We start from the raw sequence: 45,918 nt of genomic DNA on the forward strand, positions 1-45,918 counted from the left end.
ACGCTGCCGTGTTCCGCACTCAGGAATCGCTGGAATCTGGCTGCCAGCGCATTTCGGCGATCTGGCAGGAAATGTCGGACATCAAGGTCACCGACCGTTCGATGATCTGGAATTCCGATCTCGTCGAGACGCTCGAATTGCAGAACTTGATGGCGAATGCGATCACCACGATCTACGGCGCCGAGGCCCGCAAGGAAAGCCGCGGTTCGCATGCCCGTGAGGATTACACCGAAGGCGCATACGCTGGCCGCGACGACGTCAACTGGCGCAAGCACACGCTCGCCTGGGTCAACAATGCCGGCGAGGTCAAACTCGACTACCGCCCGGTTCACACCGAGCTCATCGCAGAAGGCATCGATCCCAAGAAGATCGCGCCGAAGGCTCGCGTGTATTAAGAGGACTGGACATGGTTGAACTCGCTCTCCCCAAGAACTCTCAGATGCGCGAAGGCAAGGTCTGGCCGAAGCCGGCGGGCGCAAAGAACGCCCGCGAATTCCGCGTCTACCGCTGGAGCCCGGATGACGGGCAGAACCCGTCGATCGACACCTTCTATATCGATATCGACGACTGTGGCCCGATGGTGCTTGATGGCCTGCTCTACATCAAGAACAAGATCGATCCGACGCTGACGCTGCGCCGTTCCTGTCGTGAAGGCATCTGTGGTTCCTGCGCGATGAATATCGACGGCACGAACACGCTTGCCTGCACGAAGGGCATGGAGGAGATCAAGGGCACGGTGAAGATCTATCCGTTGCCGCATTTGCCGGTGGTGAAGGATCTCGTTCCGGACCTGACGAATTTCTATGCGCAGCACCGCTCGATCGAACCCTGGCTGAAGACTATATCTCCGGCACCCGCCAAGGAGTGGAAGCAGAGCCACGAGGAACGCCAGAAGCTCGACGGCCTCTACGAGTGCATTCTCTGCGCCTGCTGCTCGACCTCTTGTCCGAGCTACTGGTGGAACGGCGACCGCTATCTCGGCCCGGCCGTCCTGCTGCAGGCTTATCGCTGGCTGATCGACTCCCGAGACGAGGCGACCGGCGAACGTCTCGACGACCTCGAAGATCCGTTCCGGCTTTACCGCTGCCACACGATCATGAACTGCGCGCAGACCTGCCCGAAAGGCCTCAATCCGGCAAAGGCTATTGCGGAGATCAAGAAGATGATGGTCGAGCGCCGGGTTTGATAGCCGATGCTCGCCAATTGCCCGGCGCTCAGAGAGGCGGCGCCGGGTCTTACCGAGTTTTTGCCCCCACCGGTCCGAATCCGGCGAAAGATCGTGCAGATCATCACCTTGCTGACAAATTCTATCTGCAGGAAGTTCTCCGGCAGGCAAGTTGAATTGCTCCATTTCCGGCATAAGTGTTGTCGCGAGCAATTTATGGCTGTGCCGACTTGATTAACTAAAGTGAAATACGTTAATTCGAAATTAGTCTGATGACCAATTCTGTGCTGCAAGAGCGGACAATCGGGAGCATGATGATGCAGTTGCGATATGCGATGACGGGTGTGGCGGTTGTTCTGTCATTGGCGGGCTGCCAGCGCACGACATATGACAATGCGAGTTACAGCTCGCCGGCACCGCTGACAGCGCAGCCTGTTCCTTCCGTCCAGGGCGGGCAGCTGCCGCCGCCTGCAGGCGCTTCGCAGTTTCCCGCCGCTCCGACGGCGGCGCCGGCGACTCCGGGCCAGCCGGGTGCCATGGCGGCCAATGCACTTGACGTCACCAAGGAATCCATGGTCGGCAGCTGGCGCGTCAACGGCAGCTGCGACATGTTCCTGACGCTCACTAATCTCGGCAGCGGCTCGCGCGGCGGCACGCGCGGCTGCGTCGGCGAGCTGACGGCGATGGGCTCTTGGGAAGTTGCAGGCAAGCAGGTTCTTCTCAAGGATCGCAGCGGCAACCCGATCGGCAGCGTCTACAAGACGGCCGACAACAGCTTCAGTGGCCAGACGAGCACTGGCCAGCCGATCACCCTCAGCCGGTAAGACAACCGGCGGCCACCCCGCCGACGACGCCTAGGCGGACTTCTCCATGCAGCCTATCCCCGATTATACTTCGAGCGTCAGCGAGCACTTGAAATCGCTGACGGCTTCAGGCGCTCTCCAGATCGATTCAGCGCAGATGGATGTGGCAAAAAGCCTCGATCGGGTGCTTTTTGAACTGAAGCGCCGCCGCCCTGCTGCGAAATCCAGCTCGCTCGGCTGGCTCTTCGCTCCGAAGAAGAAGGCGGAGGATCACATCAAAGGGCTTTACATTCATGGCAGCGTCGGCCGCGGCAAGACAATGCTGATGGATATCTTTTACGGGATGGCGCCCTGTTCGAAGAGACGCCGTGCGCACTTCCATGAGTTCATGACCGATGTCCACAACCGCATCGCCGCGCACCGGCTCAAGCTGAAGAACGGCGAGATAAAGCAAGCCGATCCCGTGCCGCCGGTGGCGGCCGCACTTTACGAGGAGGCCGAACTCCTCTGCTTCGACGAGTTTACGGTGACGGACATCGCTGATGCGATGATCCTCTCGAGGCTGTTCTCAGAGCTTTTTGCGCGCGGCTGCATGCTCATCGCGACCTCGAATGTCGAACCTGACAATCTCTACAAGGACGGCCTCAATCGCGGTCTCTTCCTGCCTTTCATCGGTCTCCTCAAGAAGAATGTCGAGGTCGTGACGCTCGACTCCCCGACGGATTACCGGATGGAGAAGCTGAACAGCCAGCCCGTCTATCTGACGCCGATCGACGAGCGGACGGATATGGCGATGGATGCGTCCTGGGCGCAGGCGCTGCACGGGCGCAAGGCGCAGCCCCTCGATATTCCGATGAAAGGCCGCTCGATCCATGTGCCGCTCGCGGTCGATCGCATGGCGCGCTTTTCCTTTGCCGATCTTTGCGAGAAGCCGCTCGGTGCTGCAGACTTTCTCGCAATCGCCAAGCGCTTTGATACGATTTTTGTCGACCGCATCCCAAAACTGGGTCCGGACAAGCGGAACCAGGCGAAGCGACTCATCATTCTCGTCGATACGCTCTACGATCACGGCGTGCGGCTTCATGCGTCCGCAGCGGAAATGCCGGAAGATTTGCTGGTCGAACGGTGTGGGACGGAAGGCTTCGAATTCGATCGGACCGCCTCGCGCCTTTTCGAGATGCGCAGCGCAGAATATCTTGCAACGCACCATGAAAAGCATGCCGCCGAGTAACAATTTGGTGACGAAATATTTTACGTTTACGTAAGTATTTTTATATCTAAACGATTGAAATTGCTGCAGCAAAAATAACACGTTGCCATTTTTTGGCTTTGAGGCTATGCGATTGCGGCATTGGACGACGCTTGGACGCGCCGCCCGACTGATTTTGATCGCAAAGGAAACAGCGAAATGGCGCGTAACAAGATCGCACTTATCGGTTCTGGCATGATTGGTGGCACGCTGGCACATCTCGCCGGCCTGAAAGAGCTCGGTGACATCGTTCTCTTCGACATTGCCGACGGCATTCCGCAGGGCAAGAGCCTCGATATCGCGCAGTCGTCTCCGGTCGAAGGCTTCGATGCCAATCTGACGGGTGCCAGCGATTATTCCGCGATCGAGGGCGCAGATGTCTGCATCGTCACCGCCGGCGTTCCGCGCAAGCCGGGAATGAGCCGCGACGACCTCCTCGGCATCAACCTCAAGGTCATGGAGCAGGTCGGCGCCGGCATCAAGAAGTACGCCCCGAACGCTTTCGTCATCTGCATCACCAATCCGCTCGACGCCATGGTTTGGGCGCTGCAGAAGTTCTCCGGCCTTCCGGCCAACAAAGTTGTCGGCATGGCCGGCGTTCTCGACTCGTCGCGCTTTCGCCTCTTCCTGGCCAAGGAGTTCAACGTTTCCGTCCAGGACGTCACGGCTTTCGTTCTCGGCGGCCATGGCGATACGATGGTGCCGCTCGCCCGCTACTCGACCGTCGGCGGTATTCCACTCACCGATCTCGTCACAATGGGTTGGGTCACCAAGGAACGCCTCGAGGAAATCATCCAGCGCACCCGTGACGGCGGCGCCGAAATCGTCGGCCTGCTGAAGACCGGCTCGGCCTATTATGCTCCGGCTGCTTCGGCAATCGAAATGGCTGAATCCTACCTCAAGGACAAGAAGCGCGTTCTGCCCTGCGCGGCACATCTTACCGGACAGTACGGTGTCAAGGACATGTATGTCGGCGTTCCGACGGTGATCGGCGCCGGCGGCGTCGAGCGCGTCATCGAGATCGACCTCAACAAGGCCGAGAAGGAAGCCTTCGACAAGTCCGTCGGCGCTGTCGCCGGGCTGTGCGAAGCCTGCATCAACATCGCCCCCGCGCTGAAGTAATCGAAACAGGGATAAACCCATGAACATTCATGAATATCAGGCCAAGGCTCTGCTGAAGAGCTATGGCGCGCCGGTCGCCGAAGGTGTGGCCATCTTCAAGGCCGACGAGGCTGAGGCTGCTGCAAAGCAATTGCCGGGTCCGCTCTACGTCGTGAAGAGCCAGATCCACGCCGGCGGCCGCGGCAAGGGCAAATTCAAGGAGCTCTCGCCGGAAGCCAAGGGTGGCGTTCGCCTTGCGAAGTCGATCGACGAAGTCACCGCCAATGTCAAGGAAATGCTTGGCAATACGCTGGTTACCAAGCAGACCGGTCCTGCCGGCAAGCAGGTCAACCGCCTCTACATCGAAGACGGCGCCGATATCGACCGCGAACTTTATCTCTCGATCCTCGTCGATCGTTCCGTCGGTCAGGTTGCCTTCGTCGTTTCGACCGAAGGCGGCATGGACATCGAGACCGTTGCGCACGACACGCCAGAGAAGATCATCACTGTCGCCATCGACCCGGCAATGGGCGTGACGGCTGAGGACAACAAGAAGCTTGCGGATGCTCTGAGGCTCGAAGGCGACGCCCGCAAGGATGGCGACACGCTGTTTCCGATCCTCTACAAGGCGTTCGTCGAAAAGGACATGAGCCTGCTCGAAGTCAATCCGCTGATCGTCATGAAGAACGGCCGCCTGCGCGTCCTCGACGCCAAGGTATCCTTCGACGGCAATGCGCTCTTCCGTCACGAAGATATCGTTGCGCTGCGCGACAAAACGGAAGAAGACGAGAAGGAAATCGAAGCCTCCAAATACGACCTCGCCTACGTTGCCCTCGACGGCAATATCGGCTGCATGGTCAATGGTGCAGGCCTTGCCATGGCGACCATGGACATCATCAAGCTCTACGGCGCCGAGCCTGCGAACTTCCTCGATGTCGGCGGCGGTGCTTCGAAGGAAAAGGTCACCGCGGCTTTCAAGATCATCACCGCTGATCCGGCCGTGAAAGGCATCCTGGTCAATATCTTCGGCGGCATCATGCGCTGCGACGTCATCGCCGAAGGCGTGATTGCGGCAGTGAAGGAAGTGGGCCTCCAGGTGCCGCTGGTCGTCCGTCTCGAAGGCACCAATGTAGAACTCGGCAAGAAAATCATACGAGAGAGCGGGCTGAACGTGATCCCTGCCGACGATCTTGACGACGCGGCGAAGAAGATCGTCGCTGCTGTGAAAGGGAACTAAGGCATGTCCATTCTCGTCAACAAAGATACCAAGGTCCTGGTCCAGGGGCTGACCGGCAAGACCGGCACTTTCCACACCGAGCAGGCGCTTGCTTATTACGGCACCAAGATGGTGGGCGGCATCCATCCGAAGAAGGGCGGCGAGACCTGGGGATCGCTCGAAGGCGAAGCGCAATTGCCGATCTTCGCCTCCGTCGCCGAGGGCAAGGAAAAGACCGGCGCCGATGCATCGGTGATCTATGTGCCGCCGGCCGGCGCCGCCGAGGCGATCATCGAGGCGATCGAAGCGGAAATCCCGCTCATCATCTGCATCACGGAAGGCATTCCGGTCGAGGACATGATCAAGGTCAAGTCCAAGCTCGACAAGTCGAAGTCGCGCCTGATCGGTCCGAACTGCCCGGGTGTTCTGACGCCTGAGGAATGCAAGATCGGCATCATGCCGGGCAACATCTTCCGCAAGGGCTCGGTCGGCGTTCTCTCGCGCTCCGGCACGCTGACCTACGAAGCCGTCTTCCAGACCTCGAATGAAGGCCTCGGCCAGACGACAGCTGTCGGCATCGGCGGCGACCCGGTCAAGGGCACCGAGTTCATCGATGTACTCGAGATGTTCCTTGCGGACGACGAAACCAAGTCGATCATCATGATCGGCGAAATCGGCGGCTCGGCCGAAGAAGATGCGGCTCAGTTCCTGAAGGACGAAGCCAAGCGCGGACGCAAGAAGCCGATGGTCGGCTTCATCGCCGGGCGTACGGCACCTCCCGGCCGCACCATGGGCCATGCCGGTGCCGTTATTTCCGGCGGCAAGGGCGGTGCGGAAGACAAGATCTCGGCCATGGAATCGGCTGGCATCACGGTGTCCCCGTCTCCGGCCCGTCTCGGCAAGACGCTGGTTGAAGTCCTCAAGGGCTAAGCCAACTTATACCCGGGCGGAAGAAAGCATCTGCGCTTCCGCCCGGCCCCAAGTTTCGACAGCAGATGTGCCGCGGACAGGCGGTAAATTCGAATGCGGCAGCCGGGTAGAGCCGGCAAATTCATCAAAGTCAGGAGGCGGGCGGAAAGCGTCCGCGTAAAACCATGGCACGGCAAGAAGCCAACGAGCAGTTTCAGATCACCTCGTTTCTGGATGGCGCCAATGCTGCCTATATCGAGCAGCTCTATGCGCGCTACGAGGAGGATCCGTCTTCCGTCGACGATCAGTGGCGGACTTTTTTCAAGGCTCTGGAAGACGATCCGAACGATGTGAAGAAGGCGGCCAAGGGTGCTTCCTGGCGCAAGAAGCACTGGCCGATCCAGGCCGGCGGCGATCTCGTATCGGCGCTCGACGGCGATTGGGGCGCGGTCGAGAAGGTCATCGAAACCAAGGTGAAGGCAAAGGCCGAAGCTGCGGGCAAGCCGACCGACGGCGCCGACATTCTCCAGGCGACGCGCGATTCCGTCCGTGCCATCATGATGATCCGTGCCTATCGCATGCGCGGCCATCTGCATGCCAAGCTCGATCCGCTCGGCATCGCGGCGGCGGTCGAAGACTACAAGGAACTGTCGCCGGAAGCTTACGGCTTCACCCCAGCCGACTTTGATCGCAAGATCTTCATCGACAACGTGCTCGGTCTCGAATACGCGACCATTCCGCAGATGATCGAGATTCTCGAGCGGACCTATTGCTCGACACTCGGCGTCGAGTTCATGCACATGTCCAATCCGGAAGAAAAGGCCTGGATCCAGGAACGCATCGAAGGGCCGGACAAAGGCGTCGCATTCTCGCCGGAAGGCAAGAAGGCGATCCTTGCCAAGCTCATCGAGGCGGAAGGCTACGAGCAATTCCTCGACGTCAAGTTCAAGGGTACCAAGCGCTTCGGCCTCGATGGCGGCGAATCGCTGATCCCGGCTCTTGAGCAGATCCTGAAGCGCGGCGGCCACCTCGGCCTGAAGGAAGCCGTGTTCGGCATGGCGCATCGCGGCCGCCTGAATGTGCTTAGCCAGGTCATGGGCAAGCCACACCGTGCCATCTTCCACGAGTTCAAGGGCGGTTCCTATGCACCCGACGAGGTCGAGGGTTCAGGTGACGTGAAGTACCATCTCGGCGCATCTTCCGACCGCGAATTCGACGGCAACAAGGTTCACGTCTCGCTGACGGCAAACCCTTCGCACCTCGAAATCGTTGATCCGGTCGTCATGGGCAAGGTCCGCGCCAAGCAGGATATGAGCGCCACCGTCTGGGAAGGCGATATCATTCCGCTCTCCGAGCGCGCCAAGATTCTGCCGTTGCTGATCCATGGCGACGCGGCTTTCGCTGGCCAGGGCGTCATCGCTGAAATTCTCGGCCTTTCGGGACTCCGCGGCCACCGTGTCGCCGGCACGATGCACGTCATCATCAACAACCAGATCGGCTTTACGACGAACCCGGCCTTCTCCCGCTCGTCGCCCTATCCGTCCGATGTTGCGAAGATGATCGAGGCACCGATCTTCCACGTCAATGGTGATGATCCGGAAGCTGTCGTCTACGCAGCCAAGATCGCGACCGAATTCCGCATGAAGTTCCACAAGCCTGTCGTGCTCGACATGTTCTGCTACCGGCGCTACGGCCACAACGAAGGTGATGAGCCGTCCTTCACCCAGCCGAAGATGTACAAGGTTATCCGTGGCCACAAGACGGTGTTCCAGCTTTACGCCGAGCGTCTTGTTGCGGAAGGCCTGCTGACCGAAGGCGAAGTCGAGAAGATGAAGGCCGACTGGCGCGCCCATCTCGAGCAGGAGTTCGAGGCCGGGCAATCCTACAAGCCGAACAAGGCCGACTGGCTGGACGGCGAATGGTCTGGCCTGCGCACGGCAGACAACGCCGACGAGCAGCGCCGTGGCAAGACGGCCGTGCCGATGAAGCAGTTGAAGGAGATCGGCCGCAAGTTGTCGGAAATCCCGGCGGGCTTCCACGCGCACCGCACGATCCAGCGCTTCATGGAAAACCGGGCCAACATGATCCAGACGGGCGAAGGCATCGACTGGGCAATGGGTGAGGCGTTGGCATTCGGCGCGCTCTGCCTCGAAGGACATAAGATCCGCCTTTCAGGTCAGGATTGCGAACGCGGCACTTTCTCGCAGCGCCATTCGGTCCTCTACGATCAGGAAACTGAAGAACGCTATATCCCGCTCGCCAACCTGTCGCCGACGCAGGCCCGTTACGAAGTCATCAATTCGATGCTTTCCGAAGAGGCTGTTCTCGGCTTCGAATACGGCTATTCGCTGGCCCGCCCGAATGCGCTCACACTCTGGGAAGCCCAGTTCGGCGACTTCGCCAACGGTGCGCAGGTCGTCTTCGACCAGTTCATTTCGTCGGGCGAACGCAAGTGGCTGCGCATGTCGGGTCTCGTCTGCCTGCTGCCGCATGGCTACGAAGGTCAGGGTCCGGAGCACTCTTCAGCCCGCCTCGAACGCTTCCTGCAGCTTTGCGCGGAAGACAACATGCAGGTTGCCAACGTCACGACGCCGGCGAACTATTTCCATATCCTGCGCCGTCAGCTGAAGCGTGACTTCCGCAAGCCGTTGATCCTGATGACGCCGAAGTCGCTGCTGCGCCACAAGCGGGCGGTTTCGGGCCTCGCAGAGATGGCAGGCGAATCCTCTTTCCATCGTCTTCTCTGGGACGACGCGGAGGTCATCAAGGACGGGCCGATCAAACTGCAGAAGGACAACAAGATTCGCCGCGTCGTAATGTGTTCCGGCAAGGTCTACTACGACCTTCTGGAAGAGCGCGAGAAGCGCGGTGTCGATGATGTCTACCTGCTGCGCGTCGAACAACTCTATCCTTTCCCGGCCAAGGCGCTCATCAACGAGCTCTCCCGCTTCCGCAACGCGGAAATGGTCTGGTGCCAGGAAGAACCGAAGAACATGGGGGCATGGTCGTTCATCGATCCATATCTCGAATGGGTTCTCGCCCACATCGATGCGAAGTACCAGCGCGTGCGCTACACCGGACGTCCGGCTGCCGCTTCACCTGCAACGGGCCTGATGTCCAAGCATCTGTCGCAGCTCGCCGCATTCCTCGAGGATGCGCTGGGCGGCTGAGGAGTTGGGGACGATGGCATATTTCTTCTTGAGACTCGTGCCGCCTCGTTCCCACTTTCCGAACGACGCGACCGAGGAGGAAATGGCTGCGATGGAACGGCATGCCGAATATTGGCGCCAGAACGCAGAAGCGGGATCGGCAATTGCTGTCGGCCCCGTCTTCGAGGGCGAAGGTGCCTGGGGCATGGCTGTCGTCTCGGTCGAGGATCAGGAGGCCGCGAAAGCGCTCGCCGATGCCGATCCGATCATCCGCTCCGCTTTCGGTTTTCACTTCGAAATTTTGCCGATGCCCTCGATCATTCTCCGGCCGTCTGGCGCCGGAAACGAATAAATGAAAACAACCAAATCAGGATTTGAACAATGGCCACAGAAATCCGCGTTCCAACTCTCGGTGAATCCGTCAGCGAGGCAACCGTCGGCACCTGGTTTAAGAAGGTTGGCGACGCCATCAAGGCCGATGAGCCGATTCTTGAGCTTGAAACCGACAAGGTGACCATCGAAGTACCGGCACCCACCTCCGGCACGCTGTCCGAAATTGTCGCTCAGGCTGGTGAAACCGTTGGTCTCGGCGCGTTGCTTGGCCAGATCGCCGCGGGCGCTGCTGTCCCGGCTGCCGCTCCCGCAAAGGCCGCCGAGCCGGCCGTCGCGGCTCCGGCCGAGGCAGCGCCTGCCGCTCCGGCCGCTGCCGCTGCCGCATCGGTTGCTTCCGCCCCGGCCTCGGTTTCAACCATGCCGCCGGCGCCGGCTGCCGCCAAGATGCTGGCTGAAAGCAATCTCTCTGTCGATCAGGTCGAAGGCAGCGGCAAGCGCGGCCAGGTGCTGAAGGGCGATGTAATCGCTGCCGTCGCCAAGGGTCTTTCCGCTCGGGCAGCTGCGCCTGTGGCTCCCGCTGCAGCCCGTGGCCCGTCGACGGTGGAGGACGCCACCCGCGAGGAGCGCGTGAAGATGACGCGCCTGCGACAGACGATTGCCAAGCGTCTGAAGGATGCGCAGAACACCGCAGCCATGCTCACCACCTACAATGAGGTGGACATGAAGGCGGTCATGGACCTGCGTGCCAAGTATAAGGACGTCTTCGAGAAGAAACACGGCGTTAAGCTCGGCTTCATGGGCTTCTTCACCAAGGCCGTGACGCATGCGTTGAAGGAATTGCCGGCCGTCAACGCCGAGATCGACGGCACCGACATCATCTACAAGAACTACTGCCACATCGGCATGGCCGTCGGCACAGACAAAGGCCTGGTTGTTCCGATCATCCGCGATGCCGACCAAATGTCGATCGCCGAGATCGAGAAGGACCTTGGCCGTCTTGCCAAGGCTGCGCGCGACGGCACGCTCTCGATGGCCGACATGCAGGGCGGCACCTTCACGATCACCAATGGCGGCGTTTACGGCTCATTGATGTCCTCGCCGATCCTCAACGCACCGCAGTCGGGCATTCTCGGGATGCACAAGATCCAGGACCGTCCGGTCGTCGTCGGCGGTCAGATCGTCATCCGTCCGATGATGTATCTCGCCCTCTCCTACGATCACCGCATCGTCGACGGCAAGGAAGCCGTGACCTTCCTCGTCCGCGTCAAGGAAAGCCTGGAAGATCCGGAGCGCCTGGTTCTAGATCTCTAAGAGAATGATGGGGCCGCACGAGCGGCCCTGTTTTTCGCGGCAAGGAGTGCCTTATGGCGCGTGGAGTTCAGGCGGTGGACGGCAGTTCGCATCGCATCGTTAGGCTGAAACTGGCAGCTGCCTTGGCGGTGCCGTTCTTCCTGTGCGCGATGACGGGTGCTGCGCTGCCGGCCGATTGCAAGCAGTCGAATGCCGTCTATGCGGATCGCGATGATGCCTACGAACTCCGCTTTTCGCCGCTCGGTTCCGATGCTGCTGCTGCAAGCAACCAGTTCAAGATCAGCGTGGTGAAAACGTCGATCTCCCTGGACGGCTATGTAATGCCGTCGGAGGATCCGGATCGTGCGATCGGCATAATCATGTTCAATTGCCCTGGTGGGGATGTGACAGGTGCCGACCTCGACGCCTGCACGATCTGGCAGGGCCCGGTCTACAGCGTCAGTGCTGCGGGCGAACTGGACAACCTTCAAGCCGAGACGGCGCGCGCCGCGGATAGGATCGTGCTCCCTGGTTTTGGTCCGGCGATCCGCGAGTCCTCGATCTGGGGCGAAGGCAAGGCGACGGTTGCGCCCTGGGACGTCCTGACCTTCAAGGAATGCGCGAAATGAGCGATGCGCCTGTTCTGCTCGTGACCGGCGCAAGCCGTGGCATCGGTGCTGCCGTCTCAAGGCTTGCTGCTAGGCAAGGCTGGCGGGTTGCCGTGAATTACGCCTCGAACAAGGTCGCCGCGGATGCCGTCATTGAAGCGATCACGGCGGACGGTGGCGAGGCGATTGCCGTGAAAGGCGATGTCGGCAACGCCGCTGATATCGCTTTGATGTTCGAAATCGTTGATCACCATTTCGGCCGGCTTGATGGGCTGGTGAACAATGCCGGGATCATCGATATGGCTCAGCGCGTCGACGAAATGAGCGTCGATCGCATCGAGCGGATGATGCGCGTCAACGTCACCGGCTCCATTCTCTGCGCGGCGGAAGCCGTGCGCCGCATGTCGAGCAAGCACGGCGCCAAGGGCGGAGCGATCGTCAACATCTCGTCGATGGCGGCGATCATCGGATCGCCGTCGCAATATGTGGATTATGCCGCATCGAAGGCTGCGATCGATACCTTCACGATCGGGCTCGCCCGCGAAGTCGCCGCTGAAGGCATTCGGGTGAATGCGATCCGCCCGGGAATTATCGACACCGATATTCACGCCTCCGGCGGATTGCCGGACCGTGCGCGCGATATGGCGCCGAGCATTCCGATGCAGCGGTCGGGAACGGCGGAGGAGGTAGCCGATGCCGTGCTCTATCTTCTTTCTCCGGCAGCCTCTTATGTCACGGGTGCAGTCCTCAACGTCAGTGGCGGACGCTAGGCCGCAAAGGGCAAAACGATGCAGTATATTTTTGAATTCCTGGGCCTGATGGCCGTCTTCTCGATCTTCATTGTCGTTCCGGGTGCCGACTTTGCCGTGATCCTTCGCCAGAGCATCGTGCATGGCCGCCGCGCCGCAATGATGACCGGCCTCGGCATGGGTTTTTCGCTGCTCTTCCATATCAGCTACACGATCCTCGGCCTGGGCCTCGTCGTGTCGCAATCCCTGATGCTGTTTGCGATGATCAAGTGGGCGGGTGTGGCCTATCTGGTCTATCTCGGCATCAAATCCTTCCGCGAACCCGGCTTTAAGGTGAATGAGATCGATGTCACGGAGGCGGATCGCAGGCCGTCCTCGGCGATCAAGTGCCTCGGCACGGGTTTCATCACCAATGCCCTTAATCCGAAGCCGGTGCTCTTCTTCCTGTCGCTGTTTTCGACGCTGGTGCATCACGATACGCCGGCGCTGATCCAGTTCGGCTATGGCATTGGCATGGCATCCGCACTCGTTGCATGGTTTGCCGGCGTCTCGATCTTCTTCACGGTCAAGCCCATCCGCGACCGCTTCATTGCCAGTGGCAAATGGTTCAACCGCATCACCGGCGCCGCATTGGTTGGCTTCGGCTTCCGCCTCGCACTCACCCGCGCGGCCGACTAAACGATTAAAGCAAAGGGAAAAGAAATAATGTCCTATGATGTGATCATTATCGGAACCGGCCCCGGCGGCTATGTCGCCGCCATCAAGGCGGCCCAGCTTGGCCTCAAGGTTGCGGTCGTTGAAAAGCGCGCGACCTTCGGCGGCACCTGCCTCAACGTCGGCTGCATCCCCTCCAAGGCGCTGCTGCACGCTTCCGAAATGTTCCATCACGCCGGTCACGGCATGGAAGCGCTCGGTATCGAGGTGACGGCTCCGAAGCTCAATCTCGAAAAGATGCTGGCGCATAAGGATACGACGGTGAAGGCGAACGTCGACGGCGTCGCCTTCCTCTTCAAGAAAAACAAGATCGATGCCTTCCAGGGCACCGGCAAGATCGTTTCCGCCGGGAAAGTCTCCGTGATGGGCGACGATGGCAAGGCGCAGGAAATCGAAGGCAAGAACATCGTGATCGCCACTGGCTCCGATGTTGCCGGCATTCCGGGGGTCCAAGTTGAATTCGATGAAAAAGTGATCATCTCCTCGACCGGTGGTATTGCGCTGGAGAAGGTGCCGGAAACGATGATCGTCGTTGGTGGCGGCGTCATCGGCCTCGAACTTGGTTCGGTCTGGTCGCGCCTTGGCGCGAAGGTAACCGTCGTCGAATATCTCGACACGATCCTGGGCGGCATGGATGGCGATGTCGCCAAGCAGTTCCAGCGCATGCTCGCCAAGCAGGGCATCGACTTCAATCTCGGCGCCAAGGTTGTCGGCGTCGAGAAGGGCGGCAAGGGCGCGAAGGTGACCTTCGAGCCGGTCAAGGGAGGCGACAAGGTGACGCTTGACGCGGAAGTCGTTCTTATCGCCACTGGCCGCATGCCCTATACTGAGGGCCTTGGTCTTGAAGAAGCGGGCGTCAAGCTCGACAATCGCGGCCGCGTCGAGATCAACGGCCACTTCAGTACCAATGTCGCTGGCATTTATGCGATCGGCGATGTCGTGAAGGGTCCGATGCTGGCGCACAAGGCGGAAGACGAAGGCGTGGCGCTTGCCGAAATCCTTGCCGGCCAGGCCGGTCATGTGAATTACGATGTCATCCCGAGCGTCGTCTACACACAGCCGGAAGTCGCGTCCGTCGGCAAGACCGAGGAAGAGCTGAAGGTTGCAGGCATCGCCTATAAGGTTGGCAAGTTCCCGTTCACCGCAAATGGCCGCGCTCGCGCCATGCTCGCGACGGACGGCTTCGTGAAGATCCTGTCGGACAAGGCAACGGACCGCGTTCTCGGCGGCCATATCGTCGGCTTCGGTGCCGGCGAGATGATCCACGAGATTGCCGTCCTGATGGAATTCGGCGGTTCTGCCGAGGATCTCGGCCGCACCTGCCATGGGCATCCGACAATGTCCGAAGCCGTGAAGGAAGCGGCACTCGCTGCCTTCTTCAAGCCGATCCATATGTAAGCTTCGAAGATATCCGGGTCAAAAGCCGCAGTTCGAAAAGGCTGCGGCTTTTTCAATTCACGGTGCTAACGGTGAAACCCTGCTTGCGGAGCAGTTCGACCACGCCAGCCTCCCCAGGAAGATGAAGCGCGCCGACGGCCATGAAGACATTGCCGTTCGCGAGGATGGGGGCGGCGCGCTCGGCCATTATTTTGTTGCGGTCAAGGATGATGCGCTGCTCGAAGCTGGCGTAGTCGCTCTCCTCGTTCTTGCCGTCCGGCGAAACCGTCTTCAGCATTGGTATGGTCATGCCGATATCGCCGGAGAGATAGAGATCGGTCATCGTTTCCACGACGTCGTTCATCTTGGAGCCGAGCTCCAGGGTCTCGATCAGTGACTTCAGGTGAAATTCGACCGGAAGTTCGGCCATTGCCTGCAGTTGTTCAGCAAGCGTTTCAAGGCCGCGCACCTGCTTGCCTTGGGCGGCAGCGTCGGCTGCGATTTCCTGATCGAGGAACCGGATGCCCTTCGCCTTGCGAGAAATCTCGCAGGCGGGGAGCGCGACGGCGCTCGCAATCATCCAGGGTCGCATGCGTGAAACGGCGGCGAGCGGAATGCCGCGTTGCTTGAGGCCCGCGTCGAGACGGGCATAATCTTCAGGCGAGAGCAGTTTTTCGATCGTCGTGCCATCGGTGAACATGGTGAGGTCCGGCCGGGCAAGGAGCGCCGCTGCCGCCTTTTTCTCACTCAGGATCTCATCGGATTCGATGATAATCGTATCGACGCTATCGCGGGCTGCCTGGGCATGGGGCGGCAAGTCGAGCACGCGCGGATCGGTGACGTGCATGCTGCCAAGCAGCCACGAAGGCTTCAGACCAGGTTTTTCAATTCTCCAGAAAATGCCTTTGCCGTTCGGCACCGCATCCGCTTCCTTGACGACCTCTGCATAGCGGGCAGGGTTTTTTTGCTGCAACTCGGTCATCAGATTCTTGCCGGTGCAAGTATCGTCGGCAGCCTGAGCTGAAGACACCGAAAGGAGCGTAGCGAGAAGGGTAGCTGCAAGCAGCATATGCAAGGCCGCGATCAGCCAGAGCAGGATATTGCCCGGCCGCGCAATTCCGAAGGCGCGGTGGCCGATGGAAATCGTCATGATGGTGTTCCGCTCGCAGTCCATGTCAATCTCTGCTCTACGCCTTTCCGGCGCATATTCCTTTAAGAGAATGCGTTAACGAAAGATTACGCCCTTGGATGGGCACGATCGTAGACTTCGAGCAAACGCGCTGAGTCGACACCGGTATAGACCTGTGTCGTGGAAAGGCTCGCGTGACCAAGCAACTCCTGGATAGTCCTCAGATCACCGCCTCCGGCCAAAAGGTGCGTCGCAAACGAGTGCCGCAGCGCATGCGGCGTTGCCGTTTCCGGCAGTCCAAAGGCTCCGCGCATCCTCTGCATCGTGCGCTGGATAATCCCCGCCTGGAGCTTCCCGCCTCGTGCGCCGCGGAAGAGCGGCGCTGCGTTCTCCAGATGGTAAGGGCAGAGTGAACGGTATTTCTCAACCGCTTCAAGAACGACGGGCAACAGTGGAACCAGGCGGGTCTTGTTGCCCTTTCCGGTGATGCGCAATGTCGTAGCGCCCGCGTGCAAGTTATCCGCTGTCAGGTCGAGTGCCTCGGAGATGCGCAAACCGCAGCCATAAAGTAGCGTGAAGACGGCGGCATCGCGCGCAGCGATCCATGGTTGCTCGTGAAGCTGTGCCGCGTCGCTGGCGACAGTGATCGCCTGCTTGTCGGAGAGCGGTTTTGGCAGGGATTTCGGCTGTTTTGGCGAGCGAACCGCACCGGCGCCTGCAGCGTTCACGAGCCCTTTCTTTTCCAGATAGCGCAGCAGCGAGCGAAGACCGGCCAGATTACGGCCGAGCGACCGGGCTCCGGAGCCCTCCTTCCGGCGGGCGGCCAGGAAAGCGCGGAAATCGGCCGGGCGAAGAGACGCTATATCCTTCACCGTCGCCGGGCCACCGATATGGCCGGTCAGGAAGGTGAGGAACTGGCGGCTGTCGCGCTCGTAGGCGTCGAGCGTGTGTTCCGAAAGGCGCCGCTCGCGCTTGAGATTTTCAAGCCAGGCGCTGCGTTCGGCCATCAGGCGCGGGTCGGCGATAATCAGGAGTTCGTTCACGGCGCGGGCCTTGATTTTGTTTTTGCCTTTGCCAAGTTTGAAGGGGGACAGTTAGGGAATTGCTAATATCGGCCAAGCGCTTGTCATGCTTCCATCATAATAGGTTGCGATAGCTGTTCCGAACGAAACAGGACCTTGCATGGCACGGCGCCAATCCACGACGGCTTTCGGACAGCTCGCGGAAGCGATCACTCTGGTTTCCCACGGCAAGCCCGGACACATCGTAGATACTTTGATCGCCGAGCGCGGCAAGCGCATCGTCCGCCACCCGCTTTGGCCGGTAATGCGGCCCTTTCTCTATACGCTTCTGCGCTATAACAAGGCGCTTCAGTTCGCCAACGACGTGGCGAACATGCCGGGCTTTCAGTGCTTCGAGTATATGAGCAACCTGCTGGTGCTGGATATCGCGGTCAGATATGGCGAGCGTATCCCCGCTTCCGGCGGCTTCATCCTCGTCAGTAATCATCCGACCGGTATCGCAGATGGCGTCGCTGTCTTCGATCTTCTGAAGAGCCGCCGCCCGGACATGATGTTCTTTGCCAACCGGGACGCGGTGCGCGTCAATCCGCGATTTGCGGAAATGGTGATCCCTGTGGAATGGCGGGACGAATACAAGACGAAACTCAAGACTCGCGAGACGCTGCAGTTCACGAACCACGCCGTGAAAGAAAGAAAGGCGACCATACTGTTTCCCTCGGGCCGCATTGCCTACTGGGCGAACGGCCGGCTGAATGAAAGGCCGTGGAAAAATTCTGCCGTCGGCCTCGCCCGCAAATACAATCTGCCGATCCTGCCGGTGCATATGACCGCGCGCAATTCCGGTCTTTTCTACTGGTTTGCCAAGTGGTCGACGGAACTGCGCGATATGACGGTGTTTCATGAGCTTCTCAACAAGCGCGGCGACCGCTTTGATTTCATCATCGGCAATCTCGTTCCGGTAGAGCATCTGGACGGCGACATAAACGAAGTGACCAGGGCGCTTGAAAAACACACGGTGCATGATCTGCTTGCGGACAGCGATGCACGGTTCCTGCCGCTTGTGCAGCCGCCGGCGCCCGAGATAGTGGCGGCCCATTCATTTCGCTGACCGGATAGGTTAAAGCGAGGCATGCTGCTCCGTTCGATGTTCGCCCAGAACTACAGGTCACTGCGATCGATCCGCATGGATCTTTCGGGCATCAATCTTTTCATCGGCGAAAACGGCGCCGGGAAATCCAATCTCTATCGCGCGCTGCAATTGATCCAGGCTGCAACGCGTGGCCGTCTTGCGCATGAAATCGCGGCCGAAGGCGGGATGCTGTCCTCCCTATGGTCTGGCCCGAGACGGGAATCAGAAGGCCCGGTGCGCATCCGGCTGGAGGCCGAGCTGCTAGATCAGGAAAGAGCGATTACCTTCCGCTATCGGGTCGAGGCGGGAATGCGGCCCCCGAAGGCTGCCGCAGGCTTTCCTTTCGAGCCGCAGATCAAGGCGGAAGAGCTTTCGGTCGAAACCGGCACGCGTCCGGTCACAACGATGAAGCGCAATGGGCCGGCCATATCAGTCCGGGGGCCGAACGGCCGCATGCAGGATTATCCCGAACAGGCTCTGACCTCGGAAACAGCGATCGCTCTCCTGGGCGATGCCGGGCACTATCCGGAGGTGGGCACGCTCCGGCGCGCTATCGATGGATGGCGCTTCTTTCACGGGTTCAGGACCGATCGATCATCGCCGCTGCGCGCGCCATGCCTGGCCGTCACGGCACCGATGCTGGACGAGGACGGGGGCAATCTGGCGGCTGTCTTTGCAACGCTGGTGCATACGCGGGAAGATACCGTCGATCTCGACCGTGCGATCGCTGCTGCGCTTGGCGGCGCAGGACTGGTGGTACCGGAGCCGGGTGAGACGGCGGAATTCGGTCTTGCCTTGCCGGACTTTCCGCATCGGGTGTTTCGGCCGCGTGAACTTTCGGATGGCCAGATCCGCTTTCTCGGCTTGGCCGCAGCGTTGATGTCCTATCGCCTACCACCCTTGATTGCCTTGAACGAGCCGGAAGCAAGCCTCCATCCCGACATGCTCCCTCCGCTTGCCGATATGATTGCGGAAGCGTCGCGTAGCAGCCAAGTCTGGGTCGTCACCCACTCAGAGCTTCTTGCCGCCGCTGTCGGGGAGCGATGCGGCGTGCGGGCACGCCGGGTCGTGCGGCAGGACGGCGCCACATGGATCGAGGGGATGCGGTTGACCGGCATCATCGACGAGGAAGAGTAGCTTATGTTCTCGCAGGTTTTCTTTTTGCCTCGTAGCGGGCATGGTCACGCCTGATGAGCACAGATTCGTCCGATCTCTTTGGCGCGTTATTCGAAGCACCGGCCGCGAACCGCACGGTTCCGGTTCTCGTGCCCATGCCCGCGCCGAAACCCTATTCCTATTCGGTTCCGGACGGCATCGCGGTCGAGCCGGGTTCGGTTGTACAGGTGCCGCTTGGGCCACGGCAGGTGATCGGCGTTGTCTGGGACGGCGGCGAAGATGGCATCGATCCGAAGAAGCTCCGGCCGATCACGCATGTCTTCGATTGCCCGCCGCTTTCCAAGGAATTGCGGGATTTCATCGACTGGGTATCTGCCTATACGCTATCCCCGCCCGGTCTTGTTGCCCGCATGGCGCTTCGTGCGCCGAATGCCTTCGAACCGGAGCCGATGGTGGAAGGATTGCGCTTCGTCGGCGGCGCGCCGGAACGGATGACGCCTGCGCGTGCCCGGGTGCTCGATACGGCATCGGACGGTATCTCGTGGACACGGACCGGACTTGCGCACGCCGCCGGCGTTTCCACGAGCGTCGTCGACGGCCTCATCAGCCAAGGGCTCTTCGAGACGATTTTCCTGCCACCGCCTCCGGTCGTGGCAAAACCCGATCCAGACTTTGCGTCTTCGCGGCTGCAGGGGCCGCAGAAGGATGCAGCCGAAGAGATTTTGACCGAAGTCAGAAAACGTGAGTTTGCCGTCTCGCTGATCGATGGCGTGACGGGGTCCGGCAAGACCGAGGTCTATTTCGAGGCGATTGCCGAGACGCTTCGCCGCGGCAAACAAGTGCTGATCCTCCTGCCGGAAATCGCACTCACCGCAAGTTTCCTCGAGCGCTTCCAGGACCGGTTCGGCGCAAAGCCGGCCGAATGGCATTCCGATCTTGCGCCGCGCATGCGCGAGAAAGTCTGGCGGCAGGCGGTGACCGGCGAGGTTCGCGTGGTTGCCGGCGCTCGGTCGGCATTGTTTCTGCCGTTCGAAGATCTCGGGCTCATCGTCGTCGATGAGGAGCATGATCCGGCCTACAAACAGGAAGACCGTGTCTATTACAATGCCCGCGACATGGCGGTCGTCCGTGGACGTATCGGCGATTTCCCGGTCGTTCTCGTGTCGGCGACGCCTTCTGTCGAAAGCCAGGTGAACGGCCAGAACGGGCGCTACAGCACCATCCATCTGCCGACGCGCTTCGGCAACGCGGCGCTGCCCGATTTGCATCTCGTCGATATGCGGCGGCATGCGCCGGAGAAGGGGGGCTTTCTCTCGCCGGTCTTGATCCGCGCGATCGGCAAGGCGGTCGAAAAGGGCGAGCAGGCGCTGCTCTTCCTCAATCGCCGCGGCTACGCGCCGTTGACACTCTGCCGTATCTGCGGCCACCGCTTCCAGTGCCCGCAATGCTCGAGCTGGCTTGTCGAGCATCGATTCCGCAAGCAGCTCCAGTGCCATCAATGCGGCCATGCGGAGCGGACGCCGGAGGCCTGTCCGGAATGCGGAACGCTTGACCATCTCGTTGCCTGCGGCCCGGGGGTCGAGCGCATTGCCGAAGAAGTGGAGCGCCATTTCCCCGACGCGCGGACGATTGTGCTGTCTTCCGACATCATGGGCGGCGTCAAACGCCTGCGGCTGGAGCTTGAGGCGATTGCCAAGGGCGAAGCAGATATCGTCATCGGCACGCAGCTTGTCGCCAAGGGGCATAACTTTCCGTTGATGACACTCGTCGGCATCGTCGATGCGGATCTCGGTCTCGCCAACGGCGATCCGCGTGCGGCGGAAAGGACGTTCCAGCTTCTTTCGCAGGTGACGGGCCGGGCGGGGCGAACGGGTCTGAAAAGTCACGGCCTCTTGCAGACATATCAGCCGCAGCATCCCGTCATGCAGGCGATCGTTTCAGGCGACGCGAGCGCGTTCTATGAGCGGGAAATCGTCGAGCGCGAGCGGGCAATTCTGCCGCCATTCGGGCGCCTTGCGTCGATCATCGTTTCGGCCGAAACGCGGCACGACGCGGAAAACCACGCCCGCAGCATGCGGAATGCGGCGCCTCAGGTATCCGGCATCTCCATCCTTGGCCCGGCCGAAGCACCGCTGGCGCTCGTTCGCGGCCGCTACCGTTTCCGGCTGCTCGTGCACGGACGGCGGAATACCGACATGCAGGCATTTCTGCGAACGATGCTCGCGCAGGCGCCGAAAGAGCGCGGCTCAGTGCACGTGCAGCTCGATGTCGATCCGCAAAGCTTCCTGTAGATCGGCGATGGACCGCCGTTTTCCATCCGGCGCAATCATGTCATAAGGTCAAGTATTCGCGGCATGATTTGGAGTTGATCCATGGAGTTCTATTTTCCGGAGACGTTTGGCGAACAGCTCGCCTTTTGCACGGCGGCGTTCACGGCTCTTGCGGGTCTCGTCATCATGTTCGCGCCCGGATATGCGATGCAGCTTTTCGGCCTTCAACCACGCGCAGAGCGCCGCGACGGTTACGCAGAGCAGCGCTCCGTCGGTGGTTTCTATCTCGGCTTCGGACTGGCGGCGGTCATGCTGGCGCAGGATTTCATCTACATGGCGCTCGGCGCGGCTTTTGCGATGGCAGCTTTCGCCCGGGTCGTTTCTCTTCTTTCTGATAAGGGGAGCACAATTCTCAACTATTTACTTCTGGTTGTGCAGACCGCTCTAGCGGCACTCCCGCTCGCCTATTCCCTGGGCTTCTTCGCAACCTAGATTACAGGGCCGCGAGCCGCTTGCTCGCCGGCCTTTGCGCCATTTCACGATTTTGCAGATAGAAAAGCATTCGAAAGGCATATTCGGGCACTACGCGTGTTGCGAGTCCCGACATCCTATGTTAGACGGACCCCGAATTTCGGAAGAAGCAAGAGGCTTCTCTTGCGATTTCTGGGGGAAATCATAACGAATTCAAGAATATAGGTCAGGCGCCCGCCAGCGGCCGGATTCTTGGGTTGAAATCAGGGAAATTTGTGCCCGTGGCAGACACGTCCCAGCTTACTTCTGGTGTTGCAGAACGATATGCGTCCTCGCTGTTCGAACTGGCGCTTGAAGAGGGCGCCGTTGAGAGCGTCACTGCAGATCTCGACCGGTTCCAGGCGATGCTGGATGAGAGCGACGACCTGAAGCGCTTCGTCGCGAGCCCGGTATTCTCCGCCGACGATCAGCTCAAGGCGATCGTTGCAATCAGCGAGAAGGCCGGCATCGGCGGCTTCGTTGGTAATTTCCTGAAGGTTGTGGCGCGTAACCGCCGCCTCTTTGCCCTCCCGGGCATGATCAAGGCCTTCCGCATCATTGCTGCTCGCCAGCGTGGCGAAATTTCTGCCGAGGTTACCTCGGCCCATGCGCTGAGCACAGCGCAGGAAACCGAATTGAAGGCGGCGCTGAAGGGCGTCACCGGCAAAGACGTGGCGATTGCCGTCACGGTCGATCCGTCAATTCTTGGTGGTCTGATCGTGAAGGTCGGGTCCCGTCAGATTGATACGTCGCTTCGTACCAAACTTTCTACCCTCAAGCTTGCATTGAAAGAGGTTGGCTGATGGATATCCGCGCCGCGGAAATTTCCGCAATTCTCAAAGATCAAATTAAAAATTTCGGCAAAGAGGCGGAAGTCTCGGAAGTCGGCCAGGTGCTTTCTGTCGGTGACGGTATTGCTCGCGTTTACGGTCTGGACAACGTTCAGGCGGGTGAAATGGTCGAGTTCCCCGGTGGCATCCGCGGGATGGCGCTGAACCTCGAGTCCGATAACGTCGGTGTCGTTATCTTCGGATCCGACCGCGACATCAAGGAAGGCGACACCGTCAAGCGAACCGGCGCTATCGTTGACGTTCCGGTTGGTCCGGAACTGCTCGGCCGCGTCGTCGACGCTCTCGGCAATCCGATTGACGGTAAGGGCCCGATCAACGCGACGCGCCGTTCGCGTGTCGATATCAAGGCGCCGGGCATCATTCCGCGTAAGTCGGTTCACGAGCCGATGTCGACCGGCCTCAAGGCTATCGATGCTCTCATCCCCGTCGGCCGCGGCCAGCGCGAGCTTGTCATCGGCGACCGCCAGACCGGCAAGACCGCGATCCTTCTCGACACGATCCTGAACCAGAAGGCCATTCACGACTCCGGTCCGGAAGCTGAAAAGCTTTTTTGCGTCTACGTCGCCGTTGGCCAGAAACGCTCCACGGTTGCGCAGTTCGTCAAGGTTCTCGAAGAACGTGGCGCCCTGAAGTATTCGATCATTGTCGCCGCGACGGCTTCTGATCCCGCTCCGATGCAGTTCCTGGCTCCATTTGCCGGCTGCGCCATGGGCGAATATTTCCGCGACAACGGCCAGCATGCGCTGATCGGTTACGACGACCTCTCCAAACAGGCCGTTTCCTACCGCCAGATGTCGCTGCTGCTGCGCCGCCCGCCGGGCCGCGAAGCCTACCCGGGCGACGTCTTTTACCTGCACTCGCGTCTCCTCGAGCGCGCTGCAAAGATGAGCGACGCAATGGGCGCCGGTTCGCTGACGGCCCTGCCGGTCATCGAAACGCAGGGCAACGACGTTTCGGCTTTCATTCCGACCAACGTGATCTCGATCACCGACGGTCAGATCTTCCTCGAAACCGATCTGTTCTATCAGGGTATCCGTCCGGCCGTTAACGTCGGTCTGTCGGTTTCCCGCGTCGGTTCCGCCGCGCAGATCAAGGCGATGAAGCAGGTTGCCGGCTCGATCAAGGGTGAGCTTGCCCAGTATCGCGAAATGGCAGCCTTTGCCCAATTCGGTTCGGACCTTGACGCCGCGACGCAGCGCCTGCTGAACCGTGGTGCCCGTCTGACCGAACTCCTGAAGCAGCCGCAGTTCTCGCCGCTGAAGGTGGAAGAGCAGGTCGCGGTCATCTTCGCGGGCGTCAATGGTTATCTGGACAAGATCGCCGTCGCTCAGATCGGCAAGTTCGAGCAGGCACTGCTTTCGTACCTGCGCTCGGAAGGCTCAGCCATCCTCGACACGATCCGCACGGAGAAGGCAATCAGCGACGATACCAAGGGCAAGCTGGTGGCTGCTCTCGATACCTTCGCGAAGTCTTTCGCCTGATCGCACCCATTTAGGACGGAAAACGGATGCCTTCACTTAAGGATCTGAAAAACCGGATCGCCTCCGTCAAGGCGACGCAGAAGATAACCAAGGCGATGAAGATGGTCGCCGCGGCGAAGCTTCGGCGTGCGCAGGAGGCGGCCGAGGCCGCCCGGCCTTACTCGGAGCGCATGGCGACTGTTCTTTCGAACATCTCCAAGGCGATGACTGATGCCGACAGCGCACCAGTGCTCATGACGGGTACGGGCAAGGATCAGGTTCACCTGCTCGTTGTCTGCACTGCCGAGCGCGGCCTCTGCGGCGGCTTCAATTCGCAGATCGCGCGCTTTGCCCGAGATCATGCCCGCAAGCTCATCTCCGAGGGCAAGACCGTCAAGATCTTCACCGTCGGCAAGAAGGGCTATGACGTTCTTCGCCGCGAATTTGCTTCGCTCATCGTCGAGCGCAAGGAACTTCGCGACGTCAAGCGCATCGGCTTCGAGAATGCCGACCAGGTCGGCAGACGCGTCATCGAGATGTTCGAAGCCGGGGAATTCGACGTTTGCACGCTGTTCTACTCGGAATTCAAATCGGTCATCTCGCAGGTGCCGACGGCTCAGCAGCTTATCCCGGCTTCGGCTCCTGACGCTGTTGTTGAAGACGCCGAGCATTCGGGTGCCGTTTATGAATACGAGCCGGATCCGGCATCGATCCTGAACGACCTGATCCCGCGCAACATCTCGGTCCAGGTTTTCCGCGCGCTGCTTGAAAATGTCGCCGGCGAAATGGGCGCGAAGATGAGCGCGATGGACAGTGCGACGCGCAACGCTGGTGAGATGATCAATAAGCTGACGCTCAGCTATAACCGCCAGCGTCAGGCTCAGATCACCAAGGAACTCATTGAAATCATTTCGGGCGCGGAAGCGCTCTGAGGTTAGAGAAAGAGGGTATGAAAATGGCTAGGGCAGCTACCCCGAAGGCGGCAGCGAAGACCGCCGCTAAGAAGACCGCCACAGGCTCTGTCGGCAGGGTCACACAGGTTATCGGCGCCGTCGTCGACGTTGCTTTTTTCGAAGGCGAACTGCCGGCGATTTTGAACGCGCTCGAAACCACCAACATGGGCAACCGTCTGGTTCTGGAAGTTGCACAGCACCTCGGCGAAAACGAAGTCCGCACGATCGCCATGGATTCGTCCGAAGGTCTGGTGCGCGGCCAGGAAGTCGTCGACACCGGCGCTCCAATTTCGGTCCCGGTCGGCCCGGAGACGCTCGGCCGCATCATGAACGTCATCGGCGAGCCGGTTGATGAAGCCGGTCCGCTGGTCACCGCTTCCAGGCGCGCGATCCATCAGGACGCACCGTCTTACGTCGAGCAGTCGACGGAAGCACAGATTCTCGTCACCGGCATCAAGGTCGTCGACCTTCTGGCTCCGTACGCCAAGGGCGGCAAGATCGGCCTCTTCGGCGGTGCCGGCGTCGGCAAGACGGTTCTCATCATGGAACTGATCAACAACGTCGCCAAGGCGCACGGTGGTTACTCGGTGTTTGCAGGCGTCGGTGAACGCACCCGCGAAGGCAACGACCTCTATCACGAAATGATCGAATCGGGCGTCAACAAGCATGGCGGCGGCGAAGGCTCGAAGGCCGCCCTCGTCTACGGCCAGATGAACGAACCGCCGGGTGCTCGCGCTCGCGTCGCTCTGACCGGTCTGACGGTTGCTGAGAACTTCCGCGACCAGGGCCAGGACGTTCTGTTCTTCGTCGACAATATCTTCCGCTTCACGCAGGCGGGGTCGGAAGTGTCGGCTCTGCTCGGCCGCATTCCTTCGGCTGTGGGTTACCAGCCGACGCTCGCAACCGACATGGGCCAGATGCAGGAACGCATCACGACGACGACGACCGGCTCGATCACCTCGGTTCAGGCTATCTACGTTCCGGCCGACGACTTGACCGACCCGGCTCCGGCAACCTCGTTCGCACACCTTGACGCAACGACCGTTCTGTCGCGCTCGATCGCTGAAAAGGGCATCTATCCGGCCGTTGACCCGCTCGACTCTACGTCGCGCATGCTCGACCCGATGGTCGTCGGCGAAGAACACTACGAAGTTGCCCGTAAGGTTCAGTCGACGCTGCAGCGCTACAAGGCCCTGCAGGACATCATCGCGATCCTTGGCATGGACGAACTGTCCGAAGAGGACAAGCTCGCCGTCGCCCGCGCCCGCAAGATCGAGCGCTTCCTGTCGCAGCCGTTCTTCGTTGCCGAAGTCTTCACCGGTTCGCCGGGCAAGCTGGTTGCTCTCGAAGACACGATCAAGGGCTTCAAGGGTCTCGTCAACGGCGAATACGACCACCTGCCGGAAGCTGCCTTCTACATGGTCGGCTCGATGGAAGAAGCCATCGAGAAGGCTAAGAAGCTCTCCGCAGCTGCTTGATGAACGAAGCTGATGACGAGATTTTCTGCTGCGACTCCCTGAGGGAAGTCGTGGCAGGACTTCCCGCCCCGGCGGCGCCGACCGTCTACAAAGCGGATAACGGCGCACTGATGATGGTGGTAGGGTTGGTCCAGACCGAAGAAGGTCTCGGATATCTCGATCAGGCGATACTGCACTGCCCGTTCTGCGGGACCAAACTGCAAGATGCAAAAGCCATAGCCGAGAAGGTAAGTCACTGATGGCTGACAATTTCAATTTTGAACTCGTATCTCCGGAGCGTCTGCTCCTGTCGGAGATGGTGACGGAAGTTGTCATTCCGGCAACCGAGGGCGAGATGACCGTCATGGCGAACCACGCCCCGGCGATGACGACCATCAAGCCGGGTATCGTCAGCGTCCGCTCCAGCGGCGGCGCCAAGCAGGACTATGTCGTTTTCGGCGGTTTCGCCGACATCCTGCCGACCGGCTGCACGCTGCTTGCAGAATCTGCCGTCGCGGTCGAAGATCTTACCAAAGATGAGCTGACCCGTCGGATTGAGGCTGCGAAGAAGGAGCTCGAGGATGCCCTGCATCACGAGCATAAGTCCAGGCTCGAGCATTTCATCATGGAACTGACGCATCTGCGCGGCATCGTCCAGCAGGATTGATCGGGATTGCAGGGAAATGACCTAAAGCGGCCTTAGCGGGCCGCTTTTTTTGTCGCGGCTGGGGTGGGGCCGGCTCAACGTGGAACGGCGTGGGCTCTCAGTAGGACCGGCCGTTCGATGAAGACACGCAGCCGCACGCATGGCATCTGCGCCTGCCAGCTTCCGCTCTCTCATTCGTGCCTCGCCTGGTCTGCCTCACCTCACGCCTAGGACATGATGCAGGGCAGGGCAAGGGCGCTGCCTGGGACAGCCGACATGTGGACGCGCAGCGCGCGATGCAATCCACCTTCGTTAGCCCGAACGGTCACACGTACCCTGGGCGGACACCCGGGCATGGATTAGCCCAGGTGTCCGCCGGCGTTTCCGTACCTGCCGGAAACGGAAACAGGATCGCGTTTCTTCGGGCCGATCGAGGTTGCCGTCTTCATCGAAGCGGTTCCAAGGTGCCGCAATGCTTACTGTGTCACGCACGGTGACGGCATGGAGTTCGGCGAAGACAAGCCGCAGCTGCTCGACAGCACGCAGACCGCCCGAGATGCCTCCATAGGATACGAAGGCCACAGGTTTTCCATGCCAGGGTTCGTTGAACGAATCGAGCACGAATTTCAGTGCCGCTGTGAAGCTGTGATTATATTCGGGCGTGACGACGATGAAGGCGTCCACCGCGTTCAGACGGGAGGCGAGACGCTTTACTTCGCGATGACCGTCATCATGCTGGGATGGCAGGTCGAAATCGAGCGGATCGATGATATCGAGGTCGATCAGCGGATAGAGTACAAGCTGCCGGGTCAGCCATTTCACCACCGGGTCGCATATCCGGCCCTGTCGTATGCTTCCGTAGATGACGCCGACTTTGATGGCTGTTTTCATAATTGCCCCTTCTTTACGCTGCGAGGAGCTTGGCTTATAAAACCTCAACCAATATTGAGGTCAATAGGCGTATGGAAACAATTTCATCGACCAATTTCAGCAGGCTTCTGACTGTAGGCGAAGTGGCGGAGCGCAGCGGACTGGCGGTCTCGGCGCTGCATTTCTACGAGGCCAAGGGTCTGATTTCGAGCATGCGCTCGCGCGGCAACCAGCGGCGTTACGGGCGCGATGTCCTGCGCCGTCTCGGCATCATCAAGGTGGCACAGAGGGTCGGCATACCGCTGGCTGAAATTCAGGCGGCTTTCGATACCCTGCCGCAGGGGCGAACGCCGACGGCAGGCGATTGGCAGAAGCTCTCGCAGATATGGAAGGACGATCTGGATTCGCGAATCAAACGGCTGACGCTGCTTCGCGATCGCCTGACCGGTTGCATCGGCTGTGGTTGCCTGTCTATCGAAAGCTGCCCATTGCGAAACCCTTGTGACAAACTGGGCAAGGAGGGAACCGGTGCGCGCCTGCTGGAGGAGGCTTAGGCAGCCGCTGCAGTCGCCCGCATTTAGTTGTCTAGGGCAGTCGCCCCATTACCGATAGATATGCCCCCCTTCCGCCACAAGTCCAACGCCATTAAACGAACTAGAATAGCGACAAATCGAAGATAAATAGAATATCAAACGAACATTCTATGGCAGTGTCTTTTCCGAGGTTTCGATCAGATTAATGTTGCTTTCCGCGCAGACCTTCCTGAGCGATTCGACATTACAGTCGTCAGTAACGAAGGTGTGGACCTGCGACAGGTGGCCAATGCGCACCGGAGCCGTGCGCTCGAATTTGGTGGAGTCGGCAACAAGGACGACGTGGCGCGCATTCGCCATGATGGCTTGGGCGACCTTCACTTCGCGGAAATCGAAGTCGAGAAGCGCACCGTCCGGATCGATCGCCGAAGCGCCGATGACGGCATAATCGACCTTGAATTGCCGGATGAAATCGACGGCTGCTTCGCCGACGATGCCGCCATCCGAATGGCGCACTACGCCGCCCGCGATGACGACCTCGATCGAGGGAAACAGACGCAAACGACTGGCAACGTTGATGTTATTGGTGATCACCATCAGTTCGTGGTGATCGACCAGCGCTTCCCCGACTGCCTCGGTCGTCGTTCCGATATTGATGAAGAGCGAAGCTTTGTCGGGAATAATGTCAGCGGTCGCGCGACCGATCGCGAGTTTCTCACCGGCGGCGATCGAGCGGCGTGCCTCGTATTTCACGTTCTCTGTCCCGCCCGGAAAAATTGCCCCGCCGTGAATACGCGTCAGCACGTGTCCATCGCAAAGGTCGTTCAGGTCCTTGCGAATGGTCTGCGGCGTGACGGAGAAGCGCGTTGCCAGATCATCGACCAGCACGCGGCCTTCGGCTTTGGCGATATCGAGAATCTCCGTCTGCCGTCCGGACAGAAACATGGCTTCGTCTCCCTTTCTTTCGCTGGGCCGGATCATATGTTAAAGCGAAAATTGCGCAATCGGCGACTGGCAGCCGGAGCCGGGAGGGTTTCAAGCGTGTTTCACCCCAAACTTTTTGAAAATCGCAATGTTGTCGTGACCGGCGCAGGGCGTGGAATCGGCCTCGAAGTCGCGCGGCAGTTCCTGGATTGCGGCGCGCACGTCTTGGTTCACACTGGCCGGAATAGCGAAAGGAATTTGCCGGACTTCCTGTTGACGGCAGAGCAGGAGCGACGCGCAGTTCTCGTTGCAGCCGATTTTCTGTCGCCGAACGGCACGGCTGCTTTCGCGGCGAAAGCTCTGGATACTTTTGGCGCGGTGCATGTGCTCGTCAACAATGCCGGCACGATGGTTGGCCGGTTTCCCGCAGGCGCGTTGACGGATGGAGAATACGACACGATCGTCAGGCTCAATCAGACATCCGTCGTTGAGCTTACGCGCGTTCTGCTGCCGGCTTTGCGGGCGGCCCACGGCGCGGCGATTGTCAACACGGTTTCGATCTCCGCGATGACAGGCGGTAGTCCCGGCTCCGCGATCTATTCCGCCTCCAAGGCATTCGTCTCTACCTATTCCAAAGCGCTCGCACGCGAACTGGCGCCAGATGCAATCCGGGTCAATTGCGTATCCCCGGGCACGATCGAAACCGACTTTCACGGGCGTTATTCCTCGCCGGAGAAGCTGGAGCAGACCCGCAAGGGCATACCGCTGCAACGTCTCGGGACTGCCGAGGATTGCGCACCTGCCTATCTCTTTCTGGCTGCGCCATCGCTTTCCGGTTACATCACGGGGCAAGTGCTCGAAATCAACGGCGGCCAGCTTATCTGCTGATTTGCTTGGACTTTTTTTGGTATTTCGACAATTCGGCACAATGCCGGCATGTGGATATGCTATCGTTCCGGTCTACCTGAAGTGCATCCAGCAGAGAGTCCGAATGCCCTTGCCGAAGACCGAGCCGGGAATAACCGGCCAGGAACTGCAGAAGCTTGCCGCCAAAGCCCACGAAGCGAGCGATCTGCTGAAAGCAATGGCACATCAGACCCGGCTTCTCATTCTGTGCATCCTCGCCAATGAGGAAAAGACGGTCAGCCAAATCGAAGAATTGCTCGGTGTACAACAAGCGATGGTTTCGCAGCAGCTTGCGCGGCTGCGCATGGAAGGCCTCGTGAACACGCGCCGGGCAGGCCGTCTCATCTATTACAGCATCGGCAATGCCAATATAACGATCTTCATGGATTTGCTCTTCGGCATGTTTGAAGCGCCCGACGTTGGCTGATGCTTGCAGCCCTTGCGATTATTAACGGCTAAGGCCAAAGATGGCTTGTCTCGAAGGCGGCTGGAGGTCGGATGATCGACAAGCTTGAATTCTTCATTGCCCTTGCCAACGAAAAGCACTTCGGCCGCGCTGCCGAGGAGTGCGGCATCTCGCAGCCCACCCTGTCGGCCGCGATTCGGCAGCTCGAAGACCAGTTGGGTGTCATGCTGGTGCAGCGAGGCTCGCGCTTTCAGGGCCTGACGCCGGAGGGCCAGCGTGTTCTCGAGTGGGCAAGGCGCATCGTCGGCGACACGCGCACCATGCGCGAAGAGATGCGCGCCGCGCGCAGAGGCCTTTCCGGCCACCTGCGCCTTGCCTCCATTCCGACTGCTCTGGCGATGCTGGCGCGGATCACGACGCCCTTTCAAGAGCGGCATCCGGACGTCACCTTCTCCATCGTTTCACGCAATTCGTTGCAGGTGTTGAGCATGCTCGAAAATCTCGAGATCGACGCCGGGGTGACGTATCTTGAAAACGAGCCGCTCGGGCGTGTGACGACCGTGCCGCTTTATGCCGAGCGCTACCACCTGATCACCGCCGCCGGCAGCCCGCTTTCCGATCGCGAAACCGTGACATGGCGTGAAGTGGGCGATCTTCGGCTTTGCCTATTGACCGCCGACATGCAGAACCGCCGGATCATCAACCGGCACCTCGCAGAAGCGGGCTCGAGCGCGCATCCCACCTTGGAATCCGGTTCGATGATCGTGCTGTTTTCTCATGTCAGAACCGGGCGCTGGGCGAGCATCATGCCGCGAAATGTGGCTGAATCCTTTGGGTTTCCAGCCGAAATACGAATGATTCCGATTATCGAGCCGGCGGCCCATCATTCGGTCGGGTTGGTTGCGACGCATCGCGAGCCGTTTACGCCCCTCGTGTCTGCATTGTTGCATGAGGCGAGAATACTCGCAGAGAGCGAAAGTCTTTGATAGAAATTTCCTATCAATCGACGGAACAGCTTTATTGATCGCTCGATGTTTCCCTGAAAGACTTCCTTCGAGGTACCGGATCGGCAGAGGGAGGCCGCTGCGGTGATCGACATAGGAAGCCCTGGGAGGCCCGCCGAAATGAATGCTCATGTCGCCAATGGCGATATTGCCGAACGCACGCGCGCGATTGTTGGTGCCTTGCGCGCTCTTGAAGGTCCACTCCTTCCAATCCTCCATGAAGTTCAGGATGAATTCGGCCATGTGCCGCAGGAAGCGCTTACTGTCATCGCCGACGGGCTCAATCTGTCGCGCGCCGAAGTGCATGGCGTGATGACGTTCTATCACGATTATCGCGATCATCCTGCCGGCCGCCATGTCCTGAAGCTCTGTCGTGCCGAGGCCTGTCAATCGATGGGCGGGGATGCTGTTGCCGATCGTATCAAGACATTGCTCGGTGTCGATTTCCATCAAACTGCGCTCGATGGCAGCGTGACCTTGGAGCCCGTCTACTGTCTCGGGCTCTGCGCTTGCGCACCTGCAGCCATGCTCGACGGCGATCTCTATGGGCGGGTCGATGACGAGACCGTCGCCGAGCTCGTTGCGGAGGCGCGGCGATGAGCGTGACGATTTATGTTCCGCGCGACGCCGCAGCGCTGGCGCTCGGTGCCGAGAAGGTGGCTGAAGCGGTTACCCAGGAGATCGCAGCCCGCGGCATCGATGCGAAGATCGTGCGCAACGGCTCGCGCGGAATGTTCTGGCTGGAGCCTCTGGTGGAGGTCGAGGTATCCGGCAAGCGCATCGGCTACGGTCCGGTCAAAGCGAAGGACGTCGCCGCGCTTTTCGATGTCGGGTTCGCAAGCGGCGATGATCACGCGCTCTGTCTTGGGGAGGTCGAAGGCCTCCCATTCTTGAAGGAACAGACCCGCCTGACCTTCGCCCGCTGCGGCATCGTCGATCCGCTTTCCCTGGAAGATTATGAGGCACACGGCGGTCTCGCGGGGCTTCACCGCGCCGTGGCCATGGCTCCTGCAGACGTGGTCAAGGAGGTCACCGATTCCGGCCTTCGCGGCCGCGGCGGTGCTGGTTTTCCGACCGGTATCAAGTGGAAGACGGTTTTGGATGCCGCCGGCGACCGGAAATACATCGTCTGCAATGCGGACGAAGGCGACAGTGGCACATTCGCGGACCGCATGATCATGGAGGGCGATCCCTTCGTTCTGATCGAAGGCATGGCGATCGCCGGTCTCGCCACCCGCGCCACAAAAGGCTTCATCTACATCCGTTCGGAATATCCGCATGCGATCGCGACGATGACGGAAGCGGTTGAGATCGCCCGCAGGACATGCATTCTCGGCGCTTCGGTACTCGATTCCGGTCGCGCGTTCGATATCGAAGTCAGGACCGGTGCGGGCGCTTATGTCTGCGGCGAGGAAACGTCGCTGCTGAACAGCCTGGAAGGCAAGCGCGGTGTCGTGCGCGCCAAGCCGCCGCTGCCGGCGCACAAGGGGCTCTTTGGCTGTCCCACGGTCATCAACAACGTGATCTCGCTGGCCTCTGTTCCGATCATCCTGGACAAGGGGTCCGCCTTTTACCGCGATTTCGGTATGGGCCGGTCGCGCGGCACGATTCCGCTGCAGATCGCCGGGAACGTCAAGCATGGCGGCCTCTATGAAACGGCCTTTGGTCTCTCGCTCGGCGACATCGTTGACAAGATCGGTGGCGGCACGGCGACCGGACGGCCGGTGAAAGCAGTTCAGGTTGGCGGTCCGCTTGGCGCCTATTTCCCGCGGGCCCTCTTCGACACGCCTTTCGACTATGAATCTTTTGCCGCCAAGGATGGCCTCATTGGCCATGCAGGCATCGTCGTATTCGACGACACGGCGGACATGCTGAAACAAGCGCGGTTCGCCATGGAATTCTGTGCGGTCGAAAGTTGCGGCAAGTGCACGCCCTGCCGCATCGGCTCCACGCGCGGCGTCGAGACCGCAGACAAGATCGCGCGAGGAATCGAACCGGAGAAGAACCGGGCACTGCTCGCCGATCTCTGTAACACCATGAAATTCGGCTCTCTTTGCGCGCTCGGCGGATTCACACCCTATCCGGTGATGAGCGCGATGACGCACTTCCCGGACGATTTCGCGCCAGTACCCTTCATCGAAGCGGCGGAGTAAGGACCTATGTCTCTCGTTCACGAAATCGACTACGGCACGCCGGCTTCGAAATCCGAAACAAGTGTGGCGCTGACCATCGATGGCCGGCAGATCACCGTGCCGGAGGGTACGTCCGTCATGCGCGCCTCGATGGAGGCTGGTATTCAGGTGCCGAAGCTTTGTTCGACCGATATGGTCGACGCGTTTGGCTCCTGCCGCCTGTGTCTCGTGGAGATCGAAGGCCGCAACGGGACGCCTGCATCGTGCACGACGCCGGTTGCGGCGGGCATGGTGGTCCATACGCAGACCGGGCGCCTCAAGGATATCCGCCGCGGGGTGATGGAGCTTTATATTTCCGACCACCCGCTCGACTGTCTGACCTGTGCTGCCAATGGCGATTGCGAACTGCAGGACATGGCCGGCGCCGTCGGCTTGCGCGACGTACGCTTCGGCTATGAAGGCGACAATCACGTCAAGGCACGCAACAACGGCGACATTAATCTCAAATGGATGCCGAAAGACGAGTCGAACCCGTATTTCACATATGATCCGTCGAAATGCATCGTCTGCTCCCGCTGCGTGCGCGCCTGTGAGGAAGTGCAGGGAACCTTCGCGCTGACGATCGAAGGCCGCGGTTTCGGCTCGCGCGTTTCGCCAGGCATGCACGAGCATTTCATCGATTCCGAATGCGTCTCATGCGGCGCCTGCGTGCAGGCCTGCCCGACGGCGACACTGACGGAAAAGTCGGTCATCCAGATTGGCCAACCGGAACATTCGGTCGTGACCACCTGTGCTTATTGTGGCGTCGGCTGCTCCTTCAAGGCGGAAATGCGCGGCGAAGAGCTGGTGCGCATGGTGCCGTGGAAGGATGGGCAGGCCAACCGAGGGCATTCCTGCGTCAAAGGCCGTTTCGCGTACGGCTATTCGACGCACAAGGATCGCATCCTCAATCCGATGATCCGCGAAAAGGTCACCGATCCCTGGCGCGAAGTGACTTGGGACGAAGCCTTCGCGCATGTGGCGTCGGAATTCCGCCGCATCCAGTATCAATACGGCCGCGACTCGATCGGCGGGATCACCTCGTCGCGCTGCACGAACGAGGAGACCTTCCTTGTCCAGAAGCTGATCCGCGCAGGCTTCGGCAACAACAATGTCGATACCTGCGCCCGCGTCTGCCATTCGCCGACGGGTTACGGTCTTGGCCAAGCCTTCGGCACATCGGCTGGCACGCAGAATTTTGACAGCGTCGAAGATTCTGATGTGGTCGTCGTTATAGGTGCCAATCCGACGGATGGGCATCCGGTCTTCGGATCCCGCCTGAAGAAGCGCCTGCGCCAAGGCGCCAAGCTGATCGTCATCGACCCGCGGCGCATCGATCTCGTCAGAACGCCGCATGTCGAGGCCGCCTATCACCTGCCGTTGAAACCAGGCACCAATGTCGCGGTCATGACCGCGCTTGCGCATGTGATCGTCACCGAAGGGCTCTATGACGAAGCCTTCATCCGCGAACGCTGCGATTGGTCAGAATTCGAAGATTGGGCGGCTTTCGTCGCCGAACCACAGCACAGTCCGGAAGAGACAGAGAAGTTCACCGGCGTTCCCGCCGAAGATCTGCGTGGTTCTGCTCGCCTTTATGCGCGCGGCGGCAACGGGGCGATCTATTACGGCCTCGGCGTGACCGAACACAGCCAGGGTTCTACGACCGTTATGGCGATCGCGAACCTGGCGATGGCGACCGGCAATATCGGTCGCCCGGGCGTCGGCGTTAATCCGCTGCGCGGCCAGAACAATGTGCAGGGCTCCTGCGACATGGGTTCGTTCCCCCACGAGCTGCCGGGCTATCGCCATATCTCGGACGATGCGACACGCGATATTTTCGAGAAGCTGTGGGGCGTCAAACTCAACAACGAACCCGGCCTTCGCATTCCGAATATGCTGGATGCTGCCGTGGAAGGCACATTCAAGGGCCTGTATGTCCAAGGCGAGGACATTCTCCAATCCGACCCGGATACAAAGCATGTGGCCGCCGGCCTTGCCGCTATGGAATGCGTCGTGGTTCAAGATCTCTTCCTGAACGAAACGGCAAACTACGCGCATGTCTTTCTGCCGGGGTCGACCTTCCTGGAAAAGGACGGGACTTTCACCAACGCCGAACGCCGCATCAACCGCGTGCGCAAGGTCATGACCCCACGCAACGGCTATGGGGACTGGGAGGTAACGCAGAAGCTGGCCCAAGCGATGGGGCTTGGCTGGAACTATCAGCATCCATCCGAGATCATGGACGAGATTGCGGCAACGACGCCGAGCTTCGCGCTGGTTTCCTACGACTACCTGGAAAAGATGGGCTCGGTGCAGTGGCCCTGCAACGAGAAGAACCCGGAAGGTTCGCCGATCATGCATGTGAACGGCTTTGTTCGCGGCAAGGGCAAATTCATCCGCACCGAATATGTGGCGACCGACGAGCGCACGGGGCCGCGCTTCCCGCTGCTGCTGACGACCGGCCGCGTCCTCAGCCAATACAATGTCGGCGCCCAGACGCGGCGCACCGACAACGTCGTCTGGCATGCCGAGGACCGGCTGGAAATCCATCCGCATGATGCCGAAATGCGGGGCATTCGCGATGGCGACTGGGTCAAGCTGGGCAGCCGCTCCGGCGATACATCACTGCGGGCGCTGATCACCGATCGCGTTGCGCCCGGGGTCGTCTACACAACCTTCCATCATCCGAACACGCAGGCAAATGTCATCACCACAGACTTCTCCGACTGGGCGACGAACTGCCCGGAATACAAGGTGACGGCAGTGCAGGTCTCGCCTTCGAACGGTCCATCGGATTGGCAGATCGAATATGACGAGCAGGCACGTCAGAGCCGCCGGATCGCCGGCAAGCTGGAGGCAGCCGAATAATGAAAAGGCGGCCGACGCGCATTTCCGTCAACCGAATCGCCCGGAAGGGCGGGGTCATGATGCCGGGTGAGCGCGTCGTGCCGGAGGAAGTACCGGTTGCCTTTTCCTATGGCGGCACATCGCATGCCGTAATGATGGCGACGCCGGACGATCTGGAAGACTTTGCGGTTGGCTTCAGCCTGACGGAAGGCATAATCCAGGACGCGAGCCAGATCTCCGCAATCGAAATCATTGATGAGGAGCGGGGTATCGATGTCCAGGTAACGTTGATAGACGACGTCGCGGATGCCTTGCGTGCGCGCCGGCGCAGCATGGCCGGACCGGTCGGTTGCGGACTTTGCGGCATCGAATCTATCGAACAGGCTGTCCGTCAGATACCCGATGTTTCCTCTGCGGATCTCAAGCTGACGCATGGCGATATCGTCCGCGCCGTCTCGCTGCTCAATGACGCCCAGCCGCTTCACCGGGAAACACGGGCGGTACATGGAGCGGGCTTCTACGTTCGTGGAAAAGACCTGCTCGCCGCTCGCGAGGATGTTGGCAGGCACAATGCGCTCGACAAGCTCTGCGGTGCCGTCATTCGCATCGGAACGAGCGGCTCAAGCGGGGCTGTAGCTGTCACAAGCCGGCTGTCCGTCGAGATGGTACAGAAGGCTGCGATCCTCGGAAGCCCCGTTCTCATCGCGATTTCCGCGCCGACGGCTCTTGCCATCCGAACCGCCGAGCAAGCGGGCATGACGCTCGTTGCGCTTGTGCGCGGCGATGACTTCGAAATTTTCACCCACCCGCACCGTATATTGCCTGAAAGTATTGCCGATGTCGCATGATCCGCATTCCAAGCTCGTCTACATGGCCAACCAAATAGCGACCTTTTTCAAGAGCCAGCCGGAAAGCGAGGCGGCTCAAGGTGTTGCGACGCATATCAACAAATTCTGGGAGCCGCGCATGCGGCGGCAATTGTTTGAAGTACTAGAAAAAGACAGCAACAGCCTGAACGCGCTTGTCGTTGAGGCCGCATCTCTGATCCACCGGCCCGAGCCGGCGGAGCCAATCCAGAAATAAACATCGATTTCACGCGAGAGGGGAAACAGGCATTTCGCCTGCTTAAGCATGAATTATTGCAAGCAAAGCCATTAATCTGGAGGAATTATTCATGACTGCAGCGGAAACAAGTACCACAGGTGATATAGCGGGTCTCGGCCTGCTTGATCGAGACAGGATCATTGCTAAGCCGGGTTTCAATCGCTGGCTCGTGCCACCGGCAGCGCTCGCCATCCATCTCTGCATCGGCATGGCTTACGGCTTCAGCGTCTTCTGGCTGCCGCTTTCAAAATCACTTGGGATCACGGCATCGACTGCGTGCCCCGAACTGACGCTCGCGTCTGCATTGTTCACGACGACCTGCGACTGGCGCGTCGCCGATCTCGGCTGGATTTATACGCTCTTCTTCGTTCTGCTCGGCTGCTCAGCGGCTATCTGGGGCGGCTGGCTGGAGCGTTCCGGACCGCGTAAAGCCGGCTTCGTGTCCGCGTGCTGCTGGTGCGGCGGTATTCTCGTGGCTGCCGTCGGCGTGATGACGCATCAGCTATGGCTGATGTGGCTTGGTGCCGGTGTGATCGGCGGCATTGGTCTCGGTCTCGGCTATATTTCGCCGGTGTCGACGCTCATCAAGTGGTTTCCAGACCGCCGTGGTATGGCGACGGGCATGGCTATCATGGGCTTCGGCGGCGGGGCGATGATCGGCGCACCGCTTGCCAACCTGCTGATGAACTATTTCAGGACCGATACCTCGGTTGGCGTCTGGCAGACCTTCATCGCCATGGCGATCCTCTATTTCGGCTTCATGTTGGGCGGTGCGTTCGGCTATCGCATCCCGCCCGCCGGCTGGCGTCCGGAAGGCTGGACGGCGCCTGCCACCAAAAGCACGATGATCACGACAAAGCATGTCCACTTGCGCGATGCGCACAAGACTAAGCAGTTCTGGCTGATCTGGGCCGTGCTTTGCCTCAACGTGTCGGCCGGTATCGGTGTTATCGGTATGGCCTCGCCGATGCTGCAGGAAATCTTCGCCGGCTCGCTGATCGGTCTGCCTGACGTCGGCTTTGCGCAGCTTGATGCGGCGCAGAGAGCATCCATTGCCACGATCGCTGCCGGGTTCGCCGGGCTTCTGTCGCTCTTCAACATCGGTGGTCGCTTCTTTTGGGCCTCGCTCTCCGACAGGATTGGCCGCAAGAATACCTATTATTGCTTCTTTATCCTCGGTATCGCGCTTTACGCGTTCGCCCCGACCTTTGCGGGCATCGGCAACAAGGCGCTCTTCGTCGTCGCCTTCGCCATCATCCTCTCGATGTATGGCGGCGGCTTCTCGACAATTCCGGCTTATCTTGCCGACATCTTCGGCACGCAATTCGTCGGCGCGATCCACGGCCGACTTCTGACAGCATGGGCAACAGCCGGCATCGTGGGTCCTGTGGTCGTCAACTATATCCGCGAAGCGCAGATTGCAGCCGGTGTTGCCCCCGGACCGGCGCTCTACACAGGAACCATGTATATCCTGGCCGGCATGCTGGCGCTCGGCCTGATTGCCAATGCCCTGGTTCGGCCACTTGCCGGCAAGTGGTTCATGTCCGATGAGGAAGTCGCCACACTTCAGGCGAAATCTGCCGCTGCGAGTATCGGCCCATCCGGCTCGTTCGGCATCGGCAAAGGTGGTTTCGACGCGAGGGCTCTGCTTGCCTGGGCTGTTGTCGGCATCCCGCTGCTTTGGGGTGTATGGGTCACGCTGAAGGCGACTCTTGCTCTGTTCGGCTGATTTTGCCCATTATCGAAAATCAAGGCACGCGCTTCGGCACGTGCCTTTACGTCGGCACATAGGCCACAGCTACCTCGCATGAAGGCAGACATTAAAAAAGCCGCCGTGCAGCGGCTTTCTTCGGAACGTTATGCTTCGGTGGCTTAAGCTGCCAGCTCGTCGGTTTCGTTTTCTTTGAACATCTTGGCGAGGTTCAGGAAGCAGATCATGCCGTTTTCCGATGCGATGACGCCTTCGCAATAGGCGCGATCGAACGACGCCGTCACTTCCGGTACGGGCTGAACCTGGCTGGAGGCAATCGTCAGAATGTCAGAGACGCGGTCGACAAGCATGCCGATGACCATGCTGTGCACCTCTGCGACAACAATGGCGCTGCGTTCATTGGCGACGGTGCTCTTCATGCCGAGCTTGTAGGCGAGATCGATGATCGGGATAACGGAACCGCGAAGGTTCATGACGCCGATGACGTCAGCCGGCGCATGCGGGATCGGCGTCGATGGTGCCCAGCCGCGGATTTCGCGGATGGTTGTCGTCTTCACGCAGAACTCCTGATCGTGGAGACGGAACGCGATGATCTCGAGAGTATCGCCGCTGAAGTTATTTGAGTTGATCGTGGTCATTAGAAAGTCTTCCCAAGCCCGGCAGAAGCGGCTGCGCCACCATTGGCGCGAACACCCCTGCCTTCACACCACGCGACGTCCTCGCAATGATTTTCGAGGCCTCGTTACGATTATCCGGGACATTACCGGAAGAGTGTTGCGCAAATCTAAATTGCCATAGCAGACCGCAAGGTTTCTGGATTCCCTTGCAGTTTTGACCAACAATGGAAGCCAGAAGGCCCTTGCCTATGCGATTGTCTTCTCGATCTCAGAGACAGCCCATTCCACCTGTTCTTTGGTAATGACGAGCGGCGGCGCCAGGCGGATCGTATTCTCATGCGTATCCTTTGCCAGGAGGCCCCGCTCCTTAAGGCTGTAGCAATATTGCCGCGCGCCGCCTGCTTCCGGCTCCAGCTCGATCGCCATCATCAGGCCGCGGCCGCGCACGTCTTTGACGATATTGGAACGGATCGATCTCAGGCCGTCGATGAAGTATGCGCCCATTTTCTCGGCATTTTCGATCATGCCTTCCTCGGTGAGCGCTTTCAGCGCCGCGCGGGCGACGGCGCACGCAAGCGGGTTGCCGCCGAACGTCGAGCCGTGCTGGCCGGGTTTCAGGACGCCGAGAACTTCCGAGTTGGAGAGGACGGCCGATACCGGATAGAAACCACCGGAAAGCGCCTTGCCGATCAGCGTCACGTCGGCTTCGATGCCTTCATGCTCCTCCGCCAGAAGCTTGCCCGTCCGGCCGAGCCCTGTCTGGATCTCGTCGAGGATTAGCGTGACGTTATGGGCCGTGCACAACTCGCGGATACGCTTGAAATAGCCCGTAGGCGGAATGACGACACCAGCTTCGCCCTGGATCGGCTCGATGAGGGCGGCAACGGTATTCTCGTTGATCGCGACTGCAAAGGCCTCCGCATCGCCGAAGGGAACCGTGCGAAAGCCCGGCGTATAGGGACCGAACCCGGCACGTGCGTCGGGATCAGTGGAGAAGCTGATGATAGTGAGCGTCCGGCCGTGGAAGTTATCGGCACAGACGATGATCTCCGCCTTGCCTTCCGGAACGCCCTTCACCTCATAGCCCCACTTGCGAACCGCCTTGATGGCTGTCTCGACGGCTTCGGCGCCGGAGTTCATCGGCAGGATCTTGTGAGAGCCGGTGAGCGCTGCCAGCTCCTCATAGAGATGAGCGAGCTGGTCGTTGCGGAATGCGCGCGAGGTGAGCGTGAGCTTTCCGGCCTGTTCGATCATCGCAGCCAGGATCTTCGGATGGCAGTGCCCCTGATTGACCGCTGAATAGGCGGAAAGGCAATCGAGATACCGCTTGCCGTCCGTATCCCAAACGTACACGCCTTCGCCGCGGGTCAGAACGACATCGAGCGGCTTGTAGTTGTGCGCACCAAGCAGCTGTTCGGTGGCGATCAGATTTGCAGATCCTGTCATTGCCGTTTCCCCCTATGCGGCGCGTGTCGGACGATCGAAGATGCGGCGGCCGAAGAGGCTTGCCGTCAGCTCCACGAGAACGCGAGCGCTCTTGCCACGATCATCCAGAAATGGATTGAGCTCGACGAGATCAAGCGACGAAACGAGCCCGCTGTCGGAAAGCATTTCCATGACGAGGTGCGCCTCGCGGAATGTCGCGCCGCCGGGAACGGTGGTGCCGACGCCGGGTGCGATATCCGGATCGAGGAAATCGACATCAAGGCTTACATGCAGGAGGCCGTTCGCCTTTTCAATCGTGCTGACGATATGGCGCATGGTGGCTGCGATGCCCTGCTCATCGATGGAGCGCATGTCGAAGACATTGATGCCGTGTTTTTGGATTTCCACGCGCTCGGACGGATCGACGGAGCGAATGCCGACCTGAAACACATTGCGCGGATCAACGAGGGGTCGGTCCCTGGGCAGGATCTCCGCGACCTCGGCCTGGCCGCAGAAGAAGGCGACGGGCATGCCGTGCATGTTGCCGGAAGGCGACGTCGCCGGCGAATTGAAGTCGGAATGGGCGTCGAGCCAGAGCACGAAGAGCGGGCGGCCCTTTTCAGCCGCGTAGCGCGCCATGCCGGAGACGCTGCCCATCGACAGGCTGTGATCGCCGCCAAGAATCAGCGGAAAACGGCCGGCCGCGGCGGCGTCGTAGGTGCTTGCTTCGAGCGCACGCGTATAGGCGCCGATGAGACGCAGATTGTGCGCCTTCGGATGGTTTGGAAGGTCGCGCGCAGGAACGACGAGGATGTCGCCTTCATCGCGCACATCATGGCCGAGGTCGATCAGCGTCTGGTCCACACCGGCAATGCGCAGCGCTGCCGGCCCCATCGCCGCCCCGCGCCGACCAGAGCCTTCCTCTACCGGAACACCAATGAGTGTGACTGATCGAGATTGAACTTCCATTCTGGGCGCTCCGGTTCGAAATTGGATTGACGCATAATCGGATATCGACGTGACGGCAAAAAGATGGAAAAGTGTCAGAAATGAAATCCGATTATGCACTTTGCTAAGTGTGTTTCGCCAAAGTGATCGCTATGGACGACCTTGACCAAGAACTTCTCAGTGCGCTTCGCCATAATGCGAGAACGCCGGTATCCTCTCTTGCCGCGATGACCGGCGCGTCGCGTGCGACCGTTGCCGCCCGCATCGACCGGCTGGTCGCAAGCGGCACCATTGCCGCTTTCACCATCCGTACCGGCCATGAGACACGCGCCGCCGGCGTTCGCGCCATCGTCATGATCGAGGTTCTCGGCAAACTCGCAGACCGGGTGGCCGATCAGTTGCGCGGTCTTCCGCAGGTGCGCGCGTTGCACAGCACCAACGGCAAATGGGATTTCGTCGCAGAGCTTGAGGATCACGATCTCGTCTCCTTCGATGAGACGCTGCGCCGTATCCGGCTCATCAATGGCATCAATTCGACCGAAACCAGTATCCTGCTGAAAACCAGGAAGACCGGATTCTAGTATTCATGCTCGTAGACGATGCCGGCTTCGCCAGCACCGTTTCCGCCTGCAGCACCGCGCAATTTCACGCCACGCCCGATATCGAGATTGATGATCGCCTTGGCGCCTGCCTCGCCGCCCTGCTGTAATTCGAAATAGGTGCGCTCATTCAGATAGCGGCCGACGCTGACGCTCGTCTGCCCCTTCTCGTCTGTGCTGATATTGAGGTCGTCGACACCAAGCTGGTTGCGGAGTCCCTCGAAAAGCGAGGTTGAGCGTCCGCCCGCTAGCTGGCTCACCGCATCGGCGAGCTGCGCGATCTGGACCGGCGAGAGCTTCGACATGGATTGGCCGAAGATCAGCTGCGCCAGCACCTCGTCCTGCGGCAGGGTCGGCGAGGACGAAAAGGTGATCGAGGGATCCGTAGCAAGTCCCGTGACGTCGACGGTGAGCGTCGTCGTTCCCGATGTGGAGCTTGCTTCCATATCGAGCGTCGGCGTCAAATCGCCAGCAAAGGTAATACGGCTCCTGTCGGTAAAGTTCAGGCGCCGACTAAGGATGGTCAAGCGTCCGCGGCGCATGGTGAAGCCGCCGGAAACGACGGGCGTTGCAGCCGTTCCTCTGATCGTAACACTGCCACCGAGTTCCGAATCGATGCCGCGGCCGCGGACGAAGATTTGCGAGGGCGCGTCAATCTGCAGATCGAGCGCGAGTATCGTGGATTTCTCGCCGGGCTTCTGCGCGTTTTCGTCGCGCAGTTGGGCACGCACCGCCGATGGTGCATGGAGGTGTTTGATGTTGATTTCCCGCAGTGAAGTCGGCAGTTTGTCCGGCACGGTGATCGATGCTTTTTCGACGTTCAACCTGCCGCTCAGCGTTGGGTTGGTGAGCAGCGGACCCCGGAGGCCGAGATTGCCGTCGACCGTCGCGACGACAAGCGTTCCGTCAACATAGACTGCCCTGTCGAGCCTAACCTCGATGTTTACCGGATAGCCGCTGCCCGGTCGGATCCCGATCGTTCCACTTGCCGTAACGCTGCCGCCGCTCACGAAATTGCCGCTCAGGCGGGAGATGGTGGCCTGTTCGCCATTCATGGTGATGTTGGCGGTGACATTGTTGAGCGCAAGGTTTCTGCGGACATCGACCAGCTTGGCGCCGCTCGTCGTAATGGTCCCATTGACGATAGGCCCGGCAGCCGTGCCGGTGACACGGAGGTCTATGTCGGCGGTGCCTTCCGCGACGAAGCCCTGCTGCGCCAGCTGTGCGCCCAATATGGCAAAGGGGGGGTTGCCGCGGAATTGCAGATTGAGGGCCCGGTTGCCCGTGATCGCAACGGTGCCGCCGCCTTTCATGGAAAGGCCGCTCTCGCCTATAAGGTTGGTATCAATCGTAAGGTTGTTGTTGGCGAGTTTGCCGCTTGCCGCGATTTCGAACGGCGAGAGGCCCGCGCCTTTGGTCTGGCCCGTTGCCGCATCCTTCCAGTCAAGCTTGAAATCGACGGTCGGTGCGGAAAGGGAGCCGGAAACCGATACCGTTCCAGAGATCGTTCCCGACGCGGCGAGGCCGGGCACGAAGCCGTTTGCCACGCTCGCCGGAAGATTGGAGATATTGGCGTCCACCTTGAGGTTCTTGACGGCCGTCCCCTCTATCATGACATTGCCTCCGGCCTTCAGCGCCACGTTGCCGGCGCCGTTCAGATCGGCATTGAAGTCGAGCCTGTTATTCGCAAGCTTGCCAGTCGCGTTCAGTGCGAGCTGGGACAGTCCTGCCTTCTTGGTGTGGCTGGTTGCCGCATTCTTCCAGTCGAGTTTGAAATCGGCTGCGGGGGAGGCGAGGTTTCCCGAGGCCGTAACCGTCCCTGAAATAATGCCTTCTGCTGCAAGACCTGGCACGAAATTGTTGGCTATGCCTGCCGGAAGATTGGCAATGTTGGCGTCAACGCTCAGGCTCTCCACTGTCCTGCCGGCAAGCGCGGCATTGCCGGTCGCTCTCAGCGAGGCGCCATCGGCGCCACGCGCATTTGCATCGAAATCGAGCCTATTGGCGGCAAATTTGCCGCTCGCGCTGAGATCCAAGGAGGACAGCCTTGCACCCTTGGTTTGGCTTGTGGCTAGGTCCTTCCAATCGAGCTTGAAATCAACGGCAGGTGAAGTGGGTGTACCGGAAGCGGTCACGGTTCCCGAGACAGTGCCGGAGGCAGCTAGGCCTGGTACGAAGCCGTTTGCGATGCTTGCGGGAATGTTGGCGACGTCGGCGTCGATCTGCAAACTCTGAACAGTCTCCCCGGCAACAACAATGTTACCCGCCGCTTTCGCAGCCACGTTTCCCGCGGCATTCGCATTTGCATCGAAGTCGAGCCTGTTATCTGCAAATTTGCCGGTTGCGCTCAGCCCGAGCGCTTTCAATCCGGAAACTTTGGTATGGCTTGTGGCTGCGTCCTTCCAGTCGAGATCGAAATCGACTGCTGGCGCAACAGGCGTTCCCGATGCTTTGGCAGTTCCTGAGATCGTGCCCTCCGCAGCAAGTCCGGGCACGAAGCTGTTTGCAATGCTTGCCGGGACATTGTTGAGATTGGCATTCACGTCGAGGTTTTGGACCGTCGTTCCCGCGATAACGATATTCCCGTCCGCGCTCAGTCCCATGTTGGCTGCACCGGTCAGGTCCGCATCGAAGTCGAGTTTGTTGT

Annotated in this window: 43 protein-coding genes (1 of these 43 only partly in view); 35 read left to right on the forward strand and 8 right to left on the reverse strand. The window is 60.0% G+C overall.

The genetic code is table 11. The features are described from left to right. From sdhA to lpdA, 14 genes are all read left to right on the forward strand, one after another. Positions 1–395, forward strand: partial view of a succinate dehydrogenase flavoprotein subunit gene (sdhA, locus tag BN1800_RS18225; protein ID WP_027511716.1) — the 3' portion only. The gene continues 1,447 nt to the left of window position 1, outside the view; 395 of the gene's 1,842 nt are visible here — the last part of the coding sequence; the start codon falls outside the window, past its left edge; its stop codon occupies positions 393–395. Positions 396–406: 11 nt separating this feature from the next. Continuing rightward, positions 407–1,186 (forward strand): succinate dehydrogenase iron-sulfur subunit, encoded by a 780-nt coding sequence (locus BN1800_RS18230; protein ID WP_086999934.1) that lies wholly within the window; start codon positions 407–409, stop codon positions 1,184–1,186. A 296-nt stretch (positions 1,187–1,482) separates the two neighbouring features. Continuing rightward, positions 1,483–1,989, forward strand: a complete 507-nt coding sequence (locus BN1800_RS18235; RefSeq protein ID WP_086999984.1) for a protease inhibitor Inh/omp19 family protein — start codon at positions 1,483–1,485, stop codon at positions 1,987–1,989. Between the two features lie 46 nt (positions 1,990–2,035). After that, complete coding sequence (zapE, locus tag BN1800_RS18240; protein WP_086999936.1) at positions 2,036–3,199, forward strand: cell division protein ZapE; 1,164 nt, start codon at positions 2,036–2,038, stop codon at positions 3,197–3,199. 177 nt (positions 3,200–3,376) lie between these two features. Further along, complete coding sequence (gene mdh, locus BN1800_RS18245; RefSeq protein ID WP_027511712.1) at positions 3,377–4,339, forward strand: malate dehydrogenase; 963 nt, start codon at positions 3,377–3,379, stop codon at positions 4,337–4,339. A gap of 19 nt (positions 4,340–4,358) precedes the next feature. Beyond that, entirely contained in the window at positions 4,359–5,555 is a 1,197-nt protein-coding gene (gene sucC, locus BN1800_RS18250; protein ID WP_086999938.1) for an ADP-forming succinate--CoA ligase subunit beta, read from the forward strand. Positions 5,556–5,558: 3 nt separating this feature from the next. Further along, positions 5,559–6,464: a succinate--CoA ligase subunit alpha gene (sucD, locus tag BN1800_RS18255; protein WP_027511710.1), complete on the forward strand. Its 906-nt coding sequence runs from the start codon at positions 5,559–5,561 to the stop codon at positions 6,462–6,464. Positions 6,465–6,628: 164 nt separating this feature from the next. Further along, positions 6,629–9,613 (forward strand): 2-oxoglutarate dehydrogenase E1 component, encoded by a 2,985-nt coding sequence (locus tag BN1800_RS18260; protein WP_086999940.1) that lies wholly within the window; start codon positions 6,629–6,631, stop codon positions 9,611–9,613. 13 nt (positions 9,614–9,626) lie between these two features. Continuing rightward, positions 9,627–9,944, forward strand: a complete 318-nt coding sequence (locus BN1800_RS18265) for a YciI family protein (RefSeq protein WP_027511708.1) — start codon at positions 9,627–9,629, stop codon at positions 9,942–9,944. Between the two features lie 29 nt (positions 9,945–9,973). Beyond that, positions 9,974–11,236, forward strand: coding sequence for a 2-oxoglutarate dehydrogenase complex dihydrolipoyllysine-residue succinyltransferase (gene odhB / locus BN1800_RS18270; RefSeq protein ID WP_086999942.1), 1,263 nt, complete (start codon positions 9,974–9,976; stop codon positions 11,234–11,236). A gap of 53 nt (positions 11,237–11,289) precedes the next feature. After that, positions 11,290–11,844 carry a hypothetical protein gene (locus BN1800_RS18275; RefSeq protein ID WP_425299038.1) on the forward strand — a complete coding sequence of 185 codons (555 nt, stop codon included), beginning with the start codon at positions 11,290–11,292 and terminating at the stop codon, positions 11,842–11,844. Beyond that, on the forward strand, positions 11,841–12,593 hold the full coding sequence (locus BN1800_RS18280) for an SDR family oxidoreductase (RefSeq protein WP_086999986.1): 753 nt from the start codon (positions 11,841–11,843) through the stop codon (positions 12,591–12,593). Before BN1800_RS18275 ends, BN1800_RS18280 begins: the two co-directional genes overlap by 4 nt. A gap of 18 nt (positions 12,594–12,611) precedes the next feature. After that, positions 12,612–13,250, forward strand: a complete 639-nt coding sequence (locus BN1800_RS18285) for a LysE family translocator (RefSeq protein ID WP_086999945.1) — start codon at positions 12,612–12,614, stop codon at positions 13,248–13,250. A gap of 27 nt (positions 13,251–13,277) precedes the next feature. Further along, positions 13,278–14,684, forward strand: coding sequence for a dihydrolipoyl dehydrogenase (lpdA, locus tag BN1800_RS18290; protein WP_027511703.1), 1,407 nt, complete (start codon positions 13,278–13,280; stop codon positions 14,682–14,684). Positions 14,685–14,736: 52 nt separating this feature from the next. Here lpdA and BN1800_RS18295 read toward each other — a convergent pair whose 3' ends face one another. Together BN1800_RS18295 and BN1800_RS18300 are read right to left on the reverse strand one after the other, a co-directional pair. Continuing rightward, positions 14,737–15,813, reverse strand: a complete 1,077-nt coding sequence (locus tag BN1800_RS18295; protein ID WP_086999990.1) for a TraB/GumN family protein — start codon at positions 15,811–15,813, stop codon at positions 14,737–14,739. A gap of 86 nt (positions 15,814–15,899) precedes the next feature. After that, the gene (locus BN1800_RS18300) at positions 15,900–16,835 is read right to left on the reverse strand and encodes a tyrosine recombinase XerC (protein ID WP_086999947.1); all 936 of its coding nucleotides are present in this window, start codon (positions 16,833–16,835) and stop codon (positions 15,900–15,902) included. Positions 16,836–16,974: 139 nt separating this feature from the next. On the opposite strand from BN1800_RS18300, the gene BN1800_RS18305 reads away from it, so the two are divergent. The 10 genes from BN1800_RS18305 (at position 16,975) to BN1800_RS18350 (ending at position 27,227) form a co-directional block, all read left to right on the forward strand. After that, positions 16,975–17,922 (forward strand): GNAT family N-acetyltransferase, encoded by a 948-nt coding sequence (locus BN1800_RS18305; protein WP_086999949.1) that lies wholly within the window; start codon positions 16,975–16,977, stop codon positions 17,920–17,922. A gap of 21 nt (positions 17,923–17,943) precedes the next feature. Then, on the forward strand, positions 17,944–19,080 hold the full coding sequence (locus BN1800_RS18310) for an AAA family ATPase (RefSeq protein ID WP_027511699.1): 1,137 nt from the start codon (positions 17,944–17,946) through the stop codon (positions 19,078–19,080). Between the two features lie 53 nt (positions 19,081–19,133). Then, positions 19,134–21,350, forward strand: coding sequence for a primosomal protein N' (locus tag BN1800_RS18315; protein WP_086999951.1), 2,217 nt, complete (start codon positions 19,134–19,136; stop codon positions 21,348–21,350). A gap of 81 nt (positions 21,351–21,431) precedes the next feature. After that, on the forward strand, positions 21,432–21,821 hold the full coding sequence (locus BN1800_RS18320; protein ID WP_086999954.1) for an AGROH133_08824 family phage infection protein: 390 nt from the start codon (positions 21,432–21,434) through the stop codon (positions 21,819–21,821). 254 nt (positions 21,822–22,075) lie between these two features. Then, positions 22,076–22,642: a F0F1 ATP synthase subunit delta gene (locus BN1800_RS18325; RefSeq protein WP_086999956.1), complete on the forward strand. Its 567-nt coding sequence runs from the start codon at positions 22,076–22,078 to the stop codon at positions 22,640–22,642. Beyond that, positions 22,642–24,171, forward strand: coding sequence for a F0F1 ATP synthase subunit alpha (atpA, locus tag BN1800_RS18330; RefSeq protein WP_086999958.1), 1,530 nt, complete (start codon positions 22,642–22,644; stop codon positions 24,169–24,171). Before BN1800_RS18325 ends, atpA begins: the two co-directional genes overlap by 1 nt. Positions 24,172–24,197: 26 nt before the next feature. After that, positions 24,198–25,082: a F0F1 ATP synthase subunit gamma gene (locus BN1800_RS18335; RefSeq protein ID WP_086999959.1), complete on the forward strand. Its 885-nt coding sequence runs from the start codon at positions 24,198–24,200 to the stop codon at positions 25,080–25,082. A gap of 23 nt (positions 25,083–25,105) precedes the next feature. Continuing rightward, positions 25,106–26,581 carry a F0F1 ATP synthase subunit beta gene (atpD, locus tag BN1800_RS18340; protein WP_086999992.1) on the forward strand — a complete coding sequence of 492 codons (1,476 nt, stop codon included), beginning with the start codon at positions 25,106–25,108 and terminating at the stop codon, positions 26,579–26,581. Then, complete coding sequence (locus tag BN1800_RS18345) at positions 26,581–26,820, forward strand: hypothetical protein (RefSeq protein ID WP_086999961.1); 240 nt, start codon at positions 26,581–26,583, stop codon at positions 26,818–26,820. Before atpD ends, BN1800_RS18345 begins: the two co-directional genes overlap by 1 nt. Then, on the forward strand, positions 26,820–27,227 hold the full coding sequence (locus BN1800_RS18350) for a F0F1 ATP synthase subunit epsilon (protein WP_086999963.1): 408 nt from the start codon (positions 26,820–26,822) through the stop codon (positions 27,225–27,227). The genes BN1800_RS18345 and BN1800_RS18350 overlap by 1 nt, the downstream gene beginning before the upstream one ends. A gap of 291 nt (positions 27,228–27,518) precedes the next feature. Here BN1800_RS18350 and BN1800_RS18355 read toward each other — a convergent pair whose 3' ends face one another. Further along, a complete protein-coding gene (locus tag BN1800_RS18355) occupies positions 27,519–28,097 on the reverse strand; it encodes an NADPH-dependent FMN reductase (protein ID WP_086999965.1) in 579 nt (192 codons plus the stop codon). A 71-nt stretch (positions 28,098–28,168) separates the two neighbouring features. Here BN1800_RS18355 and soxR point away from each other — a divergent pair, with 71 nt between their 5' ends. Beyond that, positions 28,169–28,630 carry a redox-sensitive transcriptional activator SoxR gene (gene soxR / locus BN1800_RS18360; RefSeq protein WP_086999966.1) on the forward strand — a complete coding sequence of 154 codons (462 nt, stop codon included), beginning with the start codon at positions 28,169–28,171 and terminating at the stop codon, positions 28,628–28,630. A 147-nt stretch (positions 28,631–28,777) separates the two neighbouring features. Here soxR and BN1800_RS18365 read toward each other — a convergent pair whose 3' ends face one another. After that, complete coding sequence (locus tag BN1800_RS18365; RefSeq protein WP_027511687.1) at positions 28,778–29,554, reverse strand: DeoR/GlpR family DNA-binding transcription regulator; 777 nt, start codon at positions 29,552–29,554, stop codon at positions 28,778–28,780. A gap of 96 nt (positions 29,555–29,650) precedes the next feature. Between BN1800_RS18365 and BN1800_RS18370 the strand changes: the two genes are divergently transcribed. From BN1800_RS18370 to BN1800_RS18410, 9 genes are all read left to right on the forward strand, one after another. Continuing rightward, positions 29,651–30,421: an SDR family NAD(P)-dependent oxidoreductase gene (locus BN1800_RS18370; protein ID WP_027511686.1), complete on the forward strand. Its 771-nt coding sequence runs from the start codon at positions 29,651–29,653 to the stop codon at positions 30,419–30,421. 103 nt (positions 30,422–30,524) lie between these two features. Beyond that, the gene (locus BN1800_RS18375) at positions 30,525–30,866 is read left to right on the forward strand and encodes an ArsR/SmtB family transcription factor (RefSeq protein WP_027511685.1); all 342 of its coding nucleotides are present in this window, start codon (positions 30,525–30,527) and stop codon (positions 30,864–30,866) included. A 71-nt stretch (positions 30,867–30,937) separates the two neighbouring features. Next, entirely contained in the window at positions 30,938–31,831 is an 894-nt protein-coding gene (locus BN1800_RS18380; RefSeq protein WP_027511684.1) for a LysR family transcriptional regulator, read from the forward strand. Positions 31,832–31,969: 138 nt separating this feature from the next. Next, the gene (locus tag BN1800_RS18385; RefSeq protein WP_027511683.1) at positions 31,970–32,449 is read left to right on the forward strand and encodes a formate dehydrogenase subunit gamma; all 480 of its coding nucleotides are present in this window, start codon (positions 31,970–31,972) and stop codon (positions 32,447–32,449) included. Further along, complete coding sequence (locus BN1800_RS18390) at positions 32,446–34,002, forward strand: formate dehydrogenase beta subunit (RefSeq protein ID WP_086999968.1); 1,557 nt, start codon at positions 32,446–32,448, stop codon at positions 34,000–34,002. The genes BN1800_RS18385 and BN1800_RS18390 overlap by 4 nt, the downstream gene beginning before the upstream one ends. Before the next feature lie 6 nt (positions 34,003–34,008). Continuing rightward, the gene (fdhF, locus tag BN1800_RS18395; RefSeq protein WP_086999970.1) at positions 34,009–36,888 is read left to right on the forward strand and encodes a formate dehydrogenase subunit alpha; all 2,880 of its coding nucleotides are present in this window, start codon (positions 34,009–34,011) and stop codon (positions 36,886–36,888) included. Then, entirely contained in the window at positions 36,888–37,715 is an 828-nt protein-coding gene (gene fdhD / locus BN1800_RS18400) for a formate dehydrogenase accessory sulfurtransferase FdhD (RefSeq protein WP_086999972.1), read from the forward strand. Before fdhF ends, fdhD begins: the two co-directional genes overlap by 1 nt. After that, positions 37,705–37,950, forward strand: a complete 246-nt coding sequence (locus BN1800_RS18405; RefSeq protein WP_027511679.1) for a formate dehydrogenase subunit delta — start codon at positions 37,705–37,707, stop codon at positions 37,948–37,950. Before fdhD ends, BN1800_RS18405 begins: the two co-directional genes overlap by 11 nt. A gap of 91 nt (positions 37,951–38,041) precedes the next feature. Next, positions 38,042–39,700, forward strand: coding sequence for an OFA family MFS transporter (locus BN1800_RS18410; protein ID WP_086999974.1), 1,659 nt, complete (start codon positions 38,042–38,044; stop codon positions 39,698–39,700). Between the two features lie 143 nt (positions 39,701–39,843). Here the strand turns inward: BN1800_RS18410 and BN1800_RS18415 are convergent, their stop codons facing one another. The 3 genes from BN1800_RS18415 to rocF all read right to left on the reverse strand — a co-directional run bounded on the left by BN1800_RS18415 (position 39,844) and on the right by rocF (position 42,693). Continuing rightward, complete coding sequence (locus tag BN1800_RS18415) at positions 39,844–40,320, reverse strand: chemotaxis protein CheW (protein ID WP_027511677.1); 477 nt, start codon at positions 40,318–40,320, stop codon at positions 39,844–39,846. A gap of 225 nt (positions 40,321–40,545) precedes the next feature. Beyond that, positions 40,546–41,745, reverse strand: a complete 1,200-nt coding sequence (gene rocD, locus BN1800_RS18420) for an ornithine--oxo-acid transaminase (RefSeq protein WP_086999976.1) — start codon at positions 41,743–41,745, stop codon at positions 40,546–40,548. Positions 41,746–41,757: 12 nt separating this feature from the next. Further along, a complete protein-coding gene (gene rocF / locus BN1800_RS18425; RefSeq protein WP_027511675.1) occupies positions 41,758–42,693 on the reverse strand; it encodes an arginase in 936 nt (311 codons plus the stop codon). 131 nt (positions 42,694–42,824) lie between these two features. Here rocF and BN1800_RS18430 point away from each other — a divergent pair, with 131 nt between their 5' ends. After that, positions 42,825–43,253, forward strand: coding sequence for an Lrp/AsnC family transcriptional regulator (locus BN1800_RS18430; protein WP_086999978.1), 429 nt, complete (start codon positions 42,825–42,827; stop codon positions 43,251–43,253). Here the strand turns inward: BN1800_RS18430 and BN1800_RS18435 are convergent. After that, positions 43,250–45,918, reverse strand: a 2,669-nt coding sequence (locus tag BN1800_RS18435; protein WP_179213821.1) for a translocation/assembly module TamB domain-containing protein, incomplete at its 5' end; no start/stop codon positions are given. The two genes, BN1800_RS18430 and BN1800_RS18435, sit on opposite strands and share 4 nt — an antisense overlap.

The organism is Rhizobium sullae, from assembly GCF_900169785.1.
GTDB classification, from domain to species: domain Bacteria; phylum Pseudomonadota; class Alphaproteobacteria; order Rhizobiales; family Rhizobiaceae; genus Rhizobium; species Rhizobium sullae.

Coding starts and splice junctions, on each gene's coding strand:
- BN1800_RS18230 (WP_086999934.1), top strand. CDS start 407: ATGGTTGAACTCGCTCTCCCCAAGAACTCTCAGATGCGCGAAGGCAAG.
- BN1800_RS18235 (WP_086999984.1), top strand. CDS start 1,483: ATGCAGTTGCGATATGCGATGACGGGTGTGGCGGTTGTTCTGTCATTG.
- zapE (WP_086999936.1), top strand. CDS start 2,036: ATGCAGCCTATCCCCGATTATACTTCGAGCGTCAGCGAGCACTTGAAA.
- mdh (WP_027511712.1), top strand. CDS start 3,377: ATGGCGCGTAACAAGATCGCACTTATCGGTTCTGGCATGATTGGTGGC.
- sucC (WP_086999938.1), top strand. CDS start 4,359: ATGAACATTCATGAATATCAGGCCAAGGCTCTGCTGAAGAGCTATGGC.
- sucD (WP_027511710.1), top strand. CDS start 5,559: ATGTCCATTCTCGTCAACAAAGATACCAAGGTCCTGGTCCAGGGGCTG.
- BN1800_RS18260 (WP_086999940.1), top strand. CDS start 6,629: ATGGCACGGCAAGAAGCCAACGAGCAGTTTCAGATCACCTCGTTTCTG.
- BN1800_RS18265 (WP_027511708.1), top strand. CDS start 9,627: ATGGCATATTTCTTCTTGAGACTCGTGCCGCCTCGTTCCCACTTTCCG.
- odhB (WP_086999942.1), top strand. CDS start 9,974: ATGGCCACAGAAATCCGCGTTCCAACTCTCGGTGAATCCGTCAGCGAG.
- BN1800_RS18275 (WP_425299038.1), top strand. CDS start 11,290: ATGGCGCGTGGAGTTCAGGCGGTGGACGGCAGTTCGCATCGCATCGTT.
- BN1800_RS18280 (WP_086999986.1), top strand. CDS start 11,841: ATGAGCGATGCGCCTGTTCTGCTCGTGACCGGCGCAAGCCGTGGCATC.
- BN1800_RS18285 (WP_086999945.1), top strand. CDS start 12,612: ATGCAGTATATTTTTGAATTCCTGGGCCTGATGGCCGTCTTCTCGATC.
- lpdA (WP_027511703.1), top strand. CDS start 13,278: ATGTCCTATGATGTGATCATTATCGGAACCGGCCCCGGCGGCTATGTC.
- BN1800_RS18295 (WP_086999990.1), bottom strand. CDS start 15,813: ATGACGATTTCCATCGGCCACCGCGCCTTCGGAATTGCGCGGCCGGGC.
- BN1800_RS18305 (WP_086999949.1), top strand. CDS start 16,975: ATGGCACGGCGCCAATCCACGACGGCTTTCGGACAGCTCGCGGAAGCG.
- BN1800_RS18310 (WP_027511699.1), top strand. CDS start 17,944: ATGCTGCTCCGTTCGATGTTCGCCCAGAACTACAGGTCACTGCGATCG.
- BN1800_RS18315 (WP_086999951.1), top strand. CDS start 19,134: ATGAGCACAGATTCGTCCGATCTCTTTGGCGCGTTATTCGAAGCACCG.
- BN1800_RS18320 (WP_086999954.1), top strand. CDS start 21,432: ATGGAGTTCTATTTTCCGGAGACGTTTGGCGAACAGCTCGCCTTTTGC.
- atpA (WP_086999958.1), top strand. CDS start 22,642: ATGGATATCCGCGCCGCGGAAATTTCCGCAATTCTCAAAGATCAAATT.
- BN1800_RS18335 (WP_086999959.1), top strand. CDS start 24,198: ATGCCTTCACTTAAGGATCTGAAAAACCGGATCGCCTCCGTCAAGGCG.
- atpD (WP_086999992.1), top strand. CDS start 25,106: ATGGCTAGGGCAGCTACCCCGAAGGCGGCAGCGAAGACCGCCGCTAAG.
- BN1800_RS18345 (WP_086999961.1), top strand. CDS start 26,581: ATGAACGAAGCTGATGACGAGATTTTCTGCTGCGACTCCCTGAGGGAA.
- BN1800_RS18350 (WP_086999963.1), top strand. CDS start 26,820: ATGGCTGACAATTTCAATTTTGAACTCGTATCTCCGGAGCGTCTGCTC.
- BN1800_RS18355 (WP_086999965.1), bottom strand. CDS start 28,097: ATGAAAACAGCCATCAAAGTCGGCGTCATCTACGGAAGCATACGACAG.
- soxR (WP_086999966.1), top strand. CDS start 28,169: ATGGAAACAATTTCATCGACCAATTTCAGCAGGCTTCTGACTGTAGGC.
- BN1800_RS18365 (WP_027511687.1), bottom strand. CDS start 29,554: ATGTTTCTGTCCGGACGGCAGACGGAGATTCTCGATATCGCCAAAGCC.
- BN1800_RS18375 (WP_027511685.1), top strand. CDS start 30,525: ATGCCCTTGCCGAAGACCGAGCCGGGAATAACCGGCCAGGAACTGCAG.
- BN1800_RS18380 (WP_027511684.1), top strand. CDS start 30,938: ATGATCGACAAGCTTGAATTCTTCATTGCCCTTGCCAACGAAAAGCAC.
- BN1800_RS18385 (WP_027511683.1), top strand. CDS start 31,970: ATGAATGCTCATGTCGCCAATGGCGATATTGCCGAACGCACGCGCGCG.
- BN1800_RS18390 (WP_086999968.1), top strand. CDS start 32,446: ATGAGCGTGACGATTTATGTTCCGCGCGACGCCGCAGCGCTGGCGCTC.
- fdhF (WP_086999970.1), top strand. CDS start 34,009: ATGTCTCTCGTTCACGAAATCGACTACGGCACGCCGGCTTCGAAATCC.
- fdhD (WP_086999972.1), top strand. CDS start 36,888: ATGAAAAGGCGGCCGACGCGCATTTCCGTCAACCGAATCGCCCGGAAG.
- BN1800_RS18405 (WP_027511679.1), top strand. CDS start 37,705: ATGTCGCATGATCCGCATTCCAAGCTCGTCTACATGGCCAACCAAATA.
- BN1800_RS18410 (WP_086999974.1), top strand. CDS start 38,042: ATGACTGCAGCGGAAACAAGTACCACAGGTGATATAGCGGGTCTCGGC.
- BN1800_RS18415 (WP_027511677.1), bottom strand. CDS start 40,320: ATGACCACGATCAACTCAAATAACTTCAGCGGCGATACTCTCGAGATC.
- rocD (WP_086999976.1), bottom strand. CDS start 41,745: ATGACAGGATCTGCAAATCTGATCGCCACCGAACAGCTGCTTGGTGCG.
- rocF (WP_027511675.1), bottom strand. CDS start 42,693: ATGGAAGTTCAATCTCGATCAGTCACACTCATTGGTGTTCCGGTAGAG.
- BN1800_RS18430 (WP_086999978.1), top strand. CDS start 42,825: ATGGACGACCTTGACCAAGAACTTCTCAGTGCGCTTCGCCATAATGCG.